This window comes from Arthrobacter sp. MYb23, from assembly GCF_002979775.1.
GTDB lineage: Bacteria > Actinomycetota > Actinomycetes > Actinomycetales > Micrococcaceae > Arthrobacter.
On the sequence record NZ_PCPR01000011.1, the window covers coordinates 1 to 56,680 of the forward strand.

General features: G+C 62.9%; 55 protein-coding genes and 1 pseudogene (1 of these 56 cut by a window edge). 36 read left to right on the forward strand and 20 right to left on the reverse strand.

Features of this window, described 5'->3' with window-relative positions:
• The 5 genes from CQ020_RS12635 to CQ020_RS12655 form a co-directional block, all read left to right on the forward strand.
• Positions 1-1,223 (forward strand): sugar ABC transporter substrate-binding protein (locus CQ020_RS12635; protein WP_105692166.1); only part of this gene is annotated, 1,223 nt, incomplete at its 5' end.
• Between the two features lie 84 nt (positions 1,224-1,307).
• Positions 1,308-2,240 carry a carbohydrate ABC transporter permease gene (locus CQ020_RS12640; protein ID WP_105692167.1) on the forward strand — a complete coding sequence of 311 codons (933 nt, stop codon included), beginning with the start codon at positions 1,308-1,310 and terminating at the stop codon, positions 2,238-2,240.
• A complete protein-coding gene (locus CQ020_RS12645; RefSeq protein ID WP_105692168.1) occupies positions 2,237-3,196 on the forward strand; it encodes a carbohydrate ABC transporter permease in 960 nt (319 codons plus the stop codon). The genes CQ020_RS12640 and CQ020_RS12645 overlap by 4 nt, the downstream gene beginning before the upstream one ends.
• The gene (locus CQ020_RS12650) at positions 3,193-4,206 is read left to right on the forward strand and encodes a hydroxyacid dehydrogenase (protein WP_105692169.1); all 1,014 of its coding nucleotides are present in this window, start codon (positions 3,193-3,195) and stop codon (positions 4,204-4,206) included. The genes CQ020_RS12645 and CQ020_RS12650 overlap by 4 nt, the downstream gene beginning before the upstream one ends.
• A gap of 178 nt (positions 4,207-4,384) precedes the next feature.
• A complete protein-coding gene (locus CQ020_RS12655; RefSeq protein ID WP_105692170.1) occupies positions 4,385-6,817 on the forward strand; it encodes an HAD-IC family P-type ATPase in 2,433 nt (810 codons plus the stop codon).
• On the opposite strand, the gene CQ020_RS12660 is transcribed toward CQ020_RS12655, so the two are convergent.
• Positions 6,799-7,209 (reverse strand): hypothetical protein, encoded by a 411-nt coding sequence (locus CQ020_RS12660; RefSeq protein ID WP_258141870.1) that lies wholly within the window; start codon positions 7,207-7,209, stop codon positions 6,799-6,801. The genes CQ020_RS12655 and CQ020_RS12660 overlap by 19 nt on opposite strands.
• Positions 7,210-7,342: 133 nt before the next feature.
• Between CQ020_RS12660 and CQ020_RS12665 the strand changes: the two genes are divergently transcribed.
• The 3 genes from CQ020_RS12665 to CQ020_RS12675 all read left to right on the forward strand — a co-directional run bounded on the left by CQ020_RS12665 (position 7,343) and on the right by CQ020_RS12675 (position 11,054).
• On the forward strand, positions 7,343-8,938 hold the full coding sequence (locus CQ020_RS12665) for an alkaline phosphatase (protein ID WP_105692171.1): 1,596 nt from the start codon (positions 7,343-7,345) through the stop codon (positions 8,936-8,938).
• A gap of 172 nt (positions 8,939-9,110) precedes the next feature.
• A complete protein-coding gene (locus CQ020_RS12670) occupies positions 9,111-9,770 on the forward strand; it encodes a hypothetical protein (RefSeq protein WP_105692172.1) in 660 nt (219 codons plus the stop codon).
• 48 nt (positions 9,771-9,818) lie between these two features.
• The gene (locus CQ020_RS12675) at positions 9,819-11,054 is read left to right on the forward strand and encodes a pyridoxal phosphate-dependent aminotransferase (protein ID WP_105692173.1); all 1,236 of its coding nucleotides are present in this window, start codon (positions 9,819-9,821) and stop codon (positions 11,052-11,054) included.
• Between the two features lie 70 nt (positions 11,055-11,124).
• On the opposite strand, the gene CQ020_RS12680 is transcribed toward CQ020_RS12675, so the two are convergent.
• Positions 11,125-12,162, reverse strand: a complete 1,038-nt coding sequence (locus CQ020_RS12680; protein WP_105692174.1) for a zinc-dependent alcohol dehydrogenase family protein — start codon at positions 12,160-12,162, stop codon at positions 11,125-11,127.
• A 93-nt stretch (positions 12,163-12,255) separates the two neighbouring features.
• Between CQ020_RS12680 and CQ020_RS12685 the strand changes: the two genes are divergently transcribed.
• Entirely contained in the window at positions 12,256-12,714 is a 459-nt protein-coding gene (locus CQ020_RS12685) for a carboxymuconolactone decarboxylase family protein (RefSeq protein ID WP_105692175.1), read from the forward strand.
• Positions 12,715-12,731: 17 nt separating this feature from the next.
• Positions 12,732-13,640 (forward strand): sigma-70 family RNA polymerase sigma factor, encoded by a 909-nt coding sequence (locus tag CQ020_RS12690; protein ID WP_105692176.1) that lies wholly within the window; start codon positions 12,732-12,734, stop codon positions 13,638-13,640.
• 31 nt (positions 13,641-13,671) lie between these two features.
• On the opposite strand, the gene CQ020_RS12695 is transcribed toward CQ020_RS12690, so the two are convergent.
• Positions 13,672-14,130 carry a hypothetical protein gene (locus tag CQ020_RS12695; protein WP_105692177.1) on the reverse strand — a complete coding sequence of 153 codons (459 nt, stop codon included), beginning with the start codon at positions 14,128-14,130 and terminating at the stop codon, positions 13,672-13,674.
• A gap of 19 nt (positions 14,131-14,149) precedes the next feature.
• Entirely contained in the window at positions 14,150-16,156 is a 2,007-nt protein-coding gene (locus CQ020_RS12700; protein ID WP_105692178.1) for a primary-amine oxidase, read from the reverse strand.
• Between the two features lie 123 nt (positions 16,157-16,279).
• Here CQ020_RS12700 and CQ020_RS12705 point away from each other — a divergent pair, with 123 nt between their 5' ends.
• Entirely contained in the window at positions 16,280-16,870 is a 591-nt protein-coding gene (locus CQ020_RS12705; RefSeq protein WP_105692179.1) for a TetR/AcrR family transcriptional regulator, read from the forward strand.
• Here the strand turns inward: CQ020_RS12705 and CQ020_RS12710 are convergent, their stop codons facing one another.
• Positions 16,871-17,512 carry a LysE family translocator gene (locus tag CQ020_RS12710; RefSeq protein WP_105692180.1) on the reverse strand — a complete coding sequence of 214 codons (642 nt, stop codon included), beginning with the start codon at positions 17,510-17,512 and terminating at the stop codon, positions 16,871-16,873.
• A gap of 161 nt (positions 17,513-17,673) precedes the next feature.
• Here CQ020_RS12710 and CQ020_RS12715 point away from each other — a divergent pair, with 161 nt between their 5' ends.
• The 5 genes from CQ020_RS12715 (at position 17,674) to CQ020_RS12735 (ending at position 22,071) form a co-directional block, all read left to right on the forward strand.
• Positions 17,674-19,086: an aldehyde dehydrogenase family protein gene (locus CQ020_RS12715; RefSeq protein ID WP_105692181.1), complete on the forward strand. Its 1,413-nt coding sequence runs from the start codon at positions 17,674-17,676 to the stop codon at positions 19,084-19,086.
• A gap of 281 nt (positions 19,087-19,367) precedes the next feature.
• A complete protein-coding gene (locus CQ020_RS12720; RefSeq protein ID WP_024818302.1) occupies positions 19,368-20,225 on the forward strand; it encodes a prephenate dehydratase in 858 nt (285 codons plus the stop codon).
• 96 nt (positions 20,226-20,321) lie between these two features.
• Entirely contained in the window at positions 20,322-20,648 is a 327-nt protein-coding gene (locus CQ020_RS12725; protein WP_105692182.1) for a helix-turn-helix transcriptional regulator, read from the forward strand.
• Positions 20,645-21,388: a cation diffusion facilitator family transporter gene (locus tag CQ020_RS12730; RefSeq protein ID WP_105692183.1), complete on the forward strand. Its 744-nt coding sequence runs from the start codon at positions 20,645-20,647 to the stop codon at positions 21,386-21,388. Before CQ020_RS12725 ends, CQ020_RS12730 begins: the two co-directional genes overlap by 4 nt.
• The gene (locus tag CQ020_RS12735; protein ID WP_105692184.1) at positions 21,388-22,071 is read left to right on the forward strand and encodes a thioredoxin domain-containing protein; all 684 of its coding nucleotides are present in this window, start codon (positions 21,388-21,390) and stop codon (positions 22,069-22,071) included. Before CQ020_RS12730 ends, CQ020_RS12735 begins: the two co-directional genes overlap by 1 nt.
• Before the next feature lie 21 nt (positions 22,072-22,092).
• Here CQ020_RS12735 and CQ020_RS12740 read toward each other — a convergent pair whose 3' ends face one another.
• From CQ020_RS12740 to CQ020_RS12760, 5 genes are all read right to left on the reverse strand, one after another.
• Positions 22,093-23,343: an Nramp family divalent metal transporter gene (locus CQ020_RS12740; RefSeq protein ID WP_105692185.1), complete on the reverse strand. Its 1,251-nt coding sequence runs from the start codon at positions 23,341-23,343 to the stop codon at positions 22,093-22,095.
• 113 nt (positions 23,344-23,456) lie between these two features.
• Positions 23,457-24,830 (reverse strand): FAD-dependent oxidoreductase, encoded by a 1,374-nt coding sequence (locus tag CQ020_RS12745; protein WP_105692186.1) that lies wholly within the window; start codon positions 24,828-24,830, stop codon positions 23,457-23,459.
• A gap of 51 nt (positions 24,831-24,881) precedes the next feature.
• Positions 24,882-25,859, reverse strand: a complete 978-nt coding sequence (trxB, locus tag CQ020_RS12750) for a thioredoxin-disulfide reductase (protein ID WP_105692187.1) — start codon at positions 25,857-25,859, stop codon at positions 24,882-24,884.
• 28 nt (positions 25,860-25,887) lie between these two features.
• Positions 25,888-26,310: an arsenate reductase ArsC gene (locus tag CQ020_RS12755; RefSeq protein WP_105692188.1), complete on the reverse strand. Its 423-nt coding sequence runs from the start codon at positions 26,308-26,310 to the stop codon at positions 25,888-25,890.
• Between the two features lie 143 nt (positions 26,311-26,453).
• Positions 26,454-27,128 carry a helix-turn-helix domain-containing protein gene (locus CQ020_RS12760; RefSeq protein WP_105692189.1) on the reverse strand — a complete coding sequence of 225 codons (675 nt, stop codon included), beginning with the start codon at positions 27,126-27,128 and terminating at the stop codon, positions 26,454-26,456.
• Positions 27,129-27,173: 45 nt separating this feature from the next.
• On the opposite strand from CQ020_RS12760, the gene CQ020_RS12765 reads away from it, so the two are divergent.
• From CQ020_RS12765 to CQ020_RS24490, 5 genes and pseudogenes are all read left to right on the forward strand, one after another.
• A complete protein-coding gene (locus CQ020_RS12765) occupies positions 27,174-27,911 on the forward strand; it encodes an MIP/aquaporin family protein (protein ID WP_105692190.1) in 738 nt (245 codons plus the stop codon).
• Between the two features lie 90 nt (positions 27,912-28,001).
• A complete protein-coding gene (locus CQ020_RS12770) occupies positions 28,002-28,745 on the forward strand; it encodes a hypothetical protein (protein WP_105692269.1) in 744 nt (247 codons plus the stop codon).
• A 33-nt stretch (positions 28,746-28,778) separates the two neighbouring features.
• Positions 28,779-29,600, forward strand: coding sequence for a hypothetical protein (locus tag CQ020_RS12775; protein ID WP_105692191.1), 822 nt, complete (start codon positions 28,779-28,781; stop codon positions 29,598-29,600).
• A 180-nt stretch (positions 29,601-29,780) separates the two neighbouring features.
• Positions 29,781-30,131, forward strand: a complete 351-nt coding sequence (locus CQ020_RS12780) for a metalloregulator ArsR/SmtB family transcription factor (protein ID WP_105692270.1) — start codon at positions 29,781-29,783, stop codon at positions 30,129-30,131.
• 2 nt (positions 30,132-30,133) lie between these two features.
• Positions 30,134-30,283, forward strand: a pseudogene (locus CQ020_RS24490) (N-acetyltransferase); the annotation flags it as partial.
• A gap of 3 nt (positions 30,284-30,286) precedes the next feature.
• On the opposite strand, the gene CQ020_RS12790 reads toward CQ020_RS24490, so the two are convergent.
• Entirely contained in the window at positions 30,287-32,458 is a 2,172-nt protein-coding gene (locus CQ020_RS12790; RefSeq protein WP_105692192.1) for an MMPL family transporter, read from the reverse strand.
• A 166-nt stretch (positions 32,459-32,624) separates the two neighbouring features.
• Here CQ020_RS12790 and CQ020_RS12795 point away from each other — a divergent pair, with 166 nt between their 5' ends.
• The 5 genes from CQ020_RS12795 to CQ020_RS12815 all read left to right on the forward strand — a co-directional run bounded on the left by CQ020_RS12795 (position 32,625) and on the right by CQ020_RS12815 (position 36,708).
• The gene (locus CQ020_RS12795; RefSeq protein WP_105692193.1) at positions 32,625-33,161 is read left to right on the forward strand and encodes a MarR family winged helix-turn-helix transcriptional regulator; all 537 of its coding nucleotides are present in this window, start codon (positions 32,625-32,627) and stop codon (positions 33,159-33,161) included.
• Positions 33,162-33,190: 29 nt separating this feature from the next.
• The gene (locus CQ020_RS12800; protein WP_024818308.1) at positions 33,191-34,006 is read left to right on the forward strand and encodes a methyltransferase domain-containing protein; all 816 of its coding nucleotides are present in this window, start codon (positions 33,191-33,193) and stop codon (positions 34,004-34,006) included.
• A 116-nt stretch (positions 34,007-34,122) separates the two neighbouring features.
• The gene (locus tag CQ020_RS12805; RefSeq protein WP_105692194.1) at positions 34,123-34,482 is read left to right on the forward strand and encodes a YciI family protein; all 360 of its coding nucleotides are present in this window, start codon (positions 34,123-34,125) and stop codon (positions 34,480-34,482) included.
• Positions 34,483-35,706 (forward strand): RNA polymerase sigma factor, encoded by a 1,224-nt coding sequence (locus CQ020_RS12810; RefSeq protein ID WP_181151875.1) that lies wholly within the window; start codon positions 34,483-34,485, stop codon positions 35,704-35,706.
• Between the two features lie 18 nt (positions 35,707-35,724).
• Positions 35,725-36,708 (forward strand): aldo/keto reductase, encoded by a 984-nt coding sequence (locus CQ020_RS12815; RefSeq protein ID WP_105692196.1) that lies wholly within the window; start codon positions 35,725-35,727, stop codon positions 36,706-36,708.
• 55 nt (positions 36,709-36,763) lie between these two features.
• On the opposite strand, the gene CQ020_RS12820 is transcribed toward CQ020_RS12815, so the two are convergent.
• Entirely contained in the window at positions 36,764-37,819 is a 1,056-nt protein-coding gene (locus CQ020_RS12820) for a DNA polymerase IV (protein ID WP_105692271.1), read from the reverse strand.
• Positions 37,820-37,994: 175 nt separating this feature from the next.
• Here CQ020_RS12820 and CQ020_RS12825 point away from each other — a divergent pair, with 175 nt between their 5' ends.
• Both CQ020_RS12825 and CQ020_RS12830 read left to right on the forward strand, forming a co-directional pair.
• Positions 37,995-38,618: a LysE family transporter gene (locus CQ020_RS12825; RefSeq protein WP_105692197.1), complete on the forward strand. Its 624-nt coding sequence runs from the start codon at positions 37,995-37,997 to the stop codon at positions 38,616-38,618.
• A 44-nt stretch (positions 38,619-38,662) separates the two neighbouring features.
• The gene (locus CQ020_RS12830) at positions 38,663-39,016 is read left to right on the forward strand and encodes a hypothetical protein (RefSeq protein WP_105692198.1); all 354 of its coding nucleotides are present in this window, start codon (positions 38,663-38,665) and stop codon (positions 39,014-39,016) included.
• Positions 39,017-39,035: 19 nt separating this feature from the next.
• Here the strand turns inward: CQ020_RS12830 and CQ020_RS12835 are convergent, their stop codons facing one another.
• Positions 39,036-40,079, reverse strand: coding sequence for a LacI family DNA-binding transcriptional regulator (locus CQ020_RS12835; protein ID WP_105692199.1), 1,044 nt, complete (start codon positions 40,077-40,079; stop codon positions 39,036-39,038).
• A 211-nt stretch (positions 40,080-40,290) separates the two neighbouring features.
• Between CQ020_RS12835 and CQ020_RS12840 the strand changes: the two genes are divergently transcribed.
• The 3 genes from CQ020_RS12840 to CQ020_RS12850 are packed head-to-tail and all read left to right on the forward strand — an operon-like array spanning position 40,291 to position 43,723.
• A complete protein-coding gene (locus CQ020_RS12840; protein ID WP_105692272.1) occupies positions 40,291-41,328 on the forward strand; it encodes a nucleoside hydrolase in 1,038 nt (345 codons plus the stop codon).
• Entirely contained in the window at positions 41,328-42,770 is a 1,443-nt protein-coding gene (locus CQ020_RS12845; RefSeq protein ID WP_105692200.1) for an MFS transporter, read from the forward strand. The genes CQ020_RS12840 and CQ020_RS12845 overlap by 1 nt, the downstream gene beginning before the upstream one ends.
• Complete coding sequence (locus CQ020_RS12850) at positions 42,767-43,723, forward strand: ribokinase (RefSeq protein WP_105692201.1); 957 nt, start codon at positions 42,767-42,769, stop codon at positions 43,721-43,723. The genes CQ020_RS12845 and CQ020_RS12850 overlap by 4 nt, the downstream gene beginning before the upstream one ends.
• A gap of 79 nt (positions 43,724-43,802) precedes the next feature.
• Here the strand turns inward: CQ020_RS12850 and CQ020_RS12855 are convergent, their stop codons facing one another.
• Positions 43,803-44,117 carry a hypothetical protein gene (locus CQ020_RS12855; protein WP_258141871.1) on the reverse strand — a complete coding sequence of 105 codons (315 nt, stop codon included), beginning with the start codon at positions 44,115-44,117 and terminating at the stop codon, positions 43,803-43,805.
• 99 nt (positions 44,118-44,216) lie between these two features.
• Here CQ020_RS12855 and CQ020_RS12860 point away from each other — a divergent pair, with 99 nt between their 5' ends.
• Entirely contained in the window at positions 44,217-44,837 is a 621-nt protein-coding gene (locus CQ020_RS12860) for a TetR/AcrR family transcriptional regulator (RefSeq protein WP_105692203.1), read from the forward strand.
• 4 nt (positions 44,838-44,841) lie between these two features.
• Here CQ020_RS12860 and CQ020_RS12865 read toward each other — a convergent pair whose 3' ends face one another.
• Complete coding sequence (locus tag CQ020_RS12865) at positions 44,842-46,338, reverse strand: M60 family metallopeptidase (protein ID WP_105692204.1); 1,497 nt, start codon at positions 46,336-46,338, stop codon at positions 44,842-44,844.
• 241 nt (positions 46,339-46,579) lie between these two features.
• Here CQ020_RS12865 and CQ020_RS12870 point away from each other — a divergent pair, with 241 nt between their 5' ends.
• Together CQ020_RS12870 and pabB are read left to right on the forward strand one after the other, a co-directional pair.
• Entirely contained in the window at positions 46,580-47,140 is a 561-nt protein-coding gene (locus CQ020_RS12870; protein WP_105568062.1) for a low molecular weight protein-tyrosine-phosphatase, read from the forward strand.
• Complete coding sequence (pabB, locus tag CQ020_RS12875; protein WP_105568061.1) at positions 47,137-49,215, forward strand: aminodeoxychorismate synthase component I; 2,079 nt, start codon at positions 47,137-47,139, stop codon at positions 49,213-49,215. Before CQ020_RS12870 ends, pabB begins: the two co-directional genes overlap by 4 nt.
• 58 nt (positions 49,216-49,273) lie before the next feature.
• Here pabB and cls read toward each other — a convergent pair whose 3' ends face one another.
• Positions 49,274-50,746 carry a cardiolipin synthase gene (cls, locus tag CQ020_RS12880; protein ID WP_105568063.1) on the reverse strand — a complete coding sequence of 491 codons (1,473 nt, stop codon included), beginning with the start codon at positions 50,744-50,746 and terminating at the stop codon, positions 49,274-49,276.
• 86 nt (positions 50,747-50,832) lie between these two features.
• Here cls and CQ020_RS12885 point away from each other — a divergent pair, with 86 nt between their 5' ends.
• Both CQ020_RS12885 and CQ020_RS12890 read left to right on the forward strand, forming a co-directional pair.
• On the forward strand, positions 50,833-51,774 hold the full coding sequence (locus CQ020_RS12885; RefSeq protein WP_105692205.1) for an aminodeoxychorismate lyase: 942 nt from the start codon (positions 50,833-50,835) through the stop codon (positions 51,772-51,774).
• Between the two features lie 273 nt (positions 51,775-52,047).
• On the forward strand, positions 52,048-53,502 hold the full coding sequence (locus CQ020_RS12890; protein ID WP_105692206.1) for an amino acid permease: 1,455 nt from the start codon (positions 52,048-52,050) through the stop codon (positions 53,500-53,502).
• Between the two features lie 259 nt (positions 53,503-53,761).
• Here CQ020_RS12890 and CQ020_RS12895 read toward each other — a convergent pair whose 3' ends face one another.
• From CQ020_RS12895 to CQ020_RS12905, 4 genes are all read right to left on the reverse strand, one after another.
• Complete coding sequence (locus CQ020_RS12895; RefSeq protein ID WP_105692207.1) at positions 53,762-54,244, reverse strand: carboxymuconolactone decarboxylase family protein; 483 nt, start codon at positions 54,242-54,244, stop codon at positions 53,762-53,764.
• A 9-nt stretch (positions 54,245-54,253) separates the two neighbouring features.
• Positions 54,254-54,397, reverse strand: coding sequence for a hypothetical protein (locus tag CQ020_RS24200; RefSeq protein ID WP_181151873.1), 144 nt, complete (start codon positions 54,395-54,397; stop codon positions 54,254-54,256).
• 217 nt (positions 54,398-54,614) lie between these two features.
• Complete coding sequence (locus CQ020_RS12900; RefSeq protein WP_105692208.1) at positions 54,615-55,679, reverse strand: PLP-dependent cysteine synthase family protein; 1,065 nt, start codon at positions 55,677-55,679, stop codon at positions 54,615-54,617.
• Positions 55,673-56,680, reverse strand: the 3' portion of a protein-coding gene (locus CQ020_RS12905) for an aromatic amino acid ammonia-lyase (RefSeq protein ID WP_105692209.1). 558 nt of this gene lie beyond the right edge of the window; the window shows 1,008 of its 1,566 coding nt (coding positions 559-1,566); the start codon falls outside the window, past its right edge; the stop codon is at positions 55,673-55,675. The genes CQ020_RS12900 and CQ020_RS12905 overlap by 7 nt, the downstream gene beginning before the upstream one ends.

Here is a 56,680-nt window from a genome sequence, read left to right on the forward strand (position 1 = left end):
CAGCACCCACCCCCACGGAAGACCCTTCAGGTTCCATCACCTTCTGGTCCTCGTTGGCAGGCATGGACAAAGTGGCTGAAGCGTTCAACGCCAGCCAGGACAAGATCAAAGTCAGCTTCGAAACCATCCCCAACGGTGCAAACGGTGGCTACGCAAAGCTCTCCACCGCCATCACCGCAGGCAACGGCCCGGACGTAGCCACCATCGAATACCCGCAGTTGCCGCAGTTTGTCAGCAACAGCCAGGTGATCCCGCTAGATGGCCTGATCAACAAGGCCGAAACAGTGGACAAGCTCACGGACGAGACCAAGGCACTGGTCCAGTTCGGTGAGAAGACCTACGCACTTCCGTATGACGCAGCCCCCATGCTCATGTGGTACCGCAAAGACATGCTGGCGAAGGCCGGCGTCGAGGTCCCCAAGACCTGGGATGAATTCGAAGAGGCCGGAAAAAAGCTCAAGGCCGTAGCGCCTGACTCCTACCTGGCCAGCTTCAACCCCAACGAGGTAGCGGCGAGCGCCGGCTTGGCCTGGCAGGCAGGTGCCAAGTGGTTCGGCACCGAAGGCGACAGCTGGAAGGTGGGCGTCAATGATGAGGCCACTCAGAAGGTTGCCTCGTACTGGCAGAAACTGATCGACCAAAAGATCGTCAAGGTCAGCCAGGCCTACAGTGACGAGTGGAGCCTTGACCTGGCCAACAGCAACGTAGTTGGTGTCCTCGGCGCAAACTGGAGCGCAACCGGTATCCAGAAGCGCACCGAAGCCAGCGGCCAGAAGGGCCAGTGGATCGCTGCGGAAATGCCCACCTGGGGCGAGGAGTCCGGTGCCTTCTATGGCGGATCCAGCTTCAACGTGACCAAGAGCAGCAAGAACCCGGCCGCGGCCGCCAAGTTCGTAGAGTTCCTCACCACCAGCCAGGAAGCCATCAAGGCCCGTGGCAACACCGGCTCCGCGTTCCTGGCCTTCCCGGGCCTGACTCCGGTGGCGCAGAAGGCCTATGACGCCAGCTACTTCGGCAACGACATCTATGAGGTCTTCAACAAGGCGTACGGCACCATCACCCCGGGCTGGCAGTGGGGTCCCAACTGGGACATCACCAACACCGCCCTCAAAGACGCCTACGGCAAGCTGACCACCGGCGGCACCATCCATGACGCCGTCGATACTGCCCAGGACGCCACCGTGGCAAGCCTGAAGCAGGCCGGCCTGTCCGTCAAAGAGTAGCTCCGTCACCGAAGAGCCGCTCACCGAGTAGCCACACAGGCAGGGGGCCTCTTCCCGAGGCCCCCTCCCAGCTAGGAGAATCCCATGGCCACCCAGGCCCTCACCACCACAGTGCGCCGCCGAGGCCGCGCACTGGCGGGAACCGGCGGAAGGACTGCCGCACTGTTCCTGGTTCCCTTCTTCGCGGTCTTCGCGATCGCCATGATCGCACCGGTGATCTACTCCCTGGTGCTGAGTTTCCACTCGCAGCAGAAATCCGGGCTGGGCTTCGGGGAAGCCAAGACGGTCTTTGTAGGACTCGAGAACTATGTGCAGGTCTTCCAGTCCGAAACGTTCGTGGAAGGCATCGCCCGCCTTGGCTTGTACTGCCTGATCTACATTCCCTGCATGGTGGGCGGCGCAGTGGTCTTCGCCCTTCTTCTGGACGCGACGGTGGCCAAGGCACGCAAGCTCTTCCAGCTCCTGGTGTTCCTTCCCCACGCAGTCCCCGGCGTCATCGCCGCCCTCATTTGGGCCTACCTCTACACCCCGGGTATCAGCCCGCTGGTCCAGGCTCTCCAAAGCGGCGGGATCCAGATCAACTTCCTCGACGCTCACTTGGTCCTTCCGTCCATCGTGAACATCGGGGTCTGGGAGTGGACCGGCTACAACGTCATTATCCTGTTCACCGCTTTGCAAGCCGTTCCCCGCGAAATCCTGGAAGCCGCCCGCGTGGACGGCGCCGGAGAAATCCGCGCTGCCATCAGCATCAAGTTCCCGCTGATCCTCCCGGCACTGAGCGTCATCATGCTCTTCACCATCATCGGAACCCTGCAGCTGTTCACGGAACCGTCCATCATCTCCAAGGCCACGGCATCAGTCACCAGTACCTGGGTTCCCAACCTCTGGGCCTACGACGCGGCCTTCATCCGTCACAACCTCAACCAGGCCGCGGCTGCCTCCGTCATCATCGCCGGGCTGGCAGCAGTACTGTCCCTGGCCGTCACCCGCCTAAGCTCCAGGATGAACAAATCATGAGCGCCTCAACACTTTCCCGCAGCACAGCTCCTTCCAAACAAGCTCCCCGCGGCACCGGATCCCGTTCCAAACGCGGCAGTTCCAAACGCGGCAGTTCCAAACGCGGCGGTTCCAACCGCGGCGGTGGGTTCGCCAGCAAGCTCACCGTCAACGGGCTCCTGATCATCGGCTCCGCCTACATGGTGGTCCCGGTCCTGTGGCTGGTGTTCGCCTCCACCAAGAACGCTGCGGACCTGTATGGCACCAGCGCCTATGCCTTGGGCAACTTCTCCTTGTTCGAGAACATCGCCAACGTGGCAAATCAGGATGGCGGCCTGTTCTTCCGCTGGCTGGGCAACTCCGTGATGTATGCCGGTGTTGGCGCTGTGCTGGGCAGCCTGATTTCGGTCATGGCCGGCTACGCGTTCGATAAATTCCAGTTCCGTTGGAAGGACTCGCTCTTCGGTTTCGTCCTGGTGGGCGTCCTGATTCCCAACACTGCCACGGTGCTGCCCATGTACCTCCTGGCATCCCTGGTGGGCATGACCAACACCATCTGGGCCGTCCTCATCCCGGTCCTGTGCAACCCCTTCGGCGTGTACCTGGCACGGGTCTACTCCGCCAGCTACGTTCCGGCCGAAACCCTTGAAGCCGCGCGCATGGACGGCGCCGGCCCCATCCGGTCCTTCTTCTCCCTGGGCTTGCCCATGATGATGCCGGGCTACATCACCATTGCCCTGTTCCAGTTCGTGGGGGTGTGGAACAACTTCATGCTTCCCCTGGTGATGCTCCAGGACCAGCAATTGCTGCCCGTCAGCGTCGGCATCTCCATTTGGCAGGGCTACTCGGTACCGCAGCCTGAATTCACACCAATGGTCATCACGGGTTCGCTGTTGTCCATCATTCCGCTGCTGGTGGCCTTCATCATGCTGCAGCGTTTCTGGAAGTCCGGCCTCACTGCAGGGAGCGTCAAGTGACCACCACCGAGCTGAACGTCGCACTGGCCATGGGTCCCGGCGTCGTATCCCGTGTCTTTCCCCGCCGACGCTTGGAGTCCCTGCCCCGTGGGCTGCGGCTGCTCAGCCCGGAACCCATGGAAGATTTCACCTCACCGCGTTCGCTGGAACTCCTCGCGAAGACGGACATTCTCATCACCGGCTGGGGTTGCCCCAAGCTGGACGCCGTTGCCCTGGCGGCGGCCCCGCGTCTGACCCACGTTCTCCACGCTGGAGGCACGGTCAGGCATCACGTGGGCGATGAATGCTGGGAACGAGGCATCGAAATCAGCACGGCTGCGGACGCAAACTCCATTCCGGTTGCCGAATACACGGTGGCCATGATCTTGCTGGCCAACAAGAGAGTCCTGCAGATCGCCCGCAAGCTCCACACGGAAAAAGTAGAGATCGAGCCGGATCAGGTGTTTCCGGACATGGGCAACTTCGGCAAGCGGGTGGGCATCATTGGCGCTTCGAGGATCGGCAAGCACGTCATCCGCCTCCTGAAGTCCTACGACGTGAAGGTCTTTGTCTCGGATCCCTTCCTGGACGACGCCGCGGCGACCGAGCTCGGCGTCGAGCGTCTCAGTCTGGAAGAACTGGTGGCCACGTGCGACGTCGTCAGCCTCCACGCGCCGTCGCTCCCGTCCACCTACAACCTGATCCACCAGGGGCTGGTGGAGAGCCTCAAACCGGGAGCCACCTTCATCAACACCGCCCGCGGTGAACTGGTTGATCAGGACGCGTTGCTCCGACGCATCGAACAAGGCGAGCTATACGCAATCCTGGACGTCACCACTCCTTGGGTCCTCCCTGCGGATTCGGGTTTCTACACCCACCCCAACGTGCTGCTCACGCCGCACCTGGCAGGTTCACTGGGAATGGAACTGGAGCGCATGGCGGTCAGCACCATCGAGGAAGCCGCCCGGATCTCCCGCGGCGAGCCTCTCCGCCACCGGCTCAACGCCAAGGACCTCGCCTTCACCGCCTAACGACGACGGCCGACGGCGGCGGTCGACCCGACGGCCGACGCCGACTCCCACGACGGCCGGCGACGGCGATCACAGCTGCCGACGACGGCGACTTAACGCCGCGCGGCTGGCATACTCATTCCCATCGCACCGCCGTCCGATGACAATCCCTGGATCGACCCAAATAACGGGGGAATGAGTGGAACTCGAGAAGGATCAAGCAGGGGAAGCCGCCCGGCACAAGGGATCGCCGGAAGATGGACTGAGTACCGCCGAGGTTGCCCAGAGGGTGGCAGCCGGACAGACCAACGCGTTTGTCCAGGACACCAGCCGCAGCGTTTGGAGCATTGTCCGCGCCAATGTGCTCACCCTGTTCAACGGCATCATCCTGGCCTGCTTCATCGTCCTCTTCGCGATCGGCCGCTGGCAGGATGCACTCTTCGGATTCAGCGCCATCGCGAACGCGGTCATCGGCAGCGTCCAGGAATACCGGGCAAAGCGGGCCTTGGACCGCCTGGCCCTGTTGAACGCGCCGAACGCACGGGTGACGCGTGATGGATCAGAGGCAGAGATCTCCTTGGACGACGTTGTGCTGGACGACACCCTTGTCCTGAGGGCTGGAGACCAAGTGCCGGCCGACGGTCTGGTGTCCGGCTCACGGGGCCTTCAAGTGGACGAGTCCATGCTCACCGGCGAATCCGATGCCGTGGAAAAGACCGACGGAGACCGCGTTCTCTCCGGATCCGTGGTGGTGGCCGGCGAGGGCTCAGCCGTGGTGGACCGGGTGGGCGCGGATTCGTTCGCGAACTCGCTGGCTGCGGAGGCCAAGAGATTCTCCCTGGTGGCCTCCGAGCTCCGGTCCTCGATCGACCGCGTCCTGAAATGGGTCACCTGGTTCGTCGGCCCGGTGGCGTTGTTGGTTCTGAACGCACAAATGATCGCCCAGGGCGGGTGGGCCGAAGCCTCCGCAAGTGGCGCATGGCGCGAGGCAGCGACCGCGACTATCGCCGCCGTCGTCGCCATGGTTCCCTTGGGCCTGGTGCTGATGACCAGCATTACTTTCGCCGTGGGTGCGGTGAAGCTGGCCCGTCAGCAAGTGCTGGTGCAGGAGCTTCCCGCGGTGGAGGGCCTGGCACGGGTGGACATTATTTGCCTGGACAAGACCGGAACCCTCACCCAGGGCGATATTGTTTTCGACGCCGCCCATGCGTTGACCGAACGCCCCGGATGGGAGTCCGTTCTCGCCTGGTACGGGGTGCAGAAGGACGCCAATGCCACGGCCCGCAGCCTCGCCGGACACTTCAACGAGCCACCCACTGATCATCCTGCCGATCGTGTGCCGTTCTCCTCGGCGCGCAAGTGGAGCGCGGTGGTCTTCGAGGACGGAATGTGGATCCTCGGCGGTCCCGAAATGGTGTTCCCTGCGCACAACTCCGCAGACCCAGTGCTTCAACAACTCGCCACACAAGCCGCAGAGCTGGCCACCACTGGCCGCCGCACACTGGTCCTCGCCCACGGCACACCCACCGAGGATGAAACAGTTCCGGTAGATGCTGTCCCCGTGGCACTCCTGACCTTCAAGGAGAACATCCGCCCCGACGCAGCCGAGACGCTCTCCTACTTCGCGGCGCAGGACGTTGACGTCAGGATCATTTCCGGTGACAACCCACAGACCGTGGCTGCCATTGCCCGGGAAGTCGGCCTGGACGCGCCCCACGGCTTTGACGCCCGCGAACTGCCGGAAGACGACCAGGAATTCCTGGAAGCCATCAACAACAACGTGGTTTTTGGACGGGTGACTCCGGACCAGAAGAAGCGCATCGTGGTGGCCTTGAAAGCTGCCGGCCACACAGTAGCCATGACCGGCGACGGCGTGAACGATGCCCTGGCCATCAAGGAAGCGGACATCGGCGTCGCCATGAACTCGGGTGCAGCCGCTACCAAAGCGGTGGCCAGGTTAGTGCTCCTGGACGGGAAGTTCTCCCACCTGCCCAGCGTGGTGGCAGAAGGCCGGCAGGTCATCGCCAACATTGAGCGCGTCTCCATGCTCTTCCTCACCAAGACCGCCTACGCCACCTTCCTTGCCATCGCCTTCGGCATCCTCCTGCTGCCGTTCCCCTTCCTTCCCCGGCAGTTGAGCGTGACGGACGGGCTGACTATCGGCATCCCGGCGTTCTTCCTGGCGTTGCTGCCCAATGCCCAGCGTTACATTCCGGGTTTCCTCCGGCGGTCACTCACCTTCGCCGTGCCTGCGGGTGTTTCGGTGACGTTGGGCCTTGCCGCTTACGCCCGCCTCGCAGCGAACCTGCAGATTCCCGAAGCGGAGATACGGACGGGCTCCACACTGATCCTGGCGATTATCGGCATCTGGATTCTAGTGGTGCTCTCGCGACCAGTCTCACGCTTCAAGGGGATGGTCATCGGGGCAATGATGACCGGGCTTGTTCTGGTCTATTCGGTACCGATCGCCCGTGACTTCCTGCAATTCACGGATCCGACGCTGCCCACGGCATTACTCGTCCTGGGAACCTCTGTTGCCTGCATCGCACTGATCGAGGTTGTCCGCTTCGTTCACCGCCGGGTTGCCTACCGGGATGCCCAGGAAGCACTCCATCAGCGCGTCTCGAAATAGCGGCGTCCCCGGCCCGCCCACAGCGGCACCAGCACAGCCACAGTAGCGATCGACTGGGAAATAACGGCCGACCAATCTCCATCGGCGGCAACGATGAGGTCCAGCACGGCAAAGGCCAGGCCCAGCAGCATGACCGCTGTTGCGCCGCGACGGGCTGCCTCGCTTCCCCGTGCCACTCCGGACGCCAGCCCGATCACCAGCAAGCCGAACAGGATCATCCCTGCACCAAGCAACGTGATGGGCAAAGCGATGCCACCGGACTGCGCCTCCGGGGTGTAACGCAGGAAAATGGTCAGGATTCCCAGAATGATCTGAGCGATGCCACCGATGTACATGAGCACCACCGAGAATGTCACCGCGCCAGGCCGCTTACGGCTCTCCCCCGTCGTCATGAACTGAGCATAGACGAGCGCTCCTCAGGGACGGCATGGGTTCAGCCCGGGATAACAAGTTTTGTCACACAATTAACCACCGATTCACGCCGCCCTTGAGCACAGTCAACCCGGGCTTCCTAGGGTCGAGGCTATGGAAAACATTTCCCGTAGATCCCTCATTTCAGCCGGCCTTGGGGCCGGACTCGTCGCCGCCCTGCCTGGCACCGCCGTCGCCAATCCCGCCGCCGCGGTTTCAACAGCGGACGACGCCGGCCTCCGCACCGATCCGTTCATGCTCGGCATCGCGTCGGGCGAACCATGGCCCGACGGCTTTGTCATCTGGACCAGACTGGCTGTGAACCCCGTGGCCGAAGATGGCCTGGGCAGCATGCCCTCCCGCAACGTCGCCGTCGCCTGGGAAGTGGCAGAAGACGCCGCGATGCGCCGGGTAGTAGCCCGCGGCGTCGAACATGCCAGGATCGAAACCGCCCACTCGGTTCATGTCGAACTGAGGGGCCTCAGGCCCGGCCGGGAATACTTCTACCGTTTCCGCGCCGGACGGCATGTGAGCGACGTTGGCCGCACGCTGACAAGCCCGGCACCTGGCCAGACGCCGGCTGCACTGGCCATGGCGTTCGCCAGCTGCGCCCAGTACGAGCACGGCTACTTCACTGCTTACAAGCGCCTGGCCGAGGACCACCCGGACCTGGTGCTGCACTTGGGTGACTACCTCTACGAATACAAGAAGGACAGCTATGTGATCGGCGGCGGAAACCCGCGCGACCACGAGGGCCCCGAGACCGTGAGCCTGGCCGGCTACCGCCAGCGGCACGCCCAGTACAAGTCCGACGCCGATCTCCAAGCCGCGCACGCCATCGCGCCGTGGCTGGTGGTCTGGGATGACCACGAGGTGGACAACAACTGGGCGGACGAGATCCCCGAGAACAGCGACGCGGGCCAGCTGAACGACACCACCGAGCACTTCCGCCAGCGCCGCTCGGCAGCGTTCCAGGCGTACTACGAGAACATGCCGCTGCGGGCTTCCTCGGTTCCAGCCGGGTTCGATATGAAGATCTACCGCACCATTCAATGGGGCCAGCTGGCCAACTTCCACATGATGGACACCCGCCAGTACCGGGATGACCAGCTCGCCGGTGACGGCTGGCGGAAGAACGTCGCCGGGCGCCTGGACGAGAACCGCACCATCACCGGCGCCGAGCAGGAAAAGTGGCTGCTGGACGGATTCAAGAACTCCACGCAGCGGTGGGACATTCTGGGCCAGCAGGTCTTCTTCGCCGAGCGGGACCGCGATCAGGCACCGGACATCGACGACGTCTCCATGGATGGCTGGGACGGTTACGCCGCTTCCCGCCGGCGCATCACCCAAGGCTGGGTGGACGCCAAGGTGCGCAACGCCGTCGTACTCACCGGTGACGTTCACCGCCACTGGGCCACCGACCTCAAGGTGGACTACAAAGACCCGTCGGCAGCTGTGGTGGGCTCGGAACTGGTGTGCTCCTCCATCACCTCCACCGGCGACGGCAACGGCTCCACCACCGACCCCACCATGGCGTGGAACCCGCACCTGAAGTTCTACAACGACAACCGCGGCTACGTGAACACGCGCATCACGAAGGACTCCATGACCGCCGACTTCCGCGTGCTGGACTACGTCACCACCCCGGGCGCTCCGGTCAGCACCAAGAAGTCGTTCACCATCAACGATCGCGTCCCCGGCCTCGCTTAATGTCAGCCAGCGCCTGATTCACCCAAGTAGGTGACAGCACGTGCTCCAATGAGCCCTCATTGCGACATGTGCTGTCACCTACTTGGGTTCGAATCCCAGTGACTACGGTCAAGAGCGGGAGTAGCCTAGTCCCAGGTGAAATAGTGGATCTCTGTCCGGCTGGGGTTCTTCCGTGGGCCATGTGCAATCGTCGCTGTCCGACCTCCTGGGGGTACTTTCTGACGCCGTCGCCCCTCAACATGTCAGGTTCGACGACGGGTCCCCCACCGCCGTCGTTCCTCCACCAGATGCTCCGGTCACCGTACGGGCGGTAACCCTGAGCAGGGTTGGAAGGTCCCGCCACGAGGGCCCGGCCCTGGACCTGGAACTGAGGGTTGCGGTGGAATGCCACGGGCCCGGGCAGCTGGACACCATGGAGCAATTACTGTTGGCCGTGGAACGCCACAGCCAGTACTCCGTAGTATCCAACGGCGAGTTCCGGCCTGAGGAGTATTCCGGCGCAATCGGGCAAGGACTGGGGTTCCTGGTCCGCATCCCTGTATCCCTCCGCTTCGAGGAATCCTCCGACCCGCCGACCCTAGCTGCTGTGGGCACCGCCGCTGCAGAGCGCCGGATCCGGGGACGGCTGGTGGATGGGCACAACAAAGGCATTTCCGACGCCTACATCCACGCTCATTCATCAGCTACCGCCGTTGTCAGCGACGCGACCGGGCATTTTGAGGTCCTCGCGTCGGCTGACGAAGTACAGCACTTCGCTGTTGCGGTTGACGGCACTGAACGGGAAATTTCTGCCAGCACCAAGAGCCTTCCCTTGGTCATTCGCTGGGTCTGATTCCGGAACAGTTTGCTCACACGGGCCGCTGCCGTGAAAAGATCAACCATGCGTCCGATGCAGCACTCCAGCAAACTTCAGAATGTCCGCTACGAACTCCGTGGGCCCATCCTCCAAGCGGCGAAGGCCATGGAGGCCGAAGGGCACCGCATTCTCAAGATGAATCTTGGCGACACGGCACCGTTTGGACTGGAGGCACCGGAGTCCGTGGTGGTGGACATGATCCATCACCTTCGCGGCGCGCAGGGCTACAGCGACTCCAAGGGCATTTTCTCCGCCCGCACCGCCATCTCGCAGTACTACCAAACCCGCGGACTGATGACCATCGGCGTCGAGGATGTCTTTGTTGGCAACGGCGTCAGTGAGCTCATCTCCATGACCCTGCAGGCGTTCATGGAGAACGGCGACGAAATCCTCATCCCGGCACCCGATTACCCCTTATGGACTGCGGCAGTCACCCTGACGGGCGGCAAACCCGTGCACTACCTGTGCGACGAGGACGAGAACTGGTGGCCGGACATGTCCGATGTGGAGGCCAGGATCACCCCTCGAACCAAGGGCATTGTGATCATCAACCCGAACAACCCCACCGGCGCCGTCTACCCCCGGCACATTCTGGAGCAGTTCGCAGCGCTGGCCAGGAAGCACGATCTGGTCCTGTTCTCGGATGAGATCTACGAGAAGATCCGCTACGTGGACGCCCCTCACATCCACACGGCCTCCGTGGCAGAGGACGTTTGTGTGCTGACGTTCAGCGGGTTGTCCAAGGCGTACCGCATGCCCGGATACCGGGCAGGTTGGGTTGCTGTGACCGGCCCCCGCACCGCAACCGCCGCCTACCGGGAGTCCTTGGAACTGCTGGCCTCCTTGCGGTTGTGTGCCAACGTTCCGGCCCAGCACGCAATTCAGACCTGCTTGGGTGGGTACCAAAGCATCGAAGCGCTCATTCGTCCCGGCGGCAGGCTCCGCGAGCAGCGGGACCTCGCTTGGAAACTCCTTACCGCGATCCCGGGCGTCAGCTGTGTGCCCGCGGCGGGAGCCATGTACCTGTTCCCCCGCCTGGACCCGGAGGTCTACCCCATTGCCTCGGATGAGAAGTTTGTCCTCCAACTCCTGCAGGAACAGAAAATCCTGGTCTCGCACGGCACGGCGTTCAATTGGCCCACGCCGGACCATTTCCGGTTCGTGATCCTGCCGGCCGTGGAGGACATTGAGGAAGCAGTGCGCCGGATCTCCACCTATCTGGCCGCCTGCCGGAACCGCCCCGCGGACTCACCCAACTGAGTCGCATTTGTGCGCGTTCTGAGCGCTCAAAACGCGCTCTGCTGCGACTTAGTTGGGTGCTCGGGAGCAGTTACAGAGCAGGGTCCACCATGGTCATGCCGGCAGGATTGGCCTTGTCGAAGCCAGGCAGGAGAGCCGCCGCTTCCTCCAAACCAATGGTGCGTTCGATCAGCAGCTGTGGCTTGAGCGCACCCTGTTCAATGAGCGCCATCATCCCCGGATAGTCCACAGCGGCCATGCCGTGGCTACCCAGGAGGTCCAGTTCCCAGCCGATCACCCGTGCCATGGGAACTTGCGGGTTACCGTCGATGGACGGCAGCAAACCGATCTGGACGTGCCGGCCACGCCGGCGAAGGCTCAGGATCGCATCGGCGCAGGTCTGTTCACTTCCGACGGCGTCTACCGCCACATGGGTGCCTCCGCCGGACAGGGCATTGACCGCGGCAGGGATATCCGCACCATCAGCGAGCTCCGTATGGTCGGCACCCAAACGTGCGGCCACGGCCAGGGCCTCGGGGTTCCGGTCCACGGCAATGACCTTTGCTCCCATGGCCTTGGCAATCATCACAGCGCTCAGCCCCACTCCGCCAGCGCCAACCACGGTCACCCACTCGCCGGCCTTAACCTGCGCACGGGCCGCTAGAGCACGGTATGCGGTGGCGAAGCGGCAGCCGAGACTTGCCGCCGTCGTATATTCAACACCGTCAGGAATGGCAACCAAGTTGCTGTCGGCAGCATGCAGGGCCACAAACTCGGCGAATGAGCCCCAGTGGGTGAAGCCTGGCTGCTGTTGGTCCGGGCAGACCTGCGCCTCGCCGGCCAAACACCATTCGCAGGTGCCGCACCCGCAGACGAAGGGGACGGTGACGCGGTCGCCAACCTTCCAGCGCTGAACGCCTTCGCCGACGGCGTCGATGACACCAGCGAGTTCATGGCCCGGCACATGGGGCATGGCGATGTCATCGTGGCCGGCCCAGGCATGCCAGTCGCTGCGGCACATGCCTGTTGCCAGCACTTTCACCACCACACCTCCCACGGGAGCCTGCGGTTTGGCGACCTCCCTAACGTCGGGCTGGGTCCGGACCTCATCAAAAATTACTGCGCGCACCCGCTGACTCTAACAATTGGCCGCCCGTGTCACACTTTCGGCGTCGTATCCGACATCCCTGATGTAAAGCACCATCACTGAAGGGAAAAAATCATGCCCCGCATCAACATCGGCCGCAGCAACAAGCTAGGCTACGCCGCCGTCATTGGATTGGAAGGTTACGCCCGCAAATCCGTGGACCCGGACCTGTATGAACTCATTAAACTCCGGGCTTCCATCCTCAACGGCTGCGGATTCTGCGTCGACATGCACGCCACCGACGGCCGGAAGCGCGGTATCCCCTCCCGCAAACTCCACGCGGTAGCAGCGTGGCAGCACTCCAAAGTGTTCTTCGATGCACGTGAACAGGCTGTACTGGCACTGACTGACGCGGTGACGCAGCTCGGTCCAGAGACAGTCACGGACGAAATCTGGAACGCTGCGGCCACGCATTTCGACGACAGCCAAATGGGTGGCCTGATCCTCGCCATCTCCACCATCAACGTATGGAACAGGATCGCCGTCAGCACTCAGATGGAGCCGCCCGTAGATGAGAAGAACCCGATCGCCTGAAAGGTAGCGTTGGCAGCATGAGTCTTGCGGTGTCGGCCACTTCGGCGTGGCAGAGCGAAAAGAATCGCCTCTTGGGGATCGCCTACCGAATGTTGGGCGACTTCGGGCATGCGGAGGATGTGGTCTCTGAGGTGGCGATCGATGCTGTGCAGCGGGAACGCAAACCCGACGTGGGCGGCGTGGATTCCTGGCCCGCGTGGCTGACGACGGTTTGCGTACGCCGCTCTGTTGACCGGGTACGCCAGCTCGCCGCCGTGCGCGAGGACTACACCGGTCCGTGGCTGCCCGAGCCAGTGGATGCGGCCGCACTTCCGGAAGAAACACTGGCCAACCGCGAGCTCCTGTCCTTGACCTTGCTGCACTTGGCCGAGCAACTGGCTCCAGAAGCCAGGGCAGCGCTGGTTTTACACCGCGCGTTCGCGATGTCCGCCCCGGAAATAGCGGAAATCCTGGAAAAGACTCCCGCTGCCGTGCGCCAGATGATTTCACGGGCCGAGCGCCGTTTGGAGATCGACCCGGAGGCACCTTCGCCCCGGGCCAAGGACCGCGCGGCTTTGGAGAAACTGGTACGGGCCATCGAACAGGGCGACATTGACACGGTTGTGGCCATGCTGGATCGGGACGCCGTGCTGTGGGCCGATGGCGGCGGCAAGGTCAAGAGCGCCATGAACCCGTTGTTCGGGGCAGCCAGGATTGCGCGCTTCTTCGCGGGCATCCTCGGCAAAGCGGTGGTTTTCGATCCTGAGCAGCCGGTACGAGTTGAGGTCATCGAGGTCAACAGCGAGGCGGCCTTGGTGCTCAGGCATCATGGCCGCTCCGACATTCTGGTGATCACCACCGGCCCGGATGGGAGCATCCGGGAACTGCGCCAAGTGTCCAACCCGGACAAACTGACACGGGTTTCCTTACCCGCCGGCGCGAAGTAGCGGGAAACCTGCCAAGTCGCTGGATATTTCCCTACGACGTGGAAGGATTCCCGCGAACTCGCCCAGGCCGCCCACGCCGGAGGCGGGCTACCAGCGTCGCGGCGAGTAACGCCGTCGTGATTTCCAGCCCGATCACCAGCAACAGTTGCGCAGCGCCTGAGCTGTCAACAGCGTTCGACGCCGGTCCCCCGCCGTGGGTGTGTCCGGAACCGCCTGCTCCCAACAGCAGGACGGCATGGAGTCCCACCATGGCCAGAGCCGAGACGGTCACCTGGTGAAGCGCGCCCACTCTGCTGTGGCGCCAGATGTGAACCGTGCACGGGACGCAGACGGCGGCCAAGGCGATCATGAGGATCCCCAGCCAGGCGTCGTGGTGTCCGGAAGCGGCGAGCCAGAGGTGCACAAGGCAAGAAACAGCGGTGAGGGCCGCGCAGATCCGGGGGTGCAGGACGGGTCCGACTGACCGGACCCGTCCCACTGTTGTTGTCATTCTGTTTCCCGGGGGCGTTCTAGTGGCAGTGCCCGGCGGGTTCGCCATGTTCGCCGTGTTCGCCGTGTTCTTCGCCGGCCGCGCCAGCACCCTCAACGGCGCTGTGGCAGCTCGAACCTGAGGCGCTGGCCGGCACGTCCAGAACGGGGCTGCGATCGAAGAACCCTTCGGGACGCAGCTTGAAGCCAACTGTGTCCACGGGCATGATCGGCCAGTCCTCCACGCGCGGGAAGTGCGTGAGGCCGAAGGTGTGCCAGAGGACGATGTCCTGGCCGTCGATCTCGCGGTCCTGGGCGACATAGGCCGGCAGGCCGGCACCGCCGGAGTGTTGGTTCACGAAGTCGCCCGTGGGGTAACGCTCCTCGTCGGAGTAGCGAGTCACCCACACGTCCTTGGTGGCGAAAGCCGCGCGCTTCGCGATGGACGAGCCCGGATCGGCCAGCAGGGTGGGCTGGTTCTCGGCGTGGAGTTTGTAGCCGACCGGCTCGCCCAGACGATTCTTGGACTCCGGGTTGGAGATGATCCAGGTGCGGCCTGACCGTGCGTCGGCCTCACGGACACCTTCGGACTCTTTCGCCAGGACCGTGCGCTTGCGGGAGAACGCATTGCCGCGCTCGTTGCCCTCGCCCATGGCCTGGCGGACCACATCTTCTTCCTCGACGCGGTTGGTGAAGCCATCAATGGCCATGTCCAGGCGGGCGCTGAACAGGTGCTGGTGGAAGGGTGCGCCGAGGCCCGGCGCGAGTTGGGAAATGTTGTCCGAGCCGCCTTCCGGGAAGGCACTGGTGAAGACGACGCCGGTGGCCTTGGCTTCGAACTCGATGGTGCCGTCCAGGTAGAGGTACCAGTAGAAGCCGTAATCGTAGTTGCCAATGGTGGTGAAGAAGGAGATCACCAGGCGGCGGTTGCGGCGGGTGTAGTTGATGCCGGTCCAGAGGTCGGAGTGCTTGGAGAGGATGCCCCAGTCTTCCTCGTGCATGCAGATGCCGTTGCGGATTTCGCGGGGGTTGCCGAAGGCGTCGCTGATGACCGGGCTGAGGTAAGTGATGTCACCCAGGCAGTCACAGCCCAGTTCCAGGGAGTTGGCGTATTGGCCCACCAGGTATTCGCCGGTATCGAAGTAGTTCTGCCAGGACCTGATGGGTGAGGGATCGCCGTAGGGCACCACCATTTCGGCGATGGATCCCCGGTTGATGATCGGCCGCTTCTTGTCACCGTCCTGGAAGGCCAGGTTGTGGAGGACAACTCCTTCGCGGACATCGAAGCCCACATCCACGCTCCACTTTTCCCACTCCACGTGGTTGCCACCGGTGACGGTGAAGCTGGGGCCTTCGGGCTGAGTGATGCTGATGGGCTTCTGGGTAGTGCGGAGCGGCCCGGTCAGTTCAGGATCCGTGTAGTTTCCGTGCTCTGCCGGGATGGGCATCACGCCAAGGTCAATGACCTGGGTGACTTCCTTGTTGACCACGTCCACGTAGGCTACGAGTCCATCCACGGGGTGTGCCCACGCACTGTCCTCCGGGAAGTCCTGCACAAACGCGAGCCCACGGAGGATGCGCCGGCCCTTTTCCTCTTCATATTCAAAGACTCCGGCGGACAGCGGAGCAACGCGGACCTTCTCCACGTCCAGGTCCCGGGCTGCGAGCGCGGCGAGCCAGCGCTCGTCGGTGGCCAGGAGTGTCTCCACAACCTCGAATTCTTCCTCCAACACAGGGAGTTCACCGGAGACCCTGGTGTCCAGTTCGAGTGCGGACACGATCTCGCCGCGGGTCACCGAGACCAAGACATCGGTGGGTGCCCCGCCGGAGATGTCGTGGATGAAGACGCGGAAACGGCGGTCCTGTTCTGACTGGCCGCGGGCCGGGTCCACCAGCCCCAGGTAGGCGATGCGCTTCTCAGCGCCAAGGTGGCCTGCGGCCTGCAGGATTCCCTGCACCTGGGAGATTTCGGCGCCCGTTGCCAGGGCGTACTGTGCTTCCTCAATGGCGGTGGCGTCGGTTGCTGTCTCAGTTGCTGTGGGCGTCATGGCTGCCTCTTGTCCGGGACCTATGATGGGTCAGGATTTATTTTCTATAGGTGTAGAGAATAACCAAAACGTAAGATGGGTCACAAGACCTGTCCGCCATTTATTTTTTCGGGAGCCCATCCAGTGCCAAAGATTGTGGACCACGATCAACGACGCCTCGAACTGGTGGACGCAACCTGGCGGATCATCGCAAGGCTCGGCATGGAGGGCGCCACCATGCGGGAAATCGCCGAGGAAGCCGGCTTCGCCAACGGCGCCCTCAAGCCCTACTTCCCCACCAAGGATCTGCTGTTGACGTCGGCGTTCGGGCACGTCTTCAACCGCACCAACCAGCGCATCGCCACCATGACCGAGGGATTATCCGGCATTGCGGCGCTCCGCGCGTTCTGCGCCGAAGTCCTGCCGCTGGATGAGGAACGCGTCAACGAAGCGCGGATCGTGATTCCGTTCTGGCAGAAGGCGCTCAACGACGCCCACATGGCTGCACTTCACAGCAAGTCCATGCGGCAATGGCACTCCACCCTTGCGACGCATTGCGCGGCAGCCCGCGCGGCAGGCGAGATCAAAGCCCCCATCGGGGACGCCGCCGTCGCCGATCACCTGCTGAACATGATGCTCGGTGCGCAGATAGTTGTAGCTTTGTCCCCCGCCGAGCATTTCTCGCAGGACCTTGCGGGGCAGCTGGATCACTACCTCGCGCTGCTGGCGGGCTAGTTAGCTCGTGGCGCCAGACGCCACCACACCCACGCCCAGCCCGGCGATCACACCGCTGCTGACACGCTCGACGACGGTGCTCACCTTGGGTCGTTTGAGCCACCGCATCGCCTTGAAAGCGACGACGGCGATCATCGAGAGATACGCGAAGGCAATGACGGCCACTACGACGCCCAGAATCAAGGACGTGCCCATGGTGTCCCCGCCGTGCGGGATGAACTGCGGAACCACGGCCAGGTAAAAGAGACCCACCTTGGGGTTGAGCAGCGTGGACAGTGCGCCCGCGCCCAAGGCAGAGAGCCGGCTGTACGGGAGGGGCGCTTCAGCGGCGGAGCCGTCCGCGCCCGCTTTGGCCGCCTTCCGGGACTTGATGAACGAGGAAACGCCCAAGTACAGCAGGTACAGGCCGCCGGCGATCTTGACCCACCGGAACAACTCGGCCGACTGTTCCAGGATCGCGGCCAAACCCACGCCTACCAGCGCTGCCCACATGATGGCACCAGCCGCGGAGCCTGCCGCAGCCGCGATTCCGGCACTGGGGCGGTTCAGGGCGATGCGCAAGACAAGGAAAGTGTCCGGCCCGGGCGTTACGGACAGGACCAGGCAGAGGCCGGCAAAGGCAGCGAGGGAAGCGAGAGTCACAAGGTCGATTATCAGGCAGGACGCCCGGGACGGAAAGCGTTCGCTTCACGTCAAGGGCTGTTCGTTCAACGACAAGCCTCTTCGGGGTGACGCCGACCACACTGGAAACATCGCCGCGTGCCTCACTGGCCGCCAAGAATTACTACCCGAGCGGAGTACCAATGGAGACTTACGACGCCCTGCTGGCCTCGATCACCCCGGCCGACGGCCAGAACAGCCGCACTATCCTCGACCCGGCAACGGGCCAGGCTGTCGGCGAAGCACCTGTTCACACTGTCGAAGACCTCGAATCCGCCATCGCAGCTGCCGAGGCCGCCCAACCTGCGTGGGCTGCCTTGGGCCACGATGCCCGGTCCGCCGCGCTCATGAAGGCCGCCGACGCCGTCGAACGTTCCGCCGAGGAACTGGCCCATCTGCTCTCCCGTGAGCAAGGCAAGCCGCTGAACGGGCCCAACGCCCGCTTCGAAGTAGGCGCCTGCGCCGCCTGGCTCCGCGCCACCGCCGCCACCCCGCTTGATCCGGAAACCGTGGTGGACGACGGCGAAACCCGCGCCGAGCTGCACTACCGGCCCATCGGCGTCGTGGGTGCCATTGGTCCGTGGAACTGGCCCATGATGATCACCGTCTGGCAGATCGCCCCGGCACTGCGCATGGGCAACGCCGTGGTGGTCAAGCCCTCCGAATACACTCCCCTGTCCGTGCTGGCGCTGGCCGCGATCATCAACGAAGAGCTGCCTGAAGGCCTGCTGTCCGTAGTCTCCGGTGGGCGCGATGTTGGCGCCAGGCTTGCCGAACACCCGGCGATCGGCAAGGTCATGTTCACCGGCTCCACCGCCACCGGCAAGGCGATCATCCGCTCGTCGGCCGACACGGTCAAGCGGCTCACCCTGGAACTTGGTGGCAACGACGCCGGCATTGTCCTGCCCGACTCGGACCCCAAGGCTATTGCCGAGGGCTTGTTCTGGGGCGCGTTCATCAACACCGGCCAGACCTGCGCCGCCCTGAAGCGCCTCTACGTCCACGAATCGCAGTACGAGGCTGTGTGCTCCGAGCTTGTTGCTGTAGCTGCTGCGATGCCCATGGGCAATGGCCTTGATGAGAACAACGTTCTTGGCCCGCTGCAAAACCGGCAGCAGTACGACATCGTGGCCCGCCTGGTGGAAGCCGCTAAGGAATCCGGGGCACGAGTGCTTCTGGGTGGGAACCCGGAATCGGATCAGCCCGGCAACTTCTACCCCACCACGCTGGTGGCCGACATCGACAACGACAACCCGCTGGTCGCGGAGGAACAGTTCGGCCCGGCCCTGCCCATCATCAAATACAGCACCGTTGACGAGGCAGTCGCCAAGGCAAACGCGCTCGACGTCGGACTGGGTGCCTCAGTTTGGTCTTCTGACCTGAACGCCGCGCGCGAGGTCGCCTCCCGCATCCAGGCCGGAACCGTATGGATCAACAAGCACGGCGCAGTTGATCCACGCATCCCATTCGGCGGCGCCAAGCAATCCGGCTACGGCCTCGAGTTCGGCGCCGAAGGCCTCAAGGCTTTGGGCGTCCCGCAGATCATCAACGGCTAAACCCCCGCTCCGCTTACCCAACTAGGTGACAGATAACGTCGCAATGAGCACTCACAGCGACGTTATCTGTCACCTACTTTCGAGTCCGATAGTTGTGCCCGCAAACCGTGCAATCCGCTGCTCGTTGACAGCGCTTGCGTTGTTCCCTTGAACCGTTGCCGCAGTCGTCATCGGCCGCCCCCAATCCTTTCCCCGAACCTAGAGAAGGCGGATCCCACTTGTCCAGTCACAGGATGGACGCGGTTGGGTTGCCGGGCGCTCCGCGTGTAAGCATGAGCATCATGGCCCAGAAGATTGCGTACCAAGGTGAGCCCGGAGCGAATTCGGATCTCGCGTGCAAGGAAATGTTCCCCGAGCTCGAAAGCGTTCCGTGCGCGAGCTTTGAGGACGCGTTTGAGCTGGTGTCCACCGGCGAAGTGGATCTGGCCATGATCCCGATCGAGAACTCTATCGCCGGACGTGTAGCGGACATCCACGTCCTGCTTCCCCAGTCGAAGCTGCAGATCGTGGGCGAGTACTTCCTGCCCATCCGCTTTGACCTTCTTGGCATTCCGGGAAGCACCATCGAGGGTGCCACTGAGGTTCACAGCCACATCCACGCACTGGGTCAGTGCCGCCGGATCATCCGCGAAGCCGGCCTCAAGCCCGTCATCGCCGGTGACACCGCTGGATCGGCCCGTGAAGTCCGGGACTGGAACGATCCCCGCAAGCTATCGCTCGCTCCGCCGCTTGCCGCCCAACTGTACGGTTTGGATGTCCTGGCCTCCGGCGTCGAAGACGATCCCACCAACACCACGCGCTTTGTTGTCCTGGCCCGCGAACGTGAGCTGCCCACGAAGGAAGAACTTCCGGGTCCAGCTATCACCAGCTTCGTGTTCCGGGTCCGCAACGTCCCGTCCGCCCTCTACAAGGCGCTCGGCGGTTTCGCGACCAACGGGCTCAACATGACGAGGTTGGAGAGCTACATGGTGGGCGACGAATTCGCCGCCACGATGTTCCTTTCCGACGTCGAAGGCCACCCTGAGGACGCCCGACTCCGCCGGGCGCTGGAGGAACTGGAGTTCTTCACCACTGAGGTGCGGGTCCTCGGTGTCTACGCCGCGGATGGGTATCGCGAACGGAACACGGTCAGCGCCTGACCTGTCACCGCGGGGCACCTGCGGTACGTCGCAGCTCACCCCTGCTAGCGGGAGTACAGGATTGCGTGTATACATCCAAAACTGTACTTTGGGTTCATGGAAACCATCACGCATGCGCCAGTGCTGGCCCGCTTTGGATACGCGGTCTCAGACCCCACCCGCGCCCAAGTGCTGCTTGCCCTCGCGGAGTCGCCGTCGTATCCCTCGGACTTAGCGGACTCGGTGGGAGTATCCCGCCAAAGCATGTCCAATCATCTGACCTGCCTGCGCGGCTGCGGTCTGGTGGTTGCCGTTCCTGACGGTCGGCGGACGCGTTACGAATTGGCCGACGCCCGTTTGGGTCACGCGATCAAAGACTTGCTGGGCGTGGTGTTGGCTGTGGATCCTGCCTGCTGCGCGCCGGATGGGACCTGCGTGGCATGAGCGCCCCTTTGCACCTGCTCACAGTGGATCGCCGGATTGTTCTCATGCGCCGTATCCGGTTATTCGCCGCGGCGACCATTACCTACAACATCGTCGAAGCCGTCGCAGCGCTCTGGGCCGGTGGCGTTGCCGATTCCTCAGCCCTGATCGGTTTTGGCCTGGACTCTGTTGTGGAAGTCGCATCCGCTGTGGCATTGTCCTGGCAGTTCTCCGCCAAGGATCCCGAACGACGTGAACACCTGACGCTGCGCATCATCGCCGTCTCGTTCTTCGCACTCGCGGCGTTTGTCGCTATGGACGCCATACGGTCGCTCACCGGCGGTGGCGAGGCCCAGCATTCCACGCCGGGTATTGTGATCGCGGCCTTGAGCCTCGCGATCATGCCGGTCCTTTCCTACTACCAGCGCCGGGCCGGCAGGGAACTTGGCTCCAGAACCGCAGTGGCGGACTCCAAGCAGACGTTGCTGTGCACGTACCTCTCTGGCGTGCTGCTGATCGGCCTGGTACTGAACAGCACCCTCGGCTGGTGGTGGGCCGATGCCGGCGCTGCCCTGGTCATAGCCGCCATCGCCGTCCGCGAAGGCCTGAACGCCTGGCGGGGGGACGTTTGCTGCAACGTTCCCGGCGCTGACACCACACCCCATGAAGTGGCCCCCGACGACTGCTGCCAGTCGGTGGAACAACCACCCCGTACATTCAAGGCAGCCGCCCACCGCGACCAGGAAAGTAACCAGCCCTGATGACACAAGCACCACCAACACCCCAGCCCGCGGATACCGCTAAGAAGGTACGCACCATCCTGTGGATCCTGATCGCGGCTGTTGTTGCAGCAGGAGCCATCTGGTTCGCCGTTATCACGGCCACTAAACCAACCCCCGCTGTGCCTGCAGGCGGGGCGCAGCTGGTCCGCGAAGACAGCAATCGGATCACCAATCCTGCCACTGAGAAGGCGCAACTGGTGGAGTTCCTGGACTTCGAATGTGAATCCTGCCGTGCCGCCTACCCATTGGTGGAGGAACTGAAAACGGAATATGGGGATCGAATCACGTTCGTCCAGCGCTACTTTCCCCTCCCGGGACACCGAAACTCCGGGACCGCTGCCTTGGCCGTTGAAGCCGCAGCACAGCAAGGCAAGTACGAGGCGATGGTGGCCAAGTTGTTCGAAACCCAGCCGCAGTGGGGCGAAAAGTCGGACTCGCAGGCTGCTACGTTCCGCGGCTACGCACAGGACCTCGGCCTCGACATGGCGAAATACGACGCAAGCGTCCTGGACGAAAAAACCCAAGCGCGTATCCGGAAAGACGCCAGTGACGGCAACGCCCTGGGCGTCACCGGGACCCCCACGTTCTTCCTCGACGGCGAAAAACTCACCCTGGACACAGAGGAACAGTTCCGTCAGCTGCTGGACGAAGCCGCCCAATAGAAGCTGCTGCTGCCCGGCAGATCAGGACTGGCCGGAAAGAGTCAGCGTGATGAGCACGATATTGAGTCCCACAATCAAGGTGGCGCTGGTCCAGCCTGCGATTTTCAGGGCTTTGGAATCTGTGTGGATACCCATCACTTCCCGTTTGCCGGTGAGACGAATCAGTGGGATCAGGGCGAAGGGGATGCCGAAACTTAAGAGCACTTGGCTCAGGACCAGCGCAAGGGTCGGCTCGATGCCCGCGCCCAGGATCACCAATGCTGGAATGAGCGTAATGACCCGACGGGTGAGCAGCGGGATGCGGACTTTAAGCAGTCCACCCATGATGGTGGCTCCGGCGTAGCAGCCTACCGAGGTCGAGGCCAGGCCGGAGGCAAGCAAACCGATGGCGAAGATGACGCCGATGGCCGGCCCCAGCGCCGACGTCACTGCAGCGTGTGCGCCAGCGATGGTGTCTGTCCCCTCGATGCCACGCAGGCTGGAAGCGGCAAGCAGCAGCATCGAAATATTCACGACGCCGGCCAACAACAGAGCGCCCGCCACGTCGAAGCGTGTTGCACGGATCAGCCGGGTCTGAACGGCGGGATCCTCCGAAAAACCATGACGATCACGGGCCAAGGCCGAGTGGAGGTAGATGGCATGGGGCATCACGGTGGCTCCGAGCATGCTCGCGGCCAGCAGGACAGTGTCCGTGCCCTCAAAGCGGGGCACCAGCCCAGCCAGGGCACTTCCGGCGTCCGGCGGGTTAACGAACAACCCCGACACAAATCCCACCGCAATGACACCCAGCAGCACCAGGATGGCGTACTCGAAGGACCGCTGCCCGCGGCGTGACTGCAGCGCCAGGAGCAACATGGACGCCACACCGATGATGACTCCCCCGGCAAGCAGCGGAAGTCCGAAAAGCAGGTTCAACGCCACCGCCCCACCAATGACCTCGGCCATGTCCGTGGCACCGGCAACAATCTCAGCCTGCACCCAATACAGCCGACGGCGCTTGTCTCCCAGCCGCTTGCCAAGGATTTCGGGGAGGCTCATTCCGGTCGCCAAGCCCAATTTGGCCGATTGATACTGCACCAGGACGGCCATGGCATTGGCTACCACCAACACCCAGACCAGCAGGTACCCGTAATTGGCGCCGGCCGTTAGGTTCGCCGCTACGTTTCCGGGATCTACATAGGCGATGGCGGCAACGAATGCCGGGCCCAGCAGCAGGAGCCGTGACCACGCCTTGCGCGGCGCACGACGGGTTTCGAGTGTTGGCGCAGCCATGGTCATCCTCGTCATCGGGGCATTCTGATATGAGGATAGCGGAAAGTTAGGCATACCGAAAAGTAGTTCTTAGGCACCCCGACCGAACGCTGGGCAATCCGGCTGAAATGGGCCTAGCTTTCGCCCGAACGGCCATGTGCCAGTCCCGTGGGAATCCCGATCAACACTGGCTCGGGAGCAGCGCAGCACCCGTCCGTTGCCTCCGCCGTCGGCGACACGAGCGCGGGTACATCACAACTGGTGCCGGAATCGGATGAGCACACTCCGGTTTCCGGAAGCTCCAGGTGAACCGTGTCCGCTGCAACGTAGTCCCCTGCGAGTGCCGCAGCCACCGACCGGACCTGCTCGTAACCCGTTGCCAGCAAGAAGGTGGGCGCACGGCCGTACGACTTCATGCCCACAATGTAGAAATCCTTCTCCGGGTGGGCGAGCACTGTGGCCCCATGGGGCGGAACGGTGCCGCAGGAGTGGAACTCGGGATCGATGAGCGGCCCGAGTTCCGTAGGAGCCTCGACGGCGGGGTCCAGATTGAGGCGGAGCTCCCGGAGCATGGTGAGATCAGGACGGAAGCCCGTACAAGGCACGACGACGTCCGTCACCACAGCGCGGCCGTCGCCGGAGGTTACGGTGACGCCTCGCTCCGAGTCTTTCAGCGTGCTGATACCGAAACCCGTGTGTAGTTCGATCCGGCCCGAGTCCACCAGCCGGCGAAGCCTGGAACCGAGCTGTCCCCGCGCAGGCAAACCATCTGCATCGCCGCCGCCGTAGACCTTGTCCGGCGAAGCTCCGCGTATAGCCCACATGATGCGTGTCTCCGGCTCCTGCTTAGCCAGTTCCGAAAGGCTGATCAGGGTGTTCGCTGCGGAGTGCCCTGCCCCGACCACTAAAACGCGTCGGCCAGCGAAGGCAGCGCGGTCCCGCCCGGCAACGTCAGGCAACGGTGGCGAGATCCTGCCTGCTGCCTGGTCTTCTCCAATTGCCGGCAGACCGGACGTTCCCAGGGGATTTCGGGTGGACCACGTGCCGGAGGCGTCGACGACAGCTGACACCGTGTAATCGCGCACTTCCCCGGCAGATTGCTCAACGCGAATAATGAACGGTGTTGTATCCCGGTGGCGCACCTGGGTCTTGTCCATGCCCTGACGGGTGACGGCCAAGACCCTGGCGTTCACGTGGAGCCGGGAGGCAATCTCCGGCGTTGCCGCCAAGGGAGCCAGATAGTGGTCGATGATTTCCCCGCCGTAAGGCAAAGCCGTCAACCGAGGCGACTCCCAGCCTGTGGTCGTGAGCAACCGGACGGCCGCGGCGTCGAGGTTGAACCGCCACGGAGAGAACAACCGGATGTGGCGCCACTGCTCCATGGCTGCACCCGCGGTGGGACCGGCTTCGAAGATCACCGGCTCCATTCCGCGTTCCAGCAAATGGGCTGCTGCGGCTAATCCGACAGGGCCCGCACCGATGACGGCCACGGGAAAGTTCTCATGCATGGGTTACTCGTTCCTCCGCTGGGCAAATTCCTGGAAGTTAGTGGGTAATTCTCAGAAGTGGGTGGGCTCTTCAACCAATGCCGTGGCGATGCTGTCTGCATCGTCCAGTGCCGCCAGGTACCGCTCAGCGTCCAAGGCAGCCGAGCATCCCGTACCTGCGGCAGTAATGGCCTGGCGGTAGCGATGGTCCACGGCGTCGCCGCACGCGAAGACACCGGAAATATTGGTGCAGGTGGTGGGCGCGTCCACTTTGATGTAGCCCTCGGCATCGAGGTCAATCTGTCCTTCAACCAGTTCCGTTCGAGGCACATGGCCGATTGCCACGAAGATTCCGGTTGCTGCCTGCTCCCGCGTTTCGCCGGTCCGGGTATCTTTGAGCGTCACGCCAGTGACCTTGGCGTCTCCGTGGATGGCGGTGATTGCCGAATTCCAGGCGAACGTGATCTTGGGATTGTCTTTGGCGCGCTGGGCCATGATGCGTGAAGCCCGGAGCTCGCCCTTCCGCACCACCACGGTGACGGACTTTCCGAATCGTGTCAGGAACGTCGCTTCCTCCATGGCTGAGTCGCCGCCGCCCACCACAATGATGTCCTGCTCGCGGAAGAAGAAGCCGTCGCAAGTGGCGCACCAGGACACGCCGTGCCCGCTAAGCTTCTTCTCTTCCGGCAGCCCCAGCTCCTTGTAGGCGGAGCCTGTGGCGAGGATAACCGCAGTAGCCTCGTGAGTCTCGTCTGCTCCGGTGACCACGCGCTTGAGGTGACCCTTCAGATCAACCTCAGTGACGTCGTCGAACACTATTCGCGCGCCGAACTTTTCGGCCTGTTCCTGAAGCCCATCCATGAGCTCGGGGCCTTGGATACCGCCAGGGAAGCCCGGAAAGTTCTCTACCTCGGTGGTGTTCATCAGGGCACCACCGGCCGTGACCGAACCGGCCAGAACCAAGGGGTTAAGACCCGCGCGGGCAGCATAGATGGCCGCCGTGTAGCCGGCAGGGCCGGACCCGATGATGATCAGCTGTTCGGTGCTCACGAAGGTCGCTCCTGGGTGTGTAGTTGGGTTACTTGGCGGCTGGGACCAGCGACGCGATCAGGGCCTCGATGCGGGTCTTGATCTCGTCGCGGATGGGTCGTACGGCGTCAACGCCCTGGCCTGCGGGATCCTCAAGAACCCAGTCCTCGTAGCGCTTGCCGGGGAAGTACGGGCATTCGTCGCCGCAGCCCATGGTGATGACGACGTCGGATTCCTTGACGGCCTCGGTGGTAAGGACTTTGGGGATCTCGGCGGACATGTCGATGCCCAGTTCGGACATCGCCTCAACGGCAGCAGGGTTGACCTTGTCTGCAGGCTGCGAGCCGGCCGAGCGGACCTCGATGGCACCTTCAGAGAGTGTGGTCAGGAAAGCGGCTGCCATTTGCGATCGCCCCGCGTTGTGGACGCAGACGAACAGAACGGAGGGCTTCTTGACGGTTTCGGTGCTCACTGGGGTTCTCCTGAATCAGTTGGACTGGGCTGGTTGGGAAACGTGCCGCACCAAATGCTGAGACGTTTGATATTGATATCCATCGATGCATTGAGTATCCGGCTATAGATTGATGATTGTCAATATACGAAAAAATTGTAGGCCTAGGCAGCACTCAGGCGGGGGGCGAGATCGTGGACGCGACGTGAAATGTCGGCAAACGCATCCTCGAACGCCTCCTTGCTGTTCAGCCGAACCGGGTCCGGGATGGACCAGTGAATACCGCGCAGCCCCGGGAGTTCCTCGTGGGCGTTATCGCACACGGTGATCAACAGATCCTCTTCGCGTGCCACTTGGTCGATGAGGCGGGGCTTGCAGCCTTCAAGGTCCAAGCCATGGCGGAACGCAACATCTACAGCGCCTGGCGCCACATGCTCAGCCGGGTGCGTTCCGGCTGACGCCGAGGGGATGTCGCTGGCCGTCTGCCACAGCGCCGTGGCCAGTTGCGAGCGAGCACTGTTGCGGGTGCAGACAAACAGCACCCGCCGCGCTCCGCGCTCGCGCCCGGGAATAAGCCCTTCCAATGCGGCGGGCGCCAGTCGCACATAGCTGCGCCGCCTATCGGCCTCCGAGCGATGCCGGACCGCCAGCCCGGCATCCTCCATGGACCGCAGGTGGTGCGACAGCAGATTCGCGGGCATGCCCAACTCTGACTGCAGCTCCGTAGGGGACAAGTCCCCCAAGGTCAGCAGGTCCACGATCCGCAGCCGCGCGGGATCAGCCAGTGCCGCATACTTGGCGGCCCTTTCCAGCAGACTGGGAGCTTGTTCAATATCCATTGATTCAATTTTGACTGAACTAAATTCATCAGTCAAGCTAATGCCATGACTTCACACCCGCCCCAGTTGTGGCGCCGCGCCCTAGCCGAAGCACTGGGCACCTGCCTGCTCGTCGCAATCGTCGTCGGGTCCGGCATCGCCGCGCAGCAACTCTCCCCCAACGACATTGGCCTGCAGTTGCTTCAGAACAGCACCGCCACTGTGCTGGGCCTAACGGTCCTGATACTCGTCTTCGGTCCAGTCAGCGGCGCGCACTTCAATCCAGTTGTTTCCCTGGCGGATTGGATCTTAGGCAGGCGTAACGGCAATGGACTTACACTGCCGGAACTGGGCACCTACGTTGTGGCACAGACCGTGGGCGCGATCGGCGGCAGCGTGCTCGCGAACGCCATGTTTGAGGTTCAAACGTCGATCTCCGGCAAGGACCGCGCCACCCCGGGTCACCTGCTCGCAGAAGTAGTCGCCACCGCCGGGCTCATCCTGTTGATCTTCTCCCTGGCCGCCACCAAGCGGGGTCACCTCGCTGCTCCTGCTGTGGGTGCCTACATCGGTGCCGCCTACTGGTTTACGTCCTCGACGTCCTTCGCGAACCCTGCAGTGACTGTAGGACGAATCTTCAGCGACACGTTCGCAGGCATCTCCCCCGGATCCGCGCCGGGGTTTGTTCTGGCTCAATTAATCGGGGCAGCCGTTGGCCTCAGCCTTCTTTTGATGCTTTTCCCCACTGGTTCACGCGCCGTGGAGGATATCGTCGTGCCCCACACAGTGGACAAGCAGGTGTGATTTACCCTTGTACCCGGGGGTAATGCTGAAGTGGAGAAAAGGAATAAGCAGCGGGCTGAACAGATTTCAAACCTGCTAATTGCGGCTGTGATGACTACAGTGTTCCTGGCTTTGGCCTGGGATTCACTCCTTGGGGCGTCCGTGATCTTCACATTGGCGGCCTGTTACACGTTTCTCATGTTTCGTGAGGTCATCCAATCGGGCCGTGCATCCGCGGTGATGTTCCTCGCGATTTTTCTGATCTTCTTCTCGCTCATCGCCGTCGAGGATCAGCTAGGGATCCCGGCGCCGGGATCATGGTTCCTAGGCCTCACGGTCGGCGGAATCGCCGGCCTGTACGGCTGGTCCGAAAAGCGCACCGGGACGAAGGTGAACAGGAAGCCTGAACGCACCGGTAAAGGCGACCTGGAATTCACCGGCGGGCGGCGCCTCGCAGTAATCAACGCCGCCTGCGCGGCTGTTCTCCTCGGAATGGGTGTGGCTCACTTTGTTCTGCAAGCGCCGACTGCGGCAGTTGGCGCAGTTTTTGCCGGGGCCACCCTTGGCGGTTGGGCCTTGTTCCGGTTCCCGCTATCACTAAAGGGCAGGAACTTGCTCCTCTGGGTCATACCCATCGAGTTCTTTCTGTTGATCTTCCTGGCGGGCAATACGGATCACCCGGCTCTTCCCTATGTATGGGCATACGGCGCCCTCGGCGGCATACTGCTGGGCGGACGGTACTGGAGCGGCCCCCGACTGGGCCAACCGAGACCACCATTTAACGTAAGCGCCAAAACGCCGCGGAAGCGGAAACCTAAGCCACGGACTCAGCGGAAGCAAAAGCAAGCACTGTAGCACCTATCCATCTACCCAGGGGGTAGTTCTGTAATGAAAAAGTTGGACCAGCGGCCCAGTCCGAAGTTCTTTGCGGTGATGATCGCCGTCACCGTGGCCGCTTTTGTATGGATAGCCCACAGTTCCCTTCTCGTGGCATCGCCGTTTTTCATCGCGGGGACAGGGTACGGATTCCTGCTGTACAGCGTGGTCAAGCGATCAGGCCGCGCATTCCTTGTCATGCACTGCGCATTGTTCATGATGTCTATCCCCTTGCTTCAGCTTCAGGACGCTCTGGAGATTCCCGTTGGCGGCTCAGCGTTTGCGGGTTTCTGGGCAGGATTACTAGCCAGCGGATATCCGTGGTCGGAGAAACCTCCGGGATCTGAAGAACGACAGCAACGCGACAGCACAACTGAGGACGTTCAGGGCTACACCGGAGGCCGGGACATCGCGTTGATCAATGCTGCCTGCGTTGTCTTCGTGCTGGGATGCGCTATTGCCCACCTCGCTTTCCAAACTCCGACGGCGCCAGCCGCCGCTGTCCTGACCGGTGCCTTGATCTGTGCTTGGGCTTTCTTCCGCTTCACACCATCGCTGGTAGTCAGGAACGTGCTGCTTCTGGTCATACCCGTCACCGGGTTCGGCCTTTTAGCTTTCTTGGACAGCATGAATGGTCCATCAGCTATCCCCTTCGCATGGGCATACGGCTCCATGGCAGGGGTTCTCCTGGGAGGACGATATTGGAGCGGCCCGCGGCTCGGCCAACCCCGGCCGCCTTTCTCCGGGCAGGCTTCGCCGAAGCGGAAACGTAGAACCGTACGGCGGTCGTTGGACAAACAGAAGCAGAACGAGGCGCCTGCGGGGCGCCGTTGACCTGACGTCAGGCGTCCCCGGTCCTAGGGGGTCAAAGTCTGACGTCAGGCGTCCCCCGGTCCTAGGGGGTCAAAGTCGTAGGCGGTAAGGCCACCAATGCCAGTGCGGAAGACGCGGCCACGAATCAGCCCCCCTAAATCCATACATTGATGAATGTCAATGTTCGGGCATAATAAGAGCATGACTGCACTGCCCACACTCGAGCCCGCCACCGGGCAAGATTGCTGCGACCCTGCGGGCCAGCCTGCCTTGGGTGCCGAGGAAGCCAAGCGGAAGGCGCTGGTCTTCAAAGCCCTCGCCGACCCCAACCGGCTGCGGCTGCTATCCATCGTCAAGGCTGAATCTTCTGGCGAATCCTGCGTTTGTGACCTCACAGAGCCCCTGGGCCTCGGCCAACCGACGGTGTCGCACCACCTAAAGATCCTGGTGGATGCAGGCTTGCTGCACAGGGAGAAGCGCGGCACGTGGGCCTACTATTCCTTGGTCCCGGGCGCATTGGACGACGTTGCCGGCATCCTGGCCGCGCTGTGACGGAGAACGAGGCCAGCCTTTGGCTCCATCAGGCCAATGGTTTTGCCATTGTCGGGCGACGGGAACGTATTGCTCGAGTGAGCACCGGACCCGCCGCCGGACAATGGCGCGACACCCTGCTGCTGGAGCGCCGCTCGCCAGCTATCGACTGACGATTATCGGCCCACCGGAGCTTCTTCCTCGCGGGGCTCAACCGCGTCCGCTGAATACGAACGAGCCAGCTTCCCCGGCCACCAGATCTTGCTGCCGATGTCATAGGCCAGCGCAGGAACCAGCAGCGACCGCACCAGCACGGTATCCAGCAGCACACCGAACGCCACAATAAAGGCCAGCTGGACCAGGAACATGATGGGGATGACGCCAAGGGCTGCGAACGTGGCCGCCAGGACCACACCGGCAGAGGTGATCACACCACCGGTAACGGCCAATCCGCGCAGGATTCCCGGACGTGTCCCGTGCTTCAGCGATTCTTCGCGGACTCGACTCATCAGGAAGATGTTGTAGTCCACGCCGAGGGCCACCAGGAACACGAATCCGAACAGCGGAACCGTGGCATCGGCACCGGAGAATCCGAAGAACCCGTTGAACACCCATGCAGAGACACCCATCGCGGCGCCGTAGGACAGGACTACGGACAGGACCAGCAGCACTGGCGCCACCACGGAGCGCAGCAGGAGCATCAGAATGAAGAGGATGACCACCAGCACGATCGGGATGATGACCACCAGGTCGCGTTGGGCCGTGGTGTTGGTGTCCAGAGCGGTTGCTGTCACGCCGCCCACCAATGCCGCGGAATCAACCTCGCGAACGGTAGAGCGCAGCGACTTCACGGCTTCCTCAGCTTCGATCGAGTCTGCCGCCGAGTTCAACGTGGCGTTGATGAGGACCCTGCCGTCGCGGACCGCGGGCTCAGCGGGAGCGCCGGGGGCGCCGGTGATGGGAACATTTCCGTCAGCAAGCAAGTAAGCGTCACCCACGCCGTCGGCCGCTTTGACCTTGTCCAGGACCTGCTGGGCTGAATCTTGTGAGGCGACCACGACGGCGGGGCTGCCGCTCCCGGCGTCGAAGTGGCGCGCCAACGCCTCCTGGCCGTCCACGGCGTCGGATGCCGAAAGAATGACGTCCGTCTGCGGAACCCCGTTGGCCTTCAACTGCATGAGCCCGGTGGAGGCGGCCAGGAGAAGCAGGACCGAAGCCACCCACACAACGCGTGGCCGCTTGGAGACCAGACGACCCGTGGCGCGCCATAGACCCTTTTGCCCTTCAAGTCCGGTGACAATCTCCGGTTCGCGTTCGTCGGCGGGCAGCAGCTTGGGACGGAAGGGCCAGAAGGCCGCGCGGCCTAGCAACGCCATGAGCGCCGGCAGGAGCGTGAGCGCAGCGAACAGGGAGCAGAGGATGCCGGCGGCAGCCACAGGTCCCAGGGCCTTGTTGGAATTCAGATCGGAGAACAGCAGGCAGAGCAGGGCGATGATGACGGTGGCACCAGAGGCGAGGATCGGCTCGAACGATGCCTTCCATGCCGTGATCACAGCCTGCGTACGGTTGGTGGTGTGCGTCAGCGCCTCCCGGAACCGCGCCACGAACAACAGCGCGTAGTCGGTCGCAGCGCCAATGACCAGGATGGACAAAATGCCTTGGCTCTGGCCATTCAATTGAATCCAGCCGGCCTTGGCCATTCCAAACACCAGCAGAATCGCGGCGCAGAGGGCAAACACCGAGGTGAGCAGCACTGCGATGGGCAACACCACTGAACGGTAGACCAGCAGCAGAATCACGAACACGGCACCAAGGGCGACCAGCAGAAGAATGCCGTCAATCCCGCCGAAAGCGTTGACGAGGTCGGCGGTCAGGCCTGCCGGACCAGTAACGAACGCCTTCATACCGTCGGGCGCGCCGGGCTGCACGACGTCGCGCAGCTCCTGGACTTTCTCGCGCAGCTCATCGGAGGACGCCATGGGAACAACGAACTGAACGGCTTTGCCGTCTTGGGACGGGATGGGCCCGACGACGGCGCTCCCCAGTTTAAGTGCCTCGATGTCGGCTTTCAGCTGGGCTGCTTCGCCCAGCTGTGCCGGGGTGAAGGACGCATCGCTCTCGACGATGACTATTGCCGGGATCTCTTCGGAGTCCCGGAATTTGGCCTGCCAGTCACCGGCTTCCGTGGCTTCGGCGCCGGCGGGAAGGAAGGAGGCTTGGTCGTTGGAGGAAACTTCTTCCAACCGGCCGAACGTGGGGCCGCCAATTCCTGCGATGCCCAGCCACGTGATGACCAGCACCACCGGTATCAGCCAGCGAAGCCAGAACGGTACCTTCTGCGAGTTCATGTGTCCTTCTTCTACGGGGATGCTTGAGGGGCTTTATTCCATCATAGATTATCTCTATGATGGAACTATTCCAAGCGCTGATAACTACAGATGCCGGAATCCCCTACGGCTGGGAGTAATATCCGGAAGGCAGTAATCACGAGACAACGCTGGCAGGAGGGCGGATATGTCGGACCCTGCAGTCCCACGCCCCGAGGCGGGCCGCCCCGACGCGAGCCGCCCCGAGAACGTGGCCCCCCAGGAACTCGTGCGGCTCCTCCAGGACTTCACCCTCGAAGCCAACCACTATGTGGACGCAGCAGGCGGCCGGAACGACATGCACCGGACCGACTTGAACGCTCTGGCCGTGATCATGCGACACTCCGCAGCGGGCAAAGTGGTCACCCCGGGCGTCCTCCGCGCTGAACTCCGGCTCAGCTCCCCCGCCACCACGGCATTGGTTGACCGCCTGCACGCCTCCGGGCATGTGGTGCGCGAACGTCTTGGCACGGACCGCCGGCAAGTCCAGCTGCAAATGACACCCAAGGCGTACCGGGACGGAAGCGCCATGTTCATGCCCCTTGCCCTTCGCATGGGCAAAGCGATGTCCGCTTACAGTGCCGAGGAACTGGACCTTGTAATCCGGTTCATGACTGACATGGTGGAGGCCACTCTCGCCGCACGCGAAGAAGCGACCCAAGCCGACGGGACACGTTCCACCTAATTCCACCTTCCAAGTTGTAGCGTTTCCCTATGAACGCGCAGCAGCCTGAAGATGTCTATACCCACGGGCACCACGAGTCAGTTGTCCGGGCCCACGCCTCACGAACGGTAGAGAATTCGGCCGCGTTCGTGATTCCCCATCTCACCCCCGGCACATCAGTGCTGGACGTTGGGTGCGGACCAGGCAGCATCACGTGCGACTTCGCGGGGCTGGTTGCGCCGGGGCAAGTGATCGGATTGGACAGGTCCGCGGACATCGTCGCCCAAGCCACCGAACTGGCTACCGACCGCGGCGTGGACAACGTGACGTTCCAAACCGGCAACATCTACGATCTCGACTTTGAGGACGAAACCTTCGACCTCGTCCACGCCCACCAGGTGCTCCAGCACTTGACCGACCCCGTCGCGGCCCTTCGCGAGATGCGCCGCGTAGCGAAACCCGGGGCAATCGTTGCCGTGCGCGACGCTGACTTCCACGGCATGAGCTGGTACCCCGAAGTCCCCGAGCTGGACGACTGGATGGAGCTCTACCAGAAGATCGCCCGACGCAATGGAGCAGAACCCGACGCCGGCCGCCGCCTGGTTTCCTGGGCCCAACAAGCAGGTTTCACCCAAGTTGCACCCACCAGCAGCAACTGGCTCTACGCCACCGCCCAGCAACGGTCATGGCAATCCCGGGTCTGGAGCGAACGGGTGTTGCACTCAGCCTTCGCCGAGCAAGCCCTAGAGTACGGCTTCGCCAACGAGGCGGACCTCGCCCGGATCGCCGCGGGCTGGCACCGCTGGGGAGCCACCGATGACGGCTACTTCCTCATTCCCAACGGAGAGGTGATAGCCCGGGCCTGAACTCCTTCAAAAAACTTTTTCAAAAAAGTTTGGCCCACCATGTAGAAATGCCCGCCGCAGTTCCGACCCATGAGTGAAAGCACCCACAAAGGGCGCTCCTCACAAGGAGTTTTGAGATGAAATACATGATCATGATGTTTGGATCGGCCGAGGGCATGATGGAGACCGCCGATCCGGAGTGGATCAAGGAAATGATCGGGTTTATGATCCAGATCGACAAGGACCTGACCGAGTCCGGTGAACTCGTTTTCAACGCCGGCCTGGCTGACGGCAGCACCGCGAAGCTCGTCAAGCAGACCCCCGACGGCGTCATCACCACTGACGGCCCCTACGCCGAGTCCAAGGAGTCGCTGGTGGGCTACTGGGTGGTGGACGTCGCGAGCGAGGAGCGCGCAGTGGAGATCTGTTCAAGCATTGTGAAGTATTCGCAGGTTGTTGAGCTTCGTGCCATCCCGGATGGACCGCCGGAGGTTTAGCTGGATCCGTCGCCCACCGCACCAATAGAGGACCTGCTGCGCACCTTGGCGCCGCAGGTCCTCGGCGTGCTGGCGAGGACGCAAAGCCAGTTCGATGCGTGCGAGGATGCTGTTCAGGAAGCACTCCTTGAAGCCTCCCTCCGGTGGCCGACCGCCTTGCCCGACAACCCGAAGGCGTGGTTGATGGCCGTCGCAAACCGCCGCTTGGTCGACTTTTATCGAAGCGAAAGCGCCCGGCGGGCACGCGAGGAACGCGTTGCTGCCAAGGGTGGTGACTACGCTCCCAGCTCCGCTTCAGAAGCCGACGACACCCTCACCCTGATGTTCCTGTGCTGCCACCCTGCACTCTCCGCGCCGTCACAACTCGCCTTGACACTCCGGGCAGTTGGAGGACTCACGACGGCGGAAATCGCCTCGGCTTTCCTGGTTCCCGAAGCCACCATGGGACAGCGGATCAGCCGCGCGAAACAGGGCATCCAGAAGGCGGGAGCCACCTTCGCCATGCCGCCGGCGTCCGAGCGCAAGGCGAGGCTCGGCGTCGTACTTCACGTCCTCTACCTGATCTTCAACGAAGGCTACGCGGCTAGCTCGGGTCCTTCCCTGCAGCGCGAAGAACTCACCACTGAGGCCATCCGTGTGGCGCGACTGCTGGTGGCCGTTGCGCCACGTGAGCTTGAGGCCAGCGGCCTGCTGGCTTTGATGCTGCTGACCGACTCCCGGCGGGCGGCGCGTGCCCTCCCGGATGGAACACCGGTGCCATTGGCTGAGCAGGACCGAAGCCTGTGGAATCGGGAGCAGATTGAGGAAGGCGTTGCGCTGTTGTCCTCCGTGTTGGGGCGTGGCGCGCCCGGGCCTTATCAACTTCAAGCTGCCATCGCTGCCGTTCACGCCGAAGCCGCCTCCAACAACGACACTGATTGGCCGCAGATCCTTGCCTTGTATACGGTCCTCGAAGCCGTAGCACCCAGTCCCGTGGTCACGTTGAACCGCGCGGTTGCCGTGGCCATGGTGCATGGGCCGGCCGCTGGTTTGGAGCTGCTGGTTGGACTGGATGCGGCGCTGGGCCGGACCCACCGGCTGGACGTAGTGCGTGGCCATTTACTGGAAATGTCCGGCTCCTACACCCAAGCTCGCGCAGCGTACCTTTCCGCCGCCAAGAAGACCGGAAGCCTGCCGGAACGGAAGTACCTCATGGGAAAAGTAGCGCGGATGGATGAGCAATAACCCCATATAGTCGAATCCATGGAACAACGCATACTTGGCAAGACCGGCCGGGCCGTCTCCACCGTCGGACTGGGCACATGGCAACTCGGAGCCGACTGGGGTTCCGTCACCGAAGAGGACGCCCTCGCCGTCCTTGAAGCCTCGGTGGAAAGCGGCGTCAATTTCTTCGACACTGCAGACGTCTACGGAGACGGCCGCAGCGAGCAGTTCATTGGCCGTTTCCTCCGCACCCACCCGGACCTGAACATTACGGTGGCCACCAAGATGGGCCGCCGCGTGGATCAAGTCCACGGCAATTACACGCTGGAGAACTTCCGGGCATGGACCGACCGCTCCCGGCGGAACCTTCAGCAGGACACCCTGGACCTCGTTCAATTGCACTGCCCTCCCACGTCCGTCTACAGCAGCGACGAAGTCTATGACGCACTGGATACCTTGGTCAGCGAGGGTGCAATCCGCAACTACGGCGTCAGCGTCGAGCGAACGGATGAAGCCCTGGAGGCCATCAAGCGCGGGAACACCGCTACCGTGCAGATCATCCTTAACGCCTTCCGCCTCAAGCCCCTGGATGAGGTCCTGCCCGCAGCCAAGGAAGCGGGCGTAGGCATTATTGCCAGGGTGCCGCTGGCCTCCGGTTTGCTGTCCGGGAAGTACACGCCGGACACCGAATTCCCGGAAAACGATCACCGCAACTACAACCGCGACGGGTCTTCCTTCGATGTTGGTGAGACGTTCTCCGGCGTCGACTTCGCAACCGGCATCAAAGCCGCGCAGGAGTTCAGCGGACTAGTGCCCGACGGCGTCAGCACCGCCCAGGCGGCACTCGCCTGGGTCATCGCCCAAGACGGTGTCACTGCCGTCATTCCCGGTGCACGATCCGCTTCGCAAGCAGCGGCAAACGCTGAGGCCGGTGGACTGCAGGCTGTAGGCGCCGGACTCACGGACGGGGTGCAGGACATCTACGACCGTTACTTCCGCGAAGCGATTCACCCGCGCTGGTAGCTGCCGGGCCGTCGTCGAACGTTGGTAGGGCGTCACCTTCCAAGGTTCGACGGCGTCACCAGCCGCTGCGCGTCGGCGTATGTCCCTTTCGGGCTTCTTCGGGCATGGCCATTTCTGCCCGCAATCCCAGGAGCCGAATGGGACGATCCGGCTCCATTTTGGCGGACAATTCCAAGGCCTGCGCGAGGACGTCTTCCCGGCTGAAGGTCTCGGGGATCTTCCTCGCGTAGGTCTTGGTGAAAAACGGTGCGTAGCGGACTTTCAGGGTCAGTCCGATCACGGGCCGCCCTTCCGCTGCAACATCCTCAAGGACACGTGCGGTCAGCTCCTCAATGGCGTCGCTGATCTGGGTGGGCTCGGTGAGATCTTGCTGAAAGGTAGTTTCGCGGCCATGTGCCCGGGCCACCCACGGAGTGTCATCCACTTCGCTGGCACCTTCCCCGCGTCCCAGCTGCGCGTACCAAGGACCCATCTTCGGGCCGAACTCCGGGACGAGATCCTGCGGATTGCATGCTGCCAGCTCAGCCACTGTGGTGATGTGGTGCTTTGCCAGCCGTTGGGACACTTTGCTTCCAATACCCCACAATTCCTTGGTGGGCTTGTCGCCCATGACGTCGAGCCAGTTTTCCTTGGTCAGCCGAAAGATGCCGGCCGGTTTGCCGAAATCCGTGGCGTTCTTTGCCCGGACCAAGGTGTCTCCGATGCCCACGCTGCAATGCAATTGGGTTTGTTCGAGGACTGCGACTTGAATCTGCCTGGCGTAGGCGTCCGGGTCGTCGGTTTCGATGCCCACGAAAGCCTCGTCCCAACCCAGCACCTGAACCGTGGCTCCGGGCTGGCCCCGAAGGGTGGCCATCACTACCTCCGATGCCGCCAGGTACGCCTCTTGATCGACGGGCAAAATGATGGCGTCCGGCACTTTGCGGGCAGCTATCCTCAAAGGCATGCCGGACCCGACGCCGAAAGCCCTCGCTTCATAGGATGCGGTGGAAACCACGGCCCGTTCCGTGGGATCTCCCCTGCCACCCACGATGATCGGTTTGCCTGCCAGCTCAGGGCGACGGAGTACCTCGACCGCAGCAATGAACTGGTCGAGATCGACGTGCAGCACCCACGGGATTCCGCTCACGGCACCAGTCTGCCCCACAGCGTTGCTTCCTGACCCTCTTTGATCTGGAAAGCCGCCAAAATCAACCCATTCCGGGTGCATTCGGTAGTCTCGAAGGCCAGACAAGGTCAGGAAGCAACGCGTCCAGAGCACCCACTTCACGGGCATAAGCTGAGGTGTGCAGTTTTCACTTTGGCTGGCCCTGGTTGGTGCCGGCACCCTGATCAGTTTCACTCCCGGCGCCGGAGCCATCTTCACCATGAGCAATTCGCTCAATTCCGGCTTCCGACGCTCCATCTGGGGCATTCTGGGACAGCAGGTGGCTTTGGTCATCCATATCCTCATCGTCGCTTTAGGCGTTGGCGTGCTGGTGTCCAATTCCCCGGTGATCTTCAACGTCATCCGCTACGCTGGTGCGGCCTATCTGGTGTACCTGGGCATCCGGCAGTTCCTGCGCAAGCCGGACCTGGACGAGGAAAAGGTGGAAAGCGAGAAGAACGAGTCCGCCCTGTCCATGTTCCAGCGCGGCATTTGGGTGAACCTGCTGAACCCGAAGGCAGTCGTCTTCTTCCTGGCTTTCATGCCCCAGTTCATCAGGCCGGACCAACCCCTGCTTCAGCAGTACGCGGTGCTGACGGCCACGGTCTTGTTCATCGACATCATGGTGATGTGGTTCTTCTTCGCTTTTGCCGCCAGGTCCTTCCAACGCTTCACTCACGATCAACGCGGCCAAACAATCCTCAATCGAATCTTTGGCTGCTTGTTCGTCCTCGTGGGCATCCTGCTGGCCGTCATTCACTAGCCCCAGCGGCGCAGCAGCAAGACGCGGCTGCTACCGTCGAAGCCATGGAACCGGACTGGATCGAACACCGACGCGCGGATGACCGTGAGCATGTGGGGTGGATGAAGCCCGTCGATGATGGGTTCGTGGCCATCGACTTGCTCGGACGTCCACGGACCGATGTTGTGGGCTGGTTGAGCGCGGAGGAAACTCTTGACGAGCTCGGGCTGCGCTATCTCGCCGACCCGCACGAATTACTGCTCGACGACGGCGCTTGGCTGCGCGTGCGGATAGCGGAAGTAACGCCAACGGTGGTCAGGGTGAAAAAGGAAGATTGGGGCGATATGACGGCGCCCCAGATCTACTTCACGGTGCCCAACCCCGTCCCGGAAGATCAGCTGCGCCCGCTGCTCCCCTAATCCCCGCCAGCCGCGCTGACTAAATCAGAGACGTAGATCCGCGCACCACCAGCGAGCTCTCGAGCGTCACATGTGGTTCGTCCAGCGGCAGGCCTTCCATGAGCCCCCGCAACTGTTCCCCTGCTTTGCGGCCCAGGGGCGTCGCTGGCAGGTGGACTGTGGTGAGGCTGGGGTTGCTGGTGGCCGAGTAGGGCAGATCATCGAAGCCTGCCACCGCCAAGTCCTCGGGGATCCTGACCCCCTCAACGCGGGCCTCCTGCAGCACTCCGTAGGCATGCGTATCGGTTCCGCAGACGACGGCGCTCACCCCCTGGCGCTGCCATTCCGGCCACGCTTCGGCGAAGGCGGCAGCGGCAGCGCCGACGTCGATCGGGGTGCTGATGACGTGCCCGTCGGCCACTGAAAGACCACACGCAGCAGCCTCGTCCAAGAAAGCTTCACGGCGCAGCTGGAAGGTGGTTGTACCTGTCACGCCGTCCACGTACGCGGCGCGCGTGTGCCCGGAGGACGCCAAGTGCCGGGCAAGCTCCCGGGCTCCTTGGGCAACATCAAGGTTCACGGACGGCGCGTAGGACTCGAGGCCCGGGGCGTCCAGCAGCACCAAGGGCCCTGCAGCGGACAGGTCTTCCAGGAATTCCGCACTGGGAGCGCCCACCAGCAGGCCGGCGGGCCGGAGTGCCAGCAGCTTGCGGACGTCATCGGCCTGGGGTGACTCGCCGGCGTCGGTCACGGAAAGCAGCAGCTGGTACTGGGACCCGAGCGACTCCCGAACCCCTGCGATCACGTTGGCGAAGAACGGGTTGGAGACGTCGGGTGTCACCAGAATGACGATGGAGCTGACGCCACGGGCCAGCGAACTGCCGATGCTGTCCACCACGTAGCCAAGCTCGGAAATGGCTGTGCGGACCCGGGAGATGTTGTCCTCGGAGACCCGCCCTTGGGTTTTGCCGTTCGCCACCAGGGAGACGGTCGCCGTCGAGACGCCTGCCCGGGCGGCCACCATCGCGGCCGTCACTCGGGGCGAACGTGGCGCGCGGGCATGGCGCCGATCCAGGGATTCCATGCATCGATCGTAGCGTTCATAGACCGCTCTGACCTGCGAGAAGGCATCAAGCGCTTGACGTTGAAGTCCTAGCGGCGGCACTTGACTGACGTTAAGCGTTTGACGTGACCCATAAAGCAGTGCCAGAATTCCCCTGAATGCTTAGCGCCCTGCCCCGGGCAAGTACCAGGCAGGCCCCAATGACGTGGAGAGAACCGTGGAACCCAACACCATGACACCGGCACGCAAGAAGATCATTCTTGACTGCGACCCTGGCCATGACGACGCCGTGGCGTTGCTGCTGGCACACGGCAATCCGGACATCGAGCTGCTCGCAGTGACCACCGTGGTGGGAAACCAGACCCTGGAAAAGGTCACCCGCAACGCCCTTTCAGTGGCCACGATTGCCGGCATCACCGGTGTTCCTTTCGCCGCAGGTTGCGATCGCCCCTTGGTCCGCACCATCGAAACAGCCCCCAGCATCCACGGTGATTCCGGGATGGACGGCCCGGAGCAGCCCGAGTCCGCTATCGAGCTGGACCCGCGCCACGCCGTCGACCTCATCATTGAAACCGTCATGGCACATGAGCCGGGCACGGTCACCCTGGTCCCCACAGCGGGCCTGACCAACATCGCCATGGCAGCCCGCAAGGAGCCGCGCATCGTTGAGCGTGTGAAGGAAGTTGTCCTCATGGGCGGCGGCTACCACGTGGGCAACTGGAGCGCCGTGGCCGAGTTCAACATCATCATCGACCCCGAGGCCGCGCACATCGTCTTCAACGAGAAGTGGCCTGTGGTGATGGTGGGCCTGGACCTCACGCACCAGGCCTTGGCCACTGATGAAGTCGTCCGGAAAATAGCCGAAATCGGCACCAAGCCGGCCAAGTTCGTCATGGAACTCATGGACTTCTTCCAGAAGACGTACAAGGACGCCCAGGGCTTCGACTTCCCGCCGGTGCACGATCCCTGCGCCGTTGCCTACGTGATCGACCCCACCGTCATGACCACCCGCAAGGTCCCCGTGGACATCGAGCTGCAGGGCAAGCTCACCCTCGGCATGACCGTAGCTGACTTCCGCGCCCCGGCGCCGGAGGACTGCCACACCTCCGTGGCTGTGGACTTGGACCACAAGAAGTTCTGGGATCTGGTCACCGACGCGATCGTCAGGATCGGCGAACCAACCCTCGACGCCGGTGCTGACGCCACCGCCGTTGCTGAGGCCGAAGTCAGTGCCACCGCAGAGACCGTTCTGGCTGGAGAGGCAAAGTAATGTCCACCCTCCCCGAAACCAAGTCCTCCCGAGGCAACGTCACCGCCCTCATGGTTGCCCTGCTGGCAGCCTGCGTGGCCTTCCAGCTCAACGCTTCCATGCTCAGCCCAGCCCTGGTCACCATGGGCAACGAGCTCAACACGGACCAGGCCACCATCGGCCTGTCCCAGACCTGGTTCTTCACGGCCGCCGCCCTGTTCTCACTCTTCCTGCCCCGCCTGAGCGACATCGTGGGGCGCAAGAAGATCCTGGTCGGCATGATGATCCTCATGGCCGTCGGCTCCGTCATCGCAGCAATGGCGCCGGACGTCACGTGGCTCTTCGTGGGCCGCATCATCCAGGGCGTCAGCGGTCCTACCGTTCCGCTCTGCCTGATCATGCTCCGGTCAGCAGTCAGCAACCCGCGTAAATACGGCACCCTCATGGGCCTCATCACGGCTGTCAACGGCGGTGTGGCCGGCGTCGACTCCTTTGTGGGTGGCTACTTCGCTGAAAACTTCGGCTTCCGCAGCATCTTCTGGCTCATGGTGGCACTGGCCCTCGTAGCAACTGTCCTCATCGCCGTCCTGGCCGGCGAAAGCAAGCCCGCAGCCGGCACCACCATGGACTGGCTGGGCGTGTTCTTCATCGTCATCGCAGTGGGCGCCCTGCTGACTGCCTTGAATGAAGGCGCCAAGCTGGCCACGGCTTTCGACGCCGGTACCTTGACCCTGGCGATCGCACTCACGGTGGTTGCCGCCGTCGCGTTCTTTGCGTTCTGGACCGTGGAAAAGCGCGCCAAGCAGCCCATGGTGGAAACTGTGCACCTCCGCCAGCGCTCCACCTGGGCGCCGCTGCTGACCACCACCCTGACCATGACCGGCATCTTCGCGGTCATCAACGGCATCGTCCCGGCCTATGTGCAGGCTGCAGATCCCGGCTTCGGAGTGGGCCCCACGGAGATGTCGCTCATCATCCTCACCCCGTATGCCCTCCTGGGCTGGGTGTTCGGACCGATCAGCGGACGCCTCGCACCGGTACTCGGCTACACGAAGGTGCTGCGCATCGGCCTGCTCGGCAGCCTCGCGGCACTGGCGATCATTGCGTTCTTCGGCCTGAACAACCTGCCCATGATGATCGTGGGCACGGCCTTGCTGGGCATCATGTACGCCGGTACCGTCAACATCATGCTGAACGGACTGGGCGTGGTTCTCTCGCCGCAGGGCAACCCGGGCTTCCTCCCGGGCATGAACGCGGGCGCCTTCAACCTTGGCGCCGGGCTGAGCTTCCTGGTTCTTCCGGCAGTCCTCGTGGCCACGGCTTCGCTCAATGACGCCAAGGCTTCTTACCTGACGGTGGTTGTGGTTGGCCTGGCCATCACCCTCGCAGCCTTCGCAGCCTCGCTCCTGATCCCCAAACCGGTGGACGCAGAAGTGACCGAAACCGAAAAGGTAACCGCATGACCAGCGCACCCAAGGCGGGAATCGTCGTCGTCGGATCCCTGAACGCAGACCTCACCATCTACTGCGACCGGCTCCCCCAACCCGGCGAGACGGTCCATGGCAACGGTTTCGCCGTCAATCCGGGTGGCAAGAGTGCCAATCAGGCTGTGGCTGCGAGCAAGCTCGGCGGTCAGGTCAGCCTGATCGGCGCGGTGGGTGACGACTCCAACGGCACCATGCTCCTGGATTCGACGGCCAGCGCCGGTGTGGACGTTTCCCGCGTCCGACGCTCCGACGCCGCTACGGGCGTCGCAGTCATTTCGGTAGATGCGAGCGGCGAGAACAGCATCATCATTTCGGCCGGTGCCAATGGCACGCTCAGGCCTGCGGACGTTGCGCCCGACGCTTTCCAGGATGCGGACGTGGTGTGCCTCTGCCTCGAGGTGGGGATCGATACCGTGATTGCCGCCGCCCAAGCAGGGCACGACGTCGGCGCCACAGTTCTGCTCAACCTCTCGCCTTACGCGGAGGTGCCGGAGATTTTGGCCGACTTGAGCGATGTGTTGCTGGTGAACGCCCACGAGGCTTCGCTGTTCCTGGGCTCGGAAGCGGATGTGCCCGACGCCGACGCGGAGTCCGAGGCCTGGGAGCCCGTCCGGAGCCAATTCGCCGACCGCGGTCTGCAGCGTGTACTGGTAACACTTGGGGCGCAAGGTTCCGTGGTGCTCGACTCCTTGGCGCGCGGCACTGAAGACCAGATCACGCGCATTGCCCCCACCCGGGTTTCAGCCGTAGACACGACGGGAGCCGGCGATGCTTTCACCGGCGCTGTTGCTGCGCGTCTGGCTGCCGGCGAATCCCTCGCCGACGCCGCCGCGTTTGCCTCGGTAGCCGCAGCCTTGGCTGCAACAAAGAAGGGCACGCAGGCTGCGTACCCTTCCAATGCCGACGTCGAGAAGCTGCGGGCCGCTTAGTCCCAGCCTCGCACCCAACTGGGTCGCAGATCAGGCCGTTCTGAGCGTTGAGAACGGCCTGATCTGCGACCTACTTGGGTTAAGCGGACTTGCGGGCTGCGCGTTGGGCGGCGCGCTCCACGGCCTTGCGGCTCAGGGCACCGTGACCTGCAAACAGGCGGGGAACAACAAAGTAGACCGCCGTGGGAACCACGAACGCGGTCAGGACCAGCGCACGGAGGACCGGATGCCACGGCTCCATGATGGGGCCGAGCAGCAGCATCCCAATGGACACGAGCGGGAAGATGGCGAGCCAGGTGATGAGGGCCCTCATGTGAACGGACGGCGCTTTCGGATGGGCAGTGGCCACAGCCGTCGGTGCGGCGGCGATTTCAGTCGTAGCTTCGGCAGTCAAGTGATTCTCCAACCAGATAGTTGCAATTGGCTTGGATTCACCATAACCGGGCCGCCGATTAATTACAACTACTTAGTTGGAAACTGGTAATATGACCCTATGGCATGGGACACAGAGCGAACCAAAGGACTGCTGCTCGAAGCGGCCACCTCCGAGTTCTGCACACGTGGACTCGCCGGCGCCCGCATCGACCGCATCGCGGCTGAGGCAGGCGTCAACAAGGAACGGATCTACCAGTACTTCGGCAATAAAAATGCCCTCTTCGACGCCGTGATCGTTGCCGCCCTCAGCACCCTCATGGACGAAGTTCCCATCGAGGGCCGCGGGCCTGAAGCCATGGCGGACTACGCCGGCAGGCTCTTCGACCACCACCAAAAAGACGCCACAGCACCACGCCTCCTCTTCTGGGAAGGCCTGGAACGGGGCACGGAAGTGGTGGGATTGCCCAAGCGGATGGCCAACTGCGCGTCAAAGGTCAACAGCACCATCGCAGCCCTGCCCGGAGTCTCCAGGGAAGACGCGGGAGATCTCCTCATCACCATCGTGAGCCTCTGCGACGCCGCCCCTGTACTCCCTGCGCTGGACGGACTCATGGCTGGCAACGATCCCGGCCGGGCGCAAAGGCGACGCGCCGCCGTCGTACGTACCGTTTACCTGGCCGCCGCAGCGCTGGCCGCCGAAGCGCAGGAACCTCTCAACGCCCCGGCGGCCACCGCCTAGGTTCTTACTGCGCTCCGGCTTCGTCGAACTGCGAGCGCGCGGCAAGAGACTTTTGCGCCTGGATCTCCTTGGCCAGCATGAGCTGCGCTTCATCGCGGATCAACGTGGGATCACTCGCCGGTGGAAGCAGACCCTCCGCAGCGATCTGGGCACGTGCGTCATCGTCCACCGCTAAGCCCCACTTGAGGAAGAAATCGCTCAGGTCAGCTCTCGCCGCCTTACTGGCCCAGACCACAAAGTTGCGCAGCCGGTAGACCTCATCCCAGTAGTCACCCTTCGGCGGGCGCTGCTCCCGGATGATCTTGTGCAGCGTCGGCCAGAAGTTCTTAAAGCCCAGACGGAGCTGCTCGAACATCACCAGCCGTTCCATGCCATCGAACGTCGTCCCGTACACCACCCCATCGCTGCCGATCATTGGCACGGCCGATTCCCACGGCGACAGTCCGCTTACCCCATCCGGTACATGCAGCCGGGGCTGTTGGCCGTACTTTTTGGCGAAGCTGGCGTTCACGGCAAGGGAGTAGACGTTCACCGTGACCTCAGTGAGCGACGTTGGCTTGTACGTGACTTGCTGATGCTGGTGACCGAGCTCGTGGTAGATGCCCCAGCCCCGCATCCGCAGCCCCTCCACGGTCAGGAGTCGGTCCTGGATGGGCGGCGGAAACGAAGTATGGCCGTGCGTGGCATAGGCCCCCACGTTGGCAATTGCCGACGGGTACCCCACAAGGTGGTACGGATGGGCCTGGCGGGCATGAACGGGACTGGAACCGTCGTAGCCACTGGTCACATCCTCGATGGAGATCAGGTCCTCGAAGGTGGCCATCAGCTCGGAGTGATTCTCGGACCGGTATCGAAGAGCGGATGCCCGCTCCACCGTGACAGTGGCGTGGGCGCTCACCAGCTCGACGAACGGGGTTGGACGCTCATCGAGTTGCCGCTGGAATTCGAGCTCGTTGGTGCGACCGTAAACGAAGTACGGCATGGGCTGCGCAGCGGCGTCCAGCGTTGCGCTGACGTAGCCACTGACTCCGGGCACCTTGTAGTAGATCACGCCGCCCCCGGCATCGGTGATGACATTCTTTCCCTTCTTGAGCGGATACTCACGGGGCTTCTTGAACTCCGGGCGGGCATCGGCGTCAGGGGCACCAATGACGAGCATTGCCTCCGGAGCAGTCATCGCCTTTACGGTCACCGTCAATGCCGCGCCTGCGGGAAGGTAAAAGCCGGTGGACTGCAGGTTGGTGGTGCACAGGGAAATCTGAAGCCTGTCTTCTTCCTGGACATGGGAATCCGGCATCGCGGTGACGATCTGGCTGCGCGATTGGCTGGTTCGTGTGTCGGCCATGGCCGGTGCCGCGGCCCACGGCACCATCATGCCTCCGGCAACAACGGCCATGGCCCCCAGAGCACCCCGCCTGCTGATTTGGTGCCGCCCCAAAGGCGTTACTCCTGAAATTTTGGCGTTATGGGAATCAGGGACATGACTATGGCTTTCACTCATGGAACATCCTTTTGTCCGGGGCGGCCGCTGTGACCAGCCTCACGGGTTAAAATGAAAGCGCTTACTACTACTTTAAGCAAGAGTTTGCCGGAAAGATAGCCACCATGCGTGGGGTTGAGGTGAAAATAGAAAGCGTTTACTGCCTTGCCTCCACGATATGTGACAGATTCGACACCAAAAATGACTTTCCTGTCGAGTCCTCCCCTAGCCAAGAAGGGGTGACATCAACCATGCTTGCTTCATGTACTCAACGACGAGCCCATACCGCATCATCACGGTCTGCACGGGAAACATCTGCCGCTCACCCATGGCAGCGCTCATGCTCACCGAAGCCTTCGCAGCGGAAGGGCTCGGCAACCTTGTAGTGGTGGACTCTGCGGGCACTACGGGATACGAAGTTGGGCACCCCATCGACCCCCGCGCCGCGCGGGTTCTAACAGCCAATCACCTTCCTTCCGAGGACCACGTTGCCCGCGAATGGCGGCCTGAATGGTACGCCGAAAGGGACCTGATACTCGCACTTGATGTCGATCATTTCGGCTGGCTGCAGCAAGGAGCCCCGGACCACACATCGCTGGACAAAGTGCAGATGTTCCGCAGCTTCGACCCCCACATGGCAGGCCGCAGCTCCCTGGACCTCGGCATCGAGGACCCCTGGTACGGCGGCCACACAGACTTCGACAACACGTGGACGCTCGTCAAAGCAGCCATTCCCGGGATCGTTCAGCATGTCAGGGCAGCCATCGCCGCGTCCCAGGACGGGAAATCTCAAGAGCCCCAGCAGGTAACCTCTATGACATGACCCCTGCACCCGTGATCATCGCTGTTGACGGCAGGTCCGGCGCAGGAAAAACCACGCTGGCCGTTGAACTGGCGGCCCGGTTGCGGCAGCACCACAAGGTTTCGCTGTTCCATCTGGAGGACATCTACCCCGGCTGGAACGGCCTCATGCCCGGCATTGAGCGCTACGTCGGTACGGTCCTGAAGCCTCTCAGTGAAGGCATGGCCGCAGAGTGGACCAGCTGGGACTGGGAGAAACATTACGACGGCGGCCTGAACGTCACGCTGCCCGCCGAGATCGTGATTGTTGAAGGGGTAGGAGCGGCAGCGGACGCGGCCCGTTCCATGCTGGACGCCGTGGTGTGGGTTGAATCCCCCGGTGACGATCGCCGTCGTCGTGCTTTGACACGTGACGGAAGCACCTACGAACCGTTCTGGGACAGCTGGGCAGCCCAGGAAGATGAGTGGCTTTCCACCGATCAGGTGATCAGCGCCGCCGACGTCCGCGTGCAGAACCTCGCCGACGGCAGCGCACCGGACGATGTCCTGCAGGCCCTCATGTACCTGCCTTCAGTTGCTTCGATTTTGTCGCCTGAACTCAGTTCGCGGCGGGGATTGCAATTGCGCTCAGAGCGCCTGGAGGCAACCCCGGACGCCGAACTTCTGTTCTCTTCCCTCTACGGCAAGTCCACGAACGCCGTGTGGCTCGATTCTTCCAATGCCACCGCCGTCGCCGGCCGTTCCCAAGCGGCGGCCCGCAGCCGCTTCAGCATCCTGGCCGACGACGGCGGCACGTTCGGCCAGTCGGTGCTGCACCGCTCCGGAACTACCCACGTGACCGCCGGTTCCGCCTCCGTCAGGACCTCCGGGCCGTTCTTCCGCTGGCTCGATTCCGTCTGGGGCCGCCGGGCCGTCCGCGCGCCCCGCGGTTACGACGGCCAGTTCACGCTCGGCTGGCTCGGATACCTCGGCTACGAACTCAAGCGCGAAACCGGCGGGAACGACGTCCCCTCCGATACCCCTGACGCAGCATTGCTCTTCGCCGGGCGGGCTGTGGTGGTGGATCATCGGGAACAGACTGTCTGGCTGCTCGCCTTGGACGCGCCCGACGCCGAGGAATGGTTGCGCGAGGCCCGGTCCGCCGTCGGGGCTGCTGGAGCCGGGGCTGCTGCAGCCGTCCCCGCCGCCGTCGCGGCCGCGGCCGCCGTTCCGGCCGCCCACCACGCAATCCCCTCGGGGACGGTTCCCGAATTCGTCAGCCGGGACTCCGCCACGGATTACAAGCGCAAGATCGCGCACTCCCAGCACCACATCAGTGAAGGCAACTCCTACGAGATCTGCCTGACCACCACGTTGGAATCCCCCGCCGGCAGCTTGGATCCGTGGGCAAGCTACCTGGCGCTGCGGCGCCGGAACCCTGCACCCTTCGCCAGTTACCTTCGGTTCGGCGAATTGGTGGTGGCAAGTACGTCACCTGAGCGGTTCCTGCGCATCATGTCCGACGGCGGTATGCGCGCCGAGCCAATCAAGGGCACCCGCGGCCGGTCTGCTGACGCTTCCGAGGATGCTGCTTTGCGGCACGACCTCGAGACATCGCTGAAGGACCGCGCGGAGAACATCATGATTGTGGACCTGCTGCGCAACGACCTCAGCCACTTCGCCATACCGGGCTCTGTGACAGTCAGCAGGTTGTGCGCGATCGAGAGCTACGCCACCGTCCACCAAATGGTGAGCACCATAGATGCCCACCTTCGGCCAGGTGCACCGCGGGCGGAAGCCTTGGCCGCAGCCTTTCCCGCCGGGTCCATGACAGGCGCCCCGAAGATCAGCACCATGGACATTCTGGACCAACTCGAGTCCGGGCCCAGGGGGATCTACTCCGGCGCCATCGGCTACTTCTCGCTGAATGCCGCCACGGACCTTGCCGTGGTGATCCGCACGCTGGTGGTGAATCCGGATGGCGCTGGCGGGCGAACCCTGTCCCTCGGCGTGGGTGGGGCCATCACCGCGGATTCCGTGGCAGATGACGAGTACCAGGAAATCCGGACCAAGGCTTTCGGCGTGCTGTCCACGCTGGGTGCTGACTTCCCGGACTGAGTTTTTGGACAGCTAATGCCCCCAAGAGCGTCTCTAAAGGGCGTTAGCTGCACACAAACTACTGGAGCGTGGCGGTCAATCTGGCCACGTTATCCACATACTTGGCCAGCGGGGGTCTATCCATCCAGTCATCCAACATAAGCTCACGGGACACCTCGCGATACGTGGATTCAACCGCGCGCATGAGGTCCACGGTTTCGGCGCCCAAAAGCATCACCGAAACCTCCATGTTCAGGGAGAAGGAGCGCATATCCATGTTGCTGGAACCAAGTACGGCCACTTCGTCGTCGATAGTGAAGTGCTTGGCGTGGAGGACATATGGCGCCCGGTACAGGTAGATGCGCACGCCCGCACCCAGCAACGCCTCATAGTAGGAGCGCTGAGCGTGGTGAACCAGGAATTGGTCGCCCTTTTCGGACACAAAGAGCTCCACCTCGACTCCTCGCTGCGCGGCGGTGGTGATGGCGTAGAGGAGGGAATCGTCAGGCACAAAATAGGGGCTGCAGATGGAGATCCTGTGCTGCGCCGAGTAGATCAGCGTGTTGAACAAGCGGAGGTTGTTTTCGGTGGCAAACCCTGGACCACTCGGCACTACTTGCGCTGTGACGCGGCCCGGAGGAGGCTGGTTTGACAGTTGGAGCTGGTCCTCCAGGGATTCGTCTGTTTCGCTGAGCCAGTCGGTGGCGAAGACGACGTTGAGGGTTGCCACGATGGGACCCTCGAGCCGGGACATAAGCTCAACCCATTTACGGCCAACCTTGTGGTGTTTTGGATTGTTGTACGAGGGCTCAATCAGGTTCTGGGAGCCGGTGAAAGCAATCTCACCGTCGATCACCATGATCTTGCGGTGGTTCCGGAGGTCCGGACGCCGCCATTGGCCATGGATGGGCAGCAGCGGAAGCATCCGCTTCCATTGGATCTTGCCTGATTTGAGCCGGCGGATCAGGCGACGGTATCCCTTGACCCGCAGCGTTCCAATGTGGTCGAAAAGCAGCCTGACGGTGACACCCCGCTCAGCAGCATTCTCAAGCTCGGTGAGCAGTTCGTCCGTCACGGAGTCGCTGCTCATGATGTAGAACTCGGCGTTGATGTAGCTCTTGGCACCCTTGACCGCTTCGGCCATGGCTTTGATGGACTCGTGGTAGCCGGGGATCAGCTCAACCTTGTTGCCGTCAACCATGGGCAGCGAACCGAGGCGATGGTTCAGCTCACCCGCTGACTTCACCCACTCCGGCCCCGAGTAGACGCTCACCGGATCGGCAAGGTCGGACGTGACGGCACGGACGCGACGGTTGACTTCTTCCTGCTGCTCACGCCTGCGCTTGGACAGTTTGAAATTGCCGAAAAGGAGGAAGAGGACGAACCCTACGGAAGGGATGAGGAACACAGCCAAAAGCCAGGCCATGGCGGTGGTGGGACGCCTGTTTCCGGGAATGATACCCAGAAGGACGATCCGCATGACCACTTCCGCGATGGCCCACGCACCCAGTAACCAGGTCCACTCCTGGCCAAACGGAAAAGGAAAGAGCACCTGCAAACCCCCACGCTCCAAGAACAACAGTGTCCTCAGCCTATCCGGCAAAGTCATCGGCAACGGCACCGCACTAAGCTGGGACCATGACTTCACCTGCTCCCACGGTCCTGGTTTTTCTGGACCCCGCCTTTGAAAACGGACGCGTTGCCGACTCCAGCCAACCCCAGATCATGGCCACGGACCTCGGCGCCACCCGTGGCGACGGCGTGTTCGAATCACTGCTTGCCGTTCAAGGACGTCCCCGCAAGGTGCAGGCTCATCTGAACCGCTTAAGCAGTTCCGCGGCCGCACTGGACCTGGTGCTTCCGGAGCAGGATGCCTGGCGCAAGGCAATTGATACCGCCATCAACGAGTTCCGCGATGTCCACCCTGCTCCCACGCCGGAGGAGGACGAAGTTGTGGTCAAGTTGATCGTCACCCGTGGTGTCGAGGGCGCAGCCAGCCCTACCTGCTGGGTGCAGGCTTCGCCCTCGCCCGCGGGCAGCCGCCGGCAGCGTGAGACGGGCATCGACGTCGTACTTTTGGACCGGGGCTTCGACACCGAAGCTGGTGAGCGTGCGCCGTGGCTGTTGCTGGGCGCCAAGACGCTGTCCTACGCGGTCAACATGGCCGCGCTGCGCTTTGCCCACAAGCAAGGCGCAGATGATGCCATCTTTACGTCCACGGACGGCCGCGTCCTGGAGGGCCCCACGTCCACGGTCCTGTTGGCTCACGTGGAAACGATCGACGACGGCGACGGTTCCGTCAGGACTGTTCGCCGGCTCATCACGCCCCAACATGACAGTGGCATTCTTCCCGGTACCTCGCAGGGTGCGCTGTTTGCCGCCGCGAAGGCTGCCGGTTGGGAGCTCGGCTACGGGCCGCTTGTCCCCCAGGACCTGTTCGACGCCGACGCCGTGTGGCTCATCTCGAGCATCCGCTTGATTGCTCCCGTGAATCACATCAATGGCAAGGAAATCGGCACTCCGGCTGTTCGGAAGCAACTCACGGACGAGCTCAACGCGTTGTTTGCTGCCATCGAGTAAGTCGGCGGGCTGCGGGTGAGTCGGCGGGCTGCGGGAGTTTTCGCTGACGCAGCTCCGCAAGGAACCTAGCAGGTGGCAAGTAGAGTAATCGCTCGCATGACTCAATGATTAGAACTTCTTGCCCTAGACCGTGAGTGGTCAGCGCGTTCAATCGCGTTTCTTAGGCTGCTTGAAATGCTCATTCGTCATGTGATGAATCTTGTACTCGTGTTAGTTGGATCACGTCCGGCTGGTACTACTTCAGACTTTGCTGGCTAACTTCCCGGAGGGAATATGGGACTCAGCTCCCCCACAGAAGCCGAAGCATCGGCAAACGAGGCGCAGTCCCGGACTGACGCCTCACCCACAGGCCTCCGCCGGTCCATGGAGGCCCGGCACCTGGTGATGATCGCCATGGGCGGCGTCATCGGCTCTGGCCTGTTCGTTAGTTCCGGATACACCATCTCCACAGCCGGGCCCCTGGGCGCGGTCATTGCTTTCCTCATTGGCGCCGTGGTGGTCTATCTGGTGATGGCATGCCTAGGGGAGCTCGCTGTTGCGTTCCCCGTCTCGGGTGCCTTCCACATTTACGCCGCGCGCACCATCGGCCCGGCTACGGGTTTTGCCACCGCGTGGCTGTACTGGCTCTGCTGGGCTGTGGCCCTAGGCTCCGAGTTCACCGCAGCGGGCCTACTCATGCAACGCTGGTTCCCGGGTGTGGACGTCTGGATCTGGTGCTTCATCTTCGCCACCGTCCTGTTCACGCTGAACGCCATTTCATCGCGCGTCTTTGGTGAATCAGAGTTCTGGTTCGCGCTCATCAAGGTTGCCGCCGTCGTCGGCCTGATCATCCTGGGCGGCGCCGCGCTGGCGGGCTTCCACCCCTTGGCCCCTGGTGAGTTCCCCTCCTTTGGCGAGAACTTCAACACCCCGGACGGGTTGTTCCCCAACGGCTTCACAGGCGTCTTCGTCACTTGCCTTGCGGTGTTTTATGCCTTCTCAGGTTCCGAACTGATTGGTGTTGCCGCCGGTGAGACCGAGAATCCCGGGGCAAACATCCCCAAAGCCATGCGGACCACGGTGATCCGGCTGATGATCTTCTTTGTTGGTGCGATCGTGGTCATCGCAGCCACCATTCCCTACGAGCAGGTCAGCGTGGACGAGAGCCCGTTCGTCACCGTCTTCTCCATGCTGGGCATCCCTTACGCCGCGGACATCATGAACTTTGTGATCATCACGGCCCTTCTTTCCGCCGGCAACTGCGGGCTCTTCTCCTGCGCCCGCATGCTCTTCTCGCTGGCCGACGAAGGCCACGCACCCAAGGCCTTCCGGAAGTTGACCAAACGCGGGATCCCCATGGTGGCCCTCTGCGTCAGCATGCTGGGCGGCCTGGCTTCGCTGATCAGCAGCGTCGTTGCCCCGGCCACCGTCTACCTGGTGCTGGTCTCCGTGGCCGGTTTCGCCACTGTTGGTGTGTGGATGTCCATCGTCGCGTCACACTTCATCTACCGCCGGACCTTCATCAAGAATGGTGGGGACCTTTCAACGCTTCCCTACAAGGCACCGCTGTTCCCGTTGGTGCCCATCCTCGCGTTCGCCCTCTGTGTGGTGTCGCTGATCGGCATCGCGTTCGATCCCAACCAGGTGGCGGCGCTATTGTTCGGCGTCCCGTTCGTGGGCGCTTGCTACGCCATCTTCTATTTCAAATACGGGCGGCGCCGCTCGCTCAAGAAGGCAGTGAACGCCTAGGGCTTTTCGGGTCTGCGGGTTCCTGACCTTCTTTGGAGACAGATCAGCCCTTGGGCAACCTTTCCCGGTTGCCCAAGGGCTGTTCCCGTCTGAAACAGGGTCAGGACCCCACGCCGGCCGGGCCTCCATCAGGACCCACGCCGGGCCGCCACCACCCGCTTTGATGTCTAAACCTCCCCGACACGCCAGCTAAGGGGTGTGCCGGGGAGCTCGCGTCGCCAAAGCAGGTGGCTGCCGCACGCACTTTCAGCGGTTGAGCTTACTTCTTGGCCGCTCGGACCGGGTGCTCGCTCAAAATGGACAGCCGGTTGAAAGCGTTGATCCCAATGGCCGCCATGCACAGCACACTGATTTGCTCGTCGCTGTAGTGCTGGCGCGCCTGCTCGAAGAGCTCAGGGCTGGGCCGCGATGAACTCATGCGGGTGATCTGCTCCGCAATCTGCATGGCGACGGCCTCAGCGGGCTCGAACAACTGCACTTCCTTGTAGACGGCAACGAGGGACAGCCGTTGTTCCGTCTCCCCATATTTCAGGGCCCGCCGGTGGTGAAGGTCCAGGCAAAAGGCGCAGCCGTTGATCTGCGAGCACAAGTAGTTGATGAGTTCAAGGGTGCGGCGCGGGATGCCAAGCCGGTCAGCTTCGTCCACCAACTGCTGCGAATAGTGGCTCAGTGTCTCGTAAAGATCCGGCTGCTGCTTGTCCAAATAACCGGCCAGACGTGGTTTTGTTTTCTGTTCAGGCATGCATGGAGCCTAACGCAACGGGGGTTCCTGCCCCCGTTTCAGCTCCTGAATGCGCAGGCGCAAGAAGATGATGGCGAGCACCAAGGCGTAAATCACCAAAGCCCCGACTGCCACCATGAGCAGGGTGTAGAGAATACCAACCAATGAAAACAAGAAAACCCCCAATTTTACGGCGGCAAAGTGCCGGGCCGGAGTATCAGATGCTAGCAGCCCGGCCCAAGCCCGAGGGCCGTGAGAGGAACCGCCCCAAGCCCGAGGGCCGTGAGAGAGGGTCCGGCCCAAACCCGAGGGACGTGAGAGAAGGTCCGGCCCAAACCCGAGGGCCGTGAGAGAGGGTCCGGCCCAAGCCCGAGGGACGTGAGAGAGGGTTCTACTCGCGTGCGGCAGGGGTGTCTGCGGCGAGCCGGATGCCGTGCTCTGCCAGCCACACCGGGTTGAAGGCCTTGCTCATGTAGTTCGTTCCGGCGTCGGGCGCGATGGCCACCACCACGGAACCGTGGGGCGCCGCCCGTGCCACCCGAATGGCCGCAGCCACAGCGAGACCCGAGGACGGCCCCAGCGCGAGCCCTTCTTCGTCAAGGAGCCGGTGGACGGTGGTGTAGACCTCGTCGTTGGGGATGCGCAGGAAACGGTCCACGATGGAGCGATCGAAGGCTTTGGGCCATTCAGACTGGGGCCAGGAGTTGCCCACGCCGTCCACCAGGATCTCGCCTGGGTGTCCGCCACTGTAGGCGGAGCCATAGGGATCTGCACCCACAACCTCCAGATGCCCGCCCTGCCGCGAAGCTGCCACGCGTTCCTTGAGGAACTTGCCGTTCCCGCTGATGGTCCCGCCGGTTCCGATGCCTGCTACGAAGTGGGTGATCAAACCACCAGTTTGTTCCCATATTTCCGGCCCGGTGGTTTCATAGTGCGCGGCGGGGTTGGCAGGGTTGTCGAACTGCATCGGCCGCCACGCGCCGGGTGTCTCCGCGGTAATCCGCGCCGCCACAGCCCGGGCGTTCTCCGGCGATTCCGACGGCGCGTTCCAGTCGGTCAGGATGACGCGGGCGCCGTAGTTGTGCAGCGCGGCGAGCTTCTCCTCGGAAATCGTATCGCCGGTAACCACCACTACCGGGTGTCCGGTCAGGTGCCCAATGAGGGCCAGCCCAATGCCGGTATTGCCGGACGTGCTCTCCACAATGGTGGCACCGGGCTTCAGCTCCCCGGACTTCTCCGCCGCACGGACCATGCTCAGGGCCGTACGGTCCTTGATGGAGCCGCCCGGGTTTTCGGATTCAAGCTTGATATGGATGGTGCTGCCCAGACCGCGGCCCAACGTCTCCAACTTCACCAGTGGTGTGTTGCCCACCTTGTCCAGGACTGAAACATCCAGCCCGTCAGGGACGGAGACAGCCGCGTGCACTCCATGTTTGCGGATCACTGTACTCACCACGTCTTCTCCCCTGCCTCCGAAAATTCCCGGGCCACGGCATCACGTAATTCCGCCCGCGCCCGTTCCACCAAGTCCGGCGCCGATGGCCGGCGGGCGAGCACGTCCGCGAGTCGGCCCACCACAAAGCCGGTCCCCTTTCCCAGCGGCTGCGCGGCGCCCGCCTCAAGCAGCAAGTACGAAGCCGTCAGCGCCTCGATCACCAAGAGCTTTTCAGCGGCCTCCGCCGACTTTTCGAGTTGCTGCAAGGCCAGCGGAGCAAGCGTTGAATGGTCCTCGACGTCGGCGGAAAGTGTGGGGGCACCCAGCGTTGCGGGGGCAGCAAGGAACTTAAGCTCGGCCAGCAGGCCGGCAGCCGAGTACCAGAGCAGCCCGGGAAGTTCCTCCTGGGCCAGGCCCTCCCCGGAGGACGCCGATTGCAGATGGCGGGCGCGGATAGCCCGTTGCGGAGGATACAACTTGGCGATGCGACGCTCACTGGATATTCCCACGTGCGCCAACGCCAGCCGCAGGCCCTCAAACGCGAGAGCCAATTGCATCGGTTGGAAGTTCCCGCCGGACACCATGTGACCCGACTCGACATCAACCAGCGGATTATCACCGCGGCCGTTCAGCTCCACCTCCAAGGCAGCATCGAGCTGCGTCACGAGGGACCGAAAGGCACCGTGAGTCTGCGGTGCGGCCCGGAATGACAGGGCGTCCTGAACCGACACTTCGGGGCGAACATCCTCCAGCCACCCGCCGCTCAACAGACGGCGGACGGCGGCCGCCGAGTCCCGTTGCCCGTCCACCGCCTTGGCCGCCTGGATTGCCGGCGAAAACGGGCTGAGGTTCCCGCCGCCGTCGTACCTTGCGATCGCCTCAAGCGAGAGGGAAAGTGCGACGTCGGCCAGCTCGGCCAGATGCTGCAGCCGCAGCAAGGCGAGGGTTCCGGCGCCAACCGAGTATGCGTTGGCGCTGACCAGGGCGAGGGCCTCACCGGGCGCGGGAACAAGGGGCTGGAG

Excerpts from the sequence above, each read along its gene's own strand:
- CQ020_RS12640 (WP_105692167.1), top strand. The coding sequence starts at position 1,308 with ATGGCCACCCAGGCCCTCACCACCACAGTGCGCCGCCGAGGCCGCGCA.
- CQ020_RS12645 (WP_105692168.1), top strand. The coding sequence starts at position 2,237 with ATGAGCGCCTCAACACTTTCCCGCAGCACAGCTCCTTCCAAACAAGCT.
- CQ020_RS12660 (WP_258141870.1), bottom strand. The coding sequence starts at position 7,209 with ATGACGACGGGGGAGAGCCGTAAGCGGCCTGGCGCGGTGACATTCTCG.
- CQ020_RS12665 (WP_105692171.1), top strand. The coding sequence starts at position 7,343 with ATGGAAAACATTTCCCGTAGATCCCTCATTTCAGCCGGCCTTGGGGCC.
- CQ020_RS12675 (WP_105692173.1), top strand. The coding sequence starts at position 9,819 with ATGCGTCCGATGCAGCACTCCAGCAAACTTCAGAATGTCCGCTACGAA.
- CQ020_RS12685 (WP_105692175.1), top strand. The coding sequence starts at position 12,256 with ATGCCCCGCATCAACATCGGCCGCAGCAACAAGCTAGGCTACGCCGCC.
- CQ020_RS12690 (WP_105692176.1), top strand. The coding sequence starts at position 12,732 with ATGAGTCTTGCGGTGTCGGCCACTTCGGCGTGGCAGAGCGAAAAGAAT.
- CQ020_RS12695 (WP_105692177.1), bottom strand. The coding sequence starts at position 14,130 with ATGACAACAACAGTGGGACGGGTCCGGTCAGTCGGACCCGTCCTGCAC.
- CQ020_RS12700 (WP_105692178.1), bottom strand. The coding sequence starts at position 16,156 with ATGACGCCCACAGCAACTGAGACAGCAACCGACGCCACCGCCATTGAG.
- CQ020_RS12715 (WP_105692181.1), top strand. The coding sequence starts at position 17,674 with ATGGAGACTTACGACGCCCTGCTGGCCTCGATCACCCCGGCCGACGGC.
- CQ020_RS12720 (WP_024818302.1), top strand. The coding sequence starts at position 19,368 with ATGGCCCAGAAGATTGCGTACCAAGGTGAGCCCGGAGCGAATTCGGAT.
- CQ020_RS12725 (WP_105692182.1), top strand. The coding sequence starts at position 20,322 with ATGGAAACCATCACGCATGCGCCAGTGCTGGCCCGCTTTGGATACGCG.
- CQ020_RS12730 (WP_105692183.1), top strand. The coding sequence starts at position 20,645 with ATGAGCGCCCCTTTGCACCTGCTCACAGTGGATCGCCGGATTGTTCTC.
- CQ020_RS12735 (WP_105692184.1), top strand. The coding sequence starts at position 21,388 with ATGACACAAGCACCACCAACACCCCAGCCCGCGGATACCGCTAAGAAG.
- CQ020_RS12740 (WP_105692185.1), bottom strand. The coding sequence starts at position 23,343 with ATGGCTGCGCCAACACTCGAAACCCGTCGTGCGCCGCGCAAGGCGTGG.
- CQ020_RS12745 (WP_105692186.1), bottom strand. The coding sequence starts at position 24,830 with ATGCATGAGAACTTTCCCGTGGCCGTCATCGGTGCGGGCCCTGTCGGA.
- CQ020_RS12760 (WP_105692189.1), bottom strand. The coding sequence starts at position 27,128 with ATGGATATTGAACAAGCTCCCAGTCTGCTGGAAAGGGCCGCCAAGTAT.
- CQ020_RS12765 (WP_105692190.1), top strand. The coding sequence starts at position 27,174 with ATGACTTCACACCCGCCCCAGTTGTGGCGCCGCGCCCTAGCCGAAGCA.
- CQ020_RS12770 (WP_105692269.1), top strand. The coding sequence starts at position 28,002 with ATGACTACAGTGTTCCTGGCTTTGGCCTGGGATTCACTCCTTGGGGCG.
- CQ020_RS12775 (WP_105692191.1), top strand. The coding sequence starts at position 28,779 with ATGAAAAAGTTGGACCAGCGGCCCAGTCCGAAGTTCTTTGCGGTGATG.
- CQ020_RS12780 (WP_105692270.1), top strand. The coding sequence starts at position 29,781 with ATGACTGCACTGCCCACACTCGAGCCCGCCACCGGGCAAGATTGCTGC.
- CQ020_RS12790 (WP_105692192.1), bottom strand. The coding sequence starts at position 32,458 with ATGAACTCGCAGAAGGTACCGTTCTGGCTTCGCTGGCTGATACCGGTG.
- CQ020_RS12795 (WP_105692193.1), top strand. The coding sequence starts at position 32,625 with ATGTCGGACCCTGCAGTCCCACGCCCCGAGGCGGGCCGCCCCGACGCG.
- CQ020_RS12800 (WP_024818308.1), top strand. The coding sequence starts at position 33,191 with ATGAACGCGCAGCAGCCTGAAGATGTCTATACCCACGGGCACCACGAG.
- CQ020_RS12805 (WP_105692194.1), top strand. The coding sequence starts at position 34,123 with ATGAAATACATGATCATGATGTTTGGATCGGCCGAGGGCATGATGGAG.
- CQ020_RS12815 (WP_105692196.1), top strand. The coding sequence starts at position 35,725 with ATGGAACAACGCATACTTGGCAAGACCGGCCGGGCCGTCTCCACCGTC.
- CQ020_RS12830 (WP_105692198.1), top strand. The coding sequence starts at position 38,663 with ATGGAACCGGACTGGATCGAACACCGACGCGCGGATGACCGTGAGCAT.
- CQ020_RS12835 (WP_105692199.1), bottom strand. The coding sequence starts at position 40,079 with ATGGAATCCCTGGATCGGCGCCATGCCCGCGCGCCACGTTCGCCCCGA.
- CQ020_RS12840 (WP_105692272.1), top strand. The coding sequence starts at position 40,291 with ATGACACCGGCACGCAAGAAGATCATTCTTGACTGCGACCCTGGCCAT.
- CQ020_RS12845 (WP_105692200.1), top strand. The coding sequence starts at position 41,328 with ATGTCCACCCTCCCCGAAACCAAGTCCTCCCGAGGCAACGTCACCGCC.
- CQ020_RS12850 (WP_105692201.1), top strand. The coding sequence starts at position 42,767 with ATGACCAGCGCACCCAAGGCGGGAATCGTCGTCGTCGGATCCCTGAAC.
- CQ020_RS12860 (WP_105692203.1), top strand. The coding sequence starts at position 44,217 with ATGGCATGGGACACAGAGCGAACCAAAGGACTGCTGCTCGAAGCGGCC.
- CQ020_RS12865 (WP_105692204.1), bottom strand. The coding sequence starts at position 46,338 with ATGAGTGAAAGCCATAGTCATGTCCCTGATTCCCATAACGCCAAAATT.
- CQ020_RS12870 (WP_105568062.1), top strand. The coding sequence starts at position 46,580 with ATGTACTCAACGACGAGCCCATACCGCATCATCACGGTCTGCACGGGA.
- pabB (WP_105568061.1), top strand. The coding sequence starts at position 47,137 with ATGACCCCTGCACCCGTGATCATCGCTGTTGACGGCAGGTCCGGCGCA.
- CQ020_RS12885 (WP_105692205.1), top strand. The coding sequence starts at position 50,833 with ATGACTTCACCTGCTCCCACGGTCCTGGTTTTTCTGGACCCCGCCTTT.
- CQ020_RS12890 (WP_105692206.1), top strand. The coding sequence starts at position 52,048 with ATGGGACTCAGCTCCCCCACAGAAGCCGAAGCATCGGCAAACGAGGCG.
- CQ020_RS12895 (WP_105692207.1), bottom strand. The coding sequence starts at position 54,244 with ATGCCTGAACAGAAAACAAAACCACGTCTGGCCGGTTATTTGGACAAG.